This window comes from Thauera butanivorans NBRC 103042, from assembly GCF_001591165.1.
Taxonomy (GTDB): Bacteria; Pseudomonadota; Gammaproteobacteria; order Burkholderiales; family Rhodocyclaceae; genus Thauera; species Thauera butanivorans.
In genome coordinates, this window is sequence record NZ_BCUG01000042.1 from 1 (window position 1) to 42,944 (window position 42,944).

At 64.7% G+C, this 42,944-nt stretch carries 45 protein-coding genes; 22 read left to right on the forward strand and 23 right to left on the reverse strand.

Features of this window, described 5'->3' with window-relative positions:
* The 3 genes from TBU01S_RS16140 to TBU01S_RS16150 all read left to right on the forward strand — a co-directional run.
* Positions 1-587: 3'-5' exonuclease (locus TBU01S_RS16140; RefSeq protein ID WP_068637976.1), on the forward strand; the 587-nt coding region annotated here is incomplete at its 5' end.
* A gap of 527 nt (positions 588-1,114) precedes the next feature.
* Positions 1,115-2,005 carry a hypothetical protein gene (locus TBU01S_RS16145; RefSeq protein ID WP_157659170.1) on the forward strand — a complete coding sequence of 297 codons (891 nt, stop codon included), beginning with the start codon at positions 1,115-1,117 and terminating at the stop codon, positions 2,003-2,005.
* Positions 2,006-2,025: 20 nt separating this feature from the next.
* Complete coding sequence (locus TBU01S_RS16150) at positions 2,026-2,994, forward strand: hypothetical protein (RefSeq protein ID WP_157659171.1); 969 nt, start codon at positions 2,026-2,028, stop codon at positions 2,992-2,994.
* A 330-nt stretch (positions 2,995-3,324) separates the two neighbouring features.
* Here TBU01S_RS16150 and TBU01S_RS23980 read toward each other — a convergent pair whose 3' ends face one another.
* The 3 genes from TBU01S_RS23980 to TBU01S_RS16155 all read right to left on the reverse strand — a co-directional run bounded on the left by TBU01S_RS23980 (position 3,325) and on the right by TBU01S_RS16155 (position 4,950).
* Positions 3,325-3,762 carry a hypothetical protein gene (locus TBU01S_RS23980; RefSeq protein ID WP_157659172.1) on the reverse strand — a complete coding sequence of 146 codons (438 nt, stop codon included), beginning with the start codon at positions 3,760-3,762 and terminating at the stop codon, positions 3,325-3,327.
* 223 nt (positions 3,763-3,985) lie between these two features.
* On the reverse strand, positions 3,986-4,285 hold the full coding sequence (locus TBU01S_RS23985; protein WP_157659173.1) for a hypothetical protein: 300 nt from the start codon (positions 4,283-4,285) through the stop codon (positions 3,986-3,988).
* Between the two features lie 188 nt (positions 4,286-4,473).
* Positions 4,474-4,950 (reverse strand): glycine-rich domain-containing protein, encoded by a 477-nt coding sequence (locus TBU01S_RS16155; RefSeq protein ID WP_068637982.1) that lies wholly within the window; start codon positions 4,948-4,950, stop codon positions 4,474-4,476.
* Positions 4,951-5,221: 271 nt separating this feature from the next.
* Between TBU01S_RS16155 and TBU01S_RS16160 the strand changes: the two genes are divergently transcribed.
* Entirely contained in the window at positions 5,222-5,554 is a 333-nt protein-coding gene (locus TBU01S_RS16160) for a helix-turn-helix domain-containing protein (protein ID WP_068637983.1), read from the forward strand.
* A 31-nt stretch (positions 5,555-5,585) separates the two neighbouring features.
* On the opposite strand, the gene TBU01S_RS16165 is transcribed toward TBU01S_RS16160, so the two are convergent.
* The 6 genes from TBU01S_RS16165 to TBU01S_RS16190 all read right to left on the reverse strand — a co-directional run bounded on the left by TBU01S_RS16165 (position 5,586) and on the right by TBU01S_RS16190 (position 11,770).
* The gene (locus TBU01S_RS16165; protein WP_439654558.1) at positions 5,586-6,050 is read right to left on the reverse strand and encodes a type II toxin-antitoxin system VapC family toxin; all 465 of its coding nucleotides are present in this window, start codon (positions 6,048-6,050) and stop codon (positions 5,586-5,588) included.
* A complete protein-coding gene (gene vapB, locus TBU01S_RS16170; RefSeq protein WP_068637984.1) occupies positions 5,986-6,219 on the reverse strand; it encodes a type II toxin-antitoxin system VapB family antitoxin in 234 nt (77 codons plus the stop codon). Before vapB ends, TBU01S_RS16165 begins: the two co-directional genes overlap by 65 nt.
* 167 nt (positions 6,220-6,386) lie before the next feature.
* Complete coding sequence (locus TBU01S_RS16175) at positions 6,387-6,749, reverse strand: BON domain-containing protein (RefSeq protein WP_068637985.1); 363 nt, start codon at positions 6,747-6,749, stop codon at positions 6,387-6,389.
* Positions 6,750-7,012: 263 nt separating this feature from the next.
* Complete coding sequence (locus TBU01S_RS16180; RefSeq protein ID WP_068637986.1) at positions 7,013-8,638, reverse strand: ABC-F family ATPase; 1,626 nt, start codon at positions 8,636-8,638, stop codon at positions 7,013-7,015.
* Between the two features lie 178 nt (positions 8,639-8,816).
* Positions 8,817-9,884 carry a 2,3-butanediol dehydrogenase gene (locus TBU01S_RS16185; protein WP_068637987.1) on the reverse strand — a complete coding sequence of 356 codons (1,068 nt, stop codon included), beginning with the start codon at positions 9,882-9,884 and terminating at the stop codon, positions 8,817-8,819.
* A gap of 86 nt (positions 9,885-9,970) precedes the next feature.
* On the reverse strand, positions 9,971-11,770 hold the full coding sequence (locus tag TBU01S_RS16190; RefSeq protein ID WP_068637996.1) for an NAD(P)/FAD-dependent oxidoreductase: 1,800 nt from the start codon (positions 11,768-11,770) through the stop codon (positions 9,971-9,973).
* A gap of 452 nt (positions 11,771-12,222) precedes the next feature.
* Here TBU01S_RS16190 and TBU01S_RS16195 point away from each other — a divergent pair, with 452 nt between their 5' ends.
* Together TBU01S_RS16195 and TBU01S_RS16200 are read left to right on the forward strand one after the other, a co-directional pair.
* Positions 12,223-12,996, forward strand: a complete 774-nt coding sequence (locus TBU01S_RS16195; protein ID WP_068637998.1) for an acetoin reductase — start codon at positions 12,223-12,225, stop codon at positions 12,994-12,996.
* Positions 12,997-13,080: 84 nt separating this feature from the next.
* A complete protein-coding gene (locus tag TBU01S_RS16200; RefSeq protein ID WP_068637999.1) occupies positions 13,081-15,102 on the forward strand; it encodes a sigma-54-dependent Fis family transcriptional regulator in 2,022 nt (673 codons plus the stop codon).
* A 55-nt stretch (positions 15,103-15,157) separates the two neighbouring features.
* On the opposite strand, the gene TBU01S_RS16205 is transcribed toward TBU01S_RS16200, so the two are convergent.
* Both TBU01S_RS16205 and TBU01S_RS16210 read right to left on the reverse strand, forming a co-directional pair.
* Complete coding sequence (locus TBU01S_RS16205; RefSeq protein ID WP_068638007.1) at positions 15,158-15,784, reverse strand: hypothetical protein; 627 nt, start codon at positions 15,782-15,784, stop codon at positions 15,158-15,160.
* 188 nt (positions 15,785-15,972) lie between these two features.
* Positions 15,973-16,782, reverse strand: a complete 810-nt coding sequence (locus tag TBU01S_RS16210) for an AraC family transcriptional regulator (RefSeq protein ID WP_068638012.1) — start codon at positions 16,780-16,782, stop codon at positions 15,973-15,975.
* A 285-nt stretch (positions 16,783-17,067) separates the two neighbouring features.
* On the opposite strand from TBU01S_RS16210, the gene TBU01S_RS16215 reads away from it, so the two are divergent.
* A complete protein-coding gene (locus TBU01S_RS16215; RefSeq protein ID WP_068638014.1) occupies positions 17,068-18,753 on the forward strand; it encodes a 2-isopropylmalate synthase in 1,686 nt (561 codons plus the stop codon).
* Between the two features lies 1 nt (position 18,754).
* On the opposite strand, the gene TBU01S_RS16220 is transcribed toward TBU01S_RS16215, so the two are convergent.
* Positions 18,755-19,147: a hypothetical protein gene (locus tag TBU01S_RS16220; RefSeq protein ID WP_217999646.1), complete on the reverse strand. Its 393-nt coding sequence runs from the start codon at positions 19,145-19,147 to the stop codon at positions 18,755-18,757.
* A 212-nt stretch (positions 19,148-19,359) separates the two neighbouring features.
* Between TBU01S_RS16220 and TBU01S_RS16225 the strand changes: the two genes are divergently transcribed.
* From TBU01S_RS16225 to TBU01S_RS16245, 7 genes are all read left to right on the forward strand, one after another.
* Positions 19,360-20,394 (forward strand): ankyrin repeat domain-containing protein, encoded by a 1,035-nt coding sequence (locus tag TBU01S_RS16225; protein ID WP_245650946.1) that lies wholly within the window; start codon positions 19,360-19,362, stop codon positions 20,392-20,394.
* 75 nt (positions 20,395-20,469) lie between these two features.
* The gene (locus TBU01S_RS24845; protein ID WP_157659175.1) at positions 20,470-21,114 is read left to right on the forward strand and encodes an ankyrin repeat domain-containing protein; all 645 of its coding nucleotides are present in this window, start codon (positions 20,470-20,472) and stop codon (positions 21,112-21,114) included.
* 141 nt (positions 21,115-21,255) lie between these two features.
* Positions 21,256-21,555: a hypothetical protein gene (locus TBU01S_RS24555; protein ID WP_217999649.1), complete on the forward strand. Its 300-nt coding sequence runs from the start codon at positions 21,256-21,258 to the stop codon at positions 21,553-21,555.
* 80 nt (positions 21,556-21,635) lie between these two features.
* On the forward strand, positions 21,636-21,833 hold the full coding sequence (locus TBU01S_RS16235; protein ID WP_068638020.1) for a CsbD family protein: 198 nt from the start codon (positions 21,636-21,638) through the stop codon (positions 21,831-21,833).
* Positions 21,834-21,913: 80 nt separating this feature from the next.
* A complete protein-coding gene (locus tag TBU01S_RS23170; protein WP_083953669.1) occupies positions 21,914-22,078 on the forward strand; it encodes a DUF1328 domain-containing protein in 165 nt (54 codons plus the stop codon).
* Between the two features lie 35 nt (positions 22,079-22,113).
* Positions 22,114-22,749, forward strand: coding sequence for a response regulator (locus tag TBU01S_RS16240; RefSeq protein ID WP_068638022.1), 636 nt, complete (start codon positions 22,114-22,116; stop codon positions 22,747-22,749).
* Positions 22,750-22,770: 21 nt separating this feature from the next.
* The gene (locus TBU01S_RS16245) at positions 22,771-23,172 is read left to right on the forward strand and encodes a response regulator (RefSeq protein ID WP_068638024.1); all 402 of its coding nucleotides are present in this window, start codon (positions 22,771-22,773) and stop codon (positions 23,170-23,172) included.
* A 21-nt stretch (positions 23,173-23,193) separates the two neighbouring features.
* Here TBU01S_RS16245 and TBU01S_RS16250 read toward each other — a convergent pair whose 3' ends face one another.
* Together TBU01S_RS16250 and TBU01S_RS16255 are read right to left on the reverse strand one after the other, a co-directional pair.
* Entirely contained in the window at positions 23,194-24,561 is a 1,368-nt protein-coding gene (locus tag TBU01S_RS16250) for a CHASE3 domain-containing protein (protein WP_068638025.1), read from the reverse strand.
* Positions 24,562-24,706: 145 nt separating this feature from the next.
* Positions 24,707-25,018 carry a BON domain-containing protein gene (locus TBU01S_RS16255; RefSeq protein WP_068638026.1) on the reverse strand — a complete coding sequence of 104 codons (312 nt, stop codon included), beginning with the start codon at positions 25,016-25,018 and terminating at the stop codon, positions 24,707-24,709.
* Positions 25,019-25,208: 190 nt separating this feature from the next.
* Here TBU01S_RS16255 and TBU01S_RS16260 point away from each other — a divergent pair, with 190 nt between their 5' ends.
* Entirely contained in the window at positions 25,209-26,384 is a 1,176-nt protein-coding gene (locus TBU01S_RS16260; RefSeq protein WP_068638028.1) for an exonuclease SbcCD subunit D, read from the forward strand.
* Positions 26,381-29,548, forward strand: coding sequence for an AAA family ATPase (locus TBU01S_RS16265; RefSeq protein WP_068638030.1), 3,168 nt, complete (start codon positions 26,381-26,383; stop codon positions 29,546-29,548). The genes TBU01S_RS16260 and TBU01S_RS16265 overlap by 4 nt, the downstream gene beginning before the upstream one ends.
* Positions 29,549-29,554: 6 nt before the next feature.
* Here TBU01S_RS16265 and TBU01S_RS16270 read toward each other — a convergent pair whose 3' ends face one another.
* Positions 29,555-29,983, reverse strand: a complete 429-nt coding sequence (locus TBU01S_RS16270; protein ID WP_068638032.1) for a TA system VapC family ribonuclease toxin — start codon at positions 29,981-29,983, stop codon at positions 29,555-29,557.
* Positions 29,984-29,986: 3 nt separating this feature from the next.
* The gene (locus TBU01S_RS24560; protein ID WP_217999648.1) at positions 29,987-30,928 is read right to left on the reverse strand and encodes a DJ-1/PfpI family protein; all 942 of its coding nucleotides are present in this window, start codon (positions 30,926-30,928) and stop codon (positions 29,987-29,989) included.
* A 179-nt stretch (positions 30,929-31,107) separates the two neighbouring features.
* Between TBU01S_RS24560 and TBU01S_RS16285 the strand changes: the two genes are divergently transcribed.
* From TBU01S_RS16285 to TBU01S_RS16295, 3 genes are all read left to right on the forward strand, one after another.
* Positions 31,108-32,139 (forward strand): DctP family TRAP transporter solute-binding subunit, encoded by a 1,032-nt coding sequence (locus TBU01S_RS16285; RefSeq protein WP_068638037.1) that lies wholly within the window; start codon positions 31,108-31,110, stop codon positions 32,137-32,139.
* A gap of 105 nt (positions 32,140-32,244) precedes the next feature.
* Positions 32,245-32,742 carry a TRAP transporter small permease gene (locus tag TBU01S_RS16290; RefSeq protein ID WP_068638039.1) on the forward strand — a complete coding sequence of 166 codons (498 nt, stop codon included), beginning with the start codon at positions 32,245-32,247 and terminating at the stop codon, positions 32,740-32,742.
* Positions 32,739-34,022, forward strand: coding sequence for a TRAP transporter large permease (locus TBU01S_RS16295; protein ID WP_068638041.1), 1,284 nt, complete (start codon positions 32,739-32,741; stop codon positions 34,020-34,022). Before TBU01S_RS16290 ends, TBU01S_RS16295 begins: the two co-directional genes overlap by 4 nt.
* A gap of 14 nt (positions 34,023-34,036) precedes the next feature.
* Here TBU01S_RS16295 and TBU01S_RS16300 read toward each other — a convergent pair whose 3' ends face one another.
* The 4 genes from TBU01S_RS16300 to TBU01S_RS16315 form a co-directional block, all read right to left on the reverse strand.
* Positions 34,037-34,726 (reverse strand): DUF799 domain-containing protein, encoded by a 690-nt coding sequence (locus TBU01S_RS16300; protein WP_068638043.1) that lies wholly within the window; start codon positions 34,724-34,726, stop codon positions 34,037-34,039.
* A gap of 11 nt (positions 34,727-34,737) precedes the next feature.
* Positions 34,738-35,112: a DUF4810 domain-containing protein gene (locus tag TBU01S_RS16305; RefSeq protein WP_068638045.1), complete on the reverse strand. Its 375-nt coding sequence runs from the start codon at positions 35,110-35,112 to the stop codon at positions 34,738-34,740.
* Between the two features lie 31 nt (positions 35,113-35,143).
* Positions 35,144-35,833, reverse strand: a complete 690-nt coding sequence (locus TBU01S_RS16310) for a CsgG/HfaB family protein (RefSeq protein ID WP_068638047.1) — start codon at positions 35,831-35,833, stop codon at positions 35,144-35,146.
* 165 nt (positions 35,834-35,998) lie between these two features.
* Positions 35,999-36,781, reverse strand: a complete 783-nt coding sequence (locus TBU01S_RS16315; protein WP_068638050.1) for a PEP-CTERM sorting domain-containing protein — start codon at positions 36,779-36,781, stop codon at positions 35,999-36,001.
* A gap of 370 nt (positions 36,782-37,151) precedes the next feature.
* Between TBU01S_RS16315 and TBU01S_RS16320 the strand changes: the two genes are divergently transcribed.
* Entirely contained in the window at positions 37,152-38,228 is a 1,077-nt protein-coding gene (locus TBU01S_RS16320; protein ID WP_068638052.1) for a metal-dependent hydrolase, read from the forward strand.
* 47 nt (positions 38,229-38,275) lie between these two features.
* Here TBU01S_RS16320 and TBU01S_RS16325 read toward each other — a convergent pair whose 3' ends face one another.
* The 3 genes from TBU01S_RS16325 to TBU01S_RS16335 form a co-directional block, all read right to left on the reverse strand.
* A complete protein-coding gene (locus TBU01S_RS16325; RefSeq protein ID WP_068638054.1) occupies positions 38,276-38,782 on the reverse strand; it encodes a Fur family transcriptional regulator in 507 nt (168 codons plus the stop codon).
* Positions 38,767-38,913: a 2OG-Fe(II) oxygenase family protein gene (locus TBU01S_RS16330; RefSeq protein WP_245650944.1), complete on the reverse strand. Its 147-nt coding sequence runs from the start codon at positions 38,911-38,913 to the stop codon at positions 38,767-38,769. The genes TBU01S_RS16325 and TBU01S_RS16330 overlap by 16 nt, the downstream gene beginning before the upstream one ends.
* A gap of 163 nt (positions 38,914-39,076) precedes the next feature.
* Positions 39,077-39,721, reverse strand: a complete 645-nt coding sequence (locus tag TBU01S_RS16335; protein ID WP_068638058.1) for a TetR/AcrR family transcriptional regulator — start codon at positions 39,719-39,721, stop codon at positions 39,077-39,079.
* Between the two features lie 201 nt (positions 39,722-39,922).
* Between TBU01S_RS16335 and TBU01S_RS16340 the strand changes: the two genes are divergently transcribed.
* Complete coding sequence (locus TBU01S_RS16340) at positions 39,923-41,116, forward strand: efflux RND transporter periplasmic adaptor subunit (RefSeq protein WP_068638060.1); 1,194 nt, start codon at positions 39,923-39,925, stop codon at positions 41,114-41,116.
* A gap of 11 nt (positions 41,117-41,127) precedes the next feature.
* The coding region (locus TBU01S_RS16345) for an efflux RND transporter permease subunit (protein ID WP_157659177.1) at positions 41,128-42,944 on the forward strand (1,817 nt) is incomplete at its 3' end.

The following is a 42,944-nucleotide window of genomic DNA, read 5'->3' on the forward strand; positions in this document are numbered from 1 at the left end:
ACGTGCCGATGGCCGCGCTCGACATCGAAACCACCGGGCTGGACCCGGCACGCGACGAGATCGTCAGCATCGGCGTGGTGCCGATGACGGTGACCCACATCCAGGCCAGCGCCTCGCGCTACTGGGTGGTGCGCCCGGACGGGGAGCTGAAGCCGGAATCGGTGGCGATCCACGCCATCACCCATGCGCAGATCGAAGCGGCCCCCGATCTGGATGCGATTCTCGGCGAGGTACTGGAGGCGCTGGCCGGCCGCATCGTCGTCGTCCATTGCCGCAGCATCGAGCGTGGCTTCCTGGATGCCGCGCTGCGGATGCGCATCGGCGAAGGCATCGAATTCCCGGTCATCGACACCATGGAGCTCGAAGCACGCCTGTACCGCCGTCCGCCCGGCTTCTTCGCCTGGCTGCTGGGCCGGCGGATGCGCACGGAGTCGATCCGCCTGGCCGACAGCCGCAGCCGCTACAAGCTGCCACGCTACCGGGCACATCACGCGCTGACCGACGCACTCGCCACGGCGGAACTGCTGCAGGCGCAGGTGGCGTATCGGTTTTCGGTGGAGACGGCGCTTGCCGAGGTGTGGGGGTGAGGGCTGGGCGGTGCTTCAACTCTGCTCAATCATCGCGTCCAGCCGGGCGCGGAAAAAGTCCGGAGTGGTCATTGGGAACGGGCTCTCAAAATCTTCCGGAAACTGAGTGCAGTTGCACTGGAAACTGGTAATCAGGCAAGACCAAAATCGACATCAGGCCGCGTAGGAAACGGTAGTGGTGCGGCAATCTGAACCCCTGCTCCTCCCGTTCGGCACAGGGGTTCAGATTGCCGGTATCGGCATGCCTGCATGACGCAGGTCACGCAGATCATGTTGTATTGGTGGCAACTGCGTGAGGTGGAATGTATTGTTTGGTTATTAAACTGCAAATATCTAGCCTATTGAGCGCACTGAACCGCCATGATTGAAATACGGCCGCACTCAATCGGTAATCGTAGCAATGCGCTCCATACAGATGCGTGTCTTCTCAAGAAACGCATTGACAGTGCTGACAATCGGTTCGGAACGTATCGCCGTCTTGAGATCGTGGTTCAGATATTCGTCTCCGGAGACAGTTTCATAATTTGATGGTTTCTCGTTTGAATTTGAGTACGGAATTTGGGCTTTTGTGGAAGGAAAATCTTATGCGGAGTTTGCGAAAGACTTTGGCGGATTGGTTTGATGGCGAAAATTCTGCTACGGAAAAAATTCAGCCATCAGAGACCGCACTCGCTGAACATGATGCATTGGCCGCTATGCCCAGTTTTTTTGAGGACGAGGCACTATCCAAGCGTCAAAAGCTTTTGCAGTGGCAAGATCGTTGGATAGCCGAATTGCCTCAGCTTTGGTTCGATGTAGAACGGCAGCTAGACGAGAAAATTAGTGAGGCGATCGAAAAAATGGGGCCTCTCGAACAAATTCGCAAAGAGGCATTTTTCAAGGGAAAACTGCGTCCGCTGATTGATGAATATGTCGGCAAAGCCAAGAAGAGAATTTCTGATGACATTCAGCTTGATTTGAATCGACTAGAGCTTGGGACCAATGTGTCAACCCAAGGTTACAAAGGCACTGACGACACCCCTCAATACGAGGGGATCGGTGTCATAGGGGCGGGGACTGCAGCAGTGCCCATAATTGCAGGCGCTGCTGCAGTCCCGCTGGCTGTGAACGCTAGTATCACGACTAGCGCAGGGATATTTGGTCTCTTTGCAACTACCACCATCGCTTGGCCTGTCGTTGCGGGAGGGGCTGTTGTTGCCGCCGTCTTAGGCGCCACAGGACTGATCAGAACAGGGAAGCTGTTTTCGTCATCAAAAAAAGCATTTGCTGATGGTGTAAAAAACTTTTTGTTTGAGCTTCTTATTTATAATCAAGAAGAAAGCGCTATGGCCCAGCAGATGCAAAGGCAGATTTTTTTCGTTTCTCAATCCATGCTCAACGAGCTGCCGGTCGCTACTGATTTGCAAAGGGCCAAATAATGCCGCACGCATCAATTTACATGGCCCCTACGCAATTTCACCACATGCTTGATAGCGGCGCAGCGACATTGACCGGCGCACTGATCAAAGAGACTACATCGGGCCGTATTCTGGCGCATGTGCAAGAAACGGGCTTGCTTCAAAACATGCTTTCCAATGTGAACATAGGCTCTTTCAGCCCTTTGGGTATGGCTCAGTTGGGTATGGACACTTACAATACCCAGCAAATTAAGAGGCTGATGAGTATGACTCAGACGCTGACTAATTTGAGCATCGCCGGGCTTGGCGTTGGGCTGGTGGGAGTGGGGATAAGTGTTGCCGGTACAGCCATGACGCTTAAGCGGTTGGAGGCGGTCAAGAGCCAAGTGTCTTCGCTAGAGATAAAGCTTGCCCAGAAGTTTGTGGACTTGGAGTGGCGTGAATATGACCGCATGTTCGCATCAGCTAAAAATGCACTAGAGCATGGTGACGTCCTTGCCCTACAAAAAAACAGTAGCCCTGCGCAGTGGATTGATCTTGCTAAAGAGCTTGGTGAAGTGACGAACCAAGCACAAATCGTTACGCAACGCCAGATACAGGAAGACAGTTTTCATATTGATCTCTTCGAGAAAATAGTTCTTATGCAATTGCTGTGCCGAAGTGCTGCTATTCATTGTTTAATGAAAGCAAACGAAGTGTCTGCCGCACTGCAGCGTGCCAAAGTCATCAATACGGAACACCGTGCATTCTTTGATAAGATCGATCCATCATCATTGATAAATTTTCAATTGAGAAAAAGTGGGATCAATCAATCCAGAAGTCTGCACCTGGATATAACCAGGAAAACCATGGCATTGATTTCGAATGTTCGTCAGCAAATGAACGCTGCAGAAGGTCAAGCCTTGCTGCTGCAAAATCTTGCCTTCCGCAAGGTGGACGGTTCCGAGTATCTGGCCAGATTGGATGCGGAGAAGAAAGAGCCGCTGCTAATGATCAATATGGCGGCCTGATTCGTCCTCAACTTCTTTCTGCAGACCGCACTACTGATCATGTGTACAGATCATGCGCCCATCTTCTCTTCTCGCTGACCACGCCTAGTCGGGCGCTACCTCAGATCAATTTCCCACCGCCATCGGCTGATTTTACGGGCAGGCGGCAAGCTTGAGCATTCAGGCCAGCTTTCGGGAGAGCGGCCAATCGCCTTGGAAAGGCGGCCTCTCCAGCCATAGGGGGTTTTCCAGATCGAACTTGACGTTGTGCTTCACGCGTGAAAATCGCTTCACCAGTTTTTCTAAAGTCATTCGCATAAATCGCACTCCTTGGGGAGTTGTTAGCCGTTTCTAATTAAGAGCGTCGAGAACGGCGTTCTCAATTACTCCCTTAGAGTTGCAAGTGACGGTTTCTGTTCTTCTGTCAAACCGCCGCATCTCTTGAAATTCTGTATTGACACTTACACTCGGACGATCCGTGGAGCGTGTGACGAAGACATTGAACGAAGCCTTGCGTCCGAATGGAGTCCACAGACCTCCAGTGCCGCAATCTGCAGCATCGTCATTGAACAACATTGATTCTGCGTAAATTACGCCACTGTCCTTTGCAATATTTTTGATCGGTATATTCCTGGACGCGAAGAATTGAACTAGTTTCTCCCAAACCTCATCGTAGCTTTGGTTGTAAGTGCGTGAGTTATCTATGCTGTAAATCGATGGCATGGTTCCGCAACTGGCAAGTGCTGTAGCGGTGGCTGTTGCAATAGCAAGGCTTCTGATGCGGCTCATCTTGTCCCTTTTTGGCTGTGAGAGAAGTAATCTTAGGCTCCCCCAAAAACACATCCTGCCATCGGGAGGCAAGTTTGCAGTTGGTGAAGTTGTTGGCGCTTTATCATATCGCGCTCGACCGTCAGGCGAGGGCTAAAAAAGAGAGAAATAACTTGGTAATAAAAATTGCTGTCTGGCAGGCTGAAGAAGTGTTGCCTGCGCAGATCATTTAAGAGTGACGGCATTATTTTTCCAGAATGTATTCTGTTCCTACACAAGTCCCTCTATTGCCCCCAACCAATTTCTCCTTCGGCGAAGATGCAATCACTCTCCATCCGTTATCAAGATAGCTCTTGAGTTCCTTGCTGAGATCGCTACATTCTTTCTCCATTTGCATTACTGCATAACTGTCTTTTTGCTTGTAGCTGATGGACTGTGCCTCAAATAAAATCTCTTGCTTTTTGCATCCTACTGTTGAGAGCGTCAGAAGCGCTAAGAGCCCGAGTTTAACGATTGGCATAAAAACCTTTGGTTGAATCAACATCTGTTGCTAGCCAAAATCCAGTGGTATGGCAGTAGCCGCGTAATATGGAGTTTGTGCCTTACTTGATGAGTAATAGATGGTGCTGGTGTGATGATCAGTCTGAAACATCTTGGTTGATGCAGCATGCGGCGCTTCTGCGTCAACAAGCCAGGAACCATGCCTCATCTTGAGTCGGATCAGTTGTCTGGCTATGCGAATGCCGTACTCAGTCTCGGGCGTTCATCCATGAAATAATTCGTGGCGTCTTTGCACCTTCTTCCGCAATTAGGGCATCGCTTGCTCGATTGCCAAATTTCGCTGTCCATCGGGCCGAAGTTCTCGACGTAAATGGTGCAACTGTTTTCCCACGCTTTCTTGAGGTTATCTTCATCTTGTTTTCCGCGCATACCAAAGTAGGGAAAGTGATGCAAAAAATAACCGAATATCATCTTGCAATCCTCTTGATACTTCAGTGTGTCAAGGATGTGGAAATGCCAGAAGTCATCTACATGGCTGGATGGAATCAGAGCCTCGTTTGGATACATCAAGCAAAGGAGTAGGTACTTTTTGTACTCCTCGGCGACTCGTTTTGTGAGGTCGAGCGACCATCCAAGACCTTCTTCCTCATCCATGATCTTTACCATGATCGGTTCAAGATCAAGATCCCGTATGACGTATGGCATCATTTTAATCTCCTTGCTGCACTGCCAGTGTTCGCGCAGAAATCCCTTTTCCGCGGCATCTTTGAAGAAAAAACCATTCCCCTGTCTGATGTTTTGGACAAGTGTCGAAGATGCTTGTCCGAGTGTCCGTCCTCTCACCGTTCCCGCCGGATAGAAAGCTCCCGATCATGCTGTTATGTTCATTGAACTGCTCTCGGCCGGGCGGCATTAAACATCACGCGCATCCTACGTATTTCGTAGAGAAGTGGCAAGGAAATCCTACGAATATCGTAGGATGCGTCTCAAGCCTCCTTCCTCCTGTTTTGGTCGTCGCATGCGGGAAGCCCGCCTGCTGGCGGGCATTCCGCAGGACAAGCTGGGGGTGGCGATCGGGCTGGATGAGGGGACGGCGAGTGCGCGGATCAGCCGCTACGAGACCGGCGCCCATGCGCCGCCCTATGACGTGGCCAACAAGCTGGCGCGCATATTGCGGGTGCCGGTCGCGTACTTCTATTGCGAGGATGACGATCTGGCAGGCGTCATCGAAGCCTGGGGGCGGGCATCGGCAGCCCAGCGGCGGAGCATCGAGGTTTTTGTGGAGCGGGCAGTCCGTGGAGAGGACGGCTGAGCTGGACGGGGCCGTCGAGGGCAGGGCGGCGTCAGCCCTGCGCCCAGTCCTCGATCATCAGGCTGCCGACACGCTCGAATTTACGCACGTTGTTGGTGACGAGGATGGCTGCGATGCTGAGTGCGTGGCCTGCGATGAGCGTACCGAAAGGGCCGATTTTTTGGCCCTTTTTCTCCAGCATGGCGCGAATCTGCGCCGCATGGTCGCAGGCAGCGGCATCGAGCGGCAGTACGTCGAGCATGGCGCAAAAAGTGCTGATGTTGTACAGCGCCTTGTGCGGTGCCATGGATTTGTAGGCACCGCTCAAAAGCTCGAAGCGCGTGACCTCGGAGATGCACATCTGCTGGTGATGTGCGTTGAAGATGGACAGCACATGTGCAGGGCGCCGGTTGATGACCTGGATGCAGAGTTGGTGTCGAGCATGTAGCGGGTCACGCCAGCGTCTCCCGCTCCTGCATGGCGGGCTGGTCGCGCTCGGGCAGCAGGGCGTCATCATCCGTTGGCTGTGCAAACCATGCGTCCCAAGTGTTGCCTGCCGGGGCAATGATGCGGGTGTTGCCCACGGCCATGATGGTGACTTCATGCACTTCGGGCGGGAACGCCACTGATTTGTGAAAGCGGACGGCCTGGCTCTTGTTGTTCAGGAACAGGTTGGTGTGAATCATGGTGCGCTCTGTATTCGATGTATATGTGCAATGTATATACTGCGCTGGCGCTGTCAAGGTGGGGCGAGAGCGTTGCGACGGTAAGCCGGAGCGACACGCAAAGGCACCCATGCTCGATGGCAGGGTGCTTTTCGTGGAGGTGATGTGCCGCCTGGGGCAAGCGGCGTTCAGGGCTTGATCGTCAGCATGTTGTTGACCGAGGCCACGCCTTCGATGCCGGTGGTGATCACCGAGGCGCGCTCGATTTCGGCGCGGGAGTCGACTTCGCCCGTCAGCGTCACCACGTTCCTGACGGTCTCGACCTCGATGTTGCGCGCCTTGGTCAGTTCGTCCCTGGCAAGTGCGGTCTTGACCCGGGCGGTGACGGTGGCGTCGTCGATGAACTGCCCGACCGATCCGGGCTCCTTCTCCATGCTGTCGCTTTCCGCAGGCCGTGTTTCGGCCGGGGCCATGTCGGAGGCTGCAAAGGCGGCCGGCGCGGCAAGACCGATGACGGTGGCGGCGAGGGTGGTGGCAAGAATCTTGTTCATGGTCGAATCTCCTTTCTGGATCGGGCCGGTTCGCGCAACGCACGGGCGTTGCCGCGTCCGTCGTCCCTGTGGCTCATACGATAGGCAGCGGAGGCCGCCGCGTGCATAGGCGCATGCCGCTTGCGTGTGTCGGATGTCGCCGACACGGCGTAGGCCTCGGCCTACACCGGGGCTGCGGCCGCAAAACCCCCGAAAACGCCGAAGGCCCGCAGATTTGCGGGCCTTCGGGGCTTGTTGGGGCGGCAGGGCGCGCGCGGGACTGCTTATTCCAGGCCCTGGCTGGAGAGGTATTCCTCGTAGGTGCCGCGGTAGTCGATGATCTGGCCGTCGAGCTTGATCTCGATGATGCGGGTGGCCAGCGAGGACACGAACTCGCGGTCGTGCGAGACGAAGATCAGCGTGCCGTTGAATTTGTCGAGGCCGCCGTTCAGCGACTCGATCGATTCCATGTCGAGGTGGTTGGTCGGTTCGTCCATCAGCAGCACGTTGGGCCGCGACAGCATCAGCTTGCCGAACAGCATGCGGCCCTGCTCGCCGCCGGAGATGACCTTCACCGACTTCTTGACCTCGTCCCCCGAGAACAGCAGGCGGCCCAGCGTGCCGCGCAGCAGGGTTTCGTTGTCCTCGCCGGTGGCGGCCGCGGTGATGCGGGAGTAGGGCGCGATCCAGTCGGTCAGGCTGACGTCCTCGGCGAAGTCGGCCGAGTGGTCCTGGGCGTAGTAGCCGGGCTTGGCCTTCTCGGCCCATTTGACCTGGCCCTTCTGCGGCTTCAGTTCGCCTACCAGCAGCTTCAGCAGCGTGGTCTTGCCGACGCCGTTCTCGCCGATGATGGCGACTTTCTCGCCGGCCTCGATGGCGATCGAGAACTTGTTGATCAGCGGCTTTTCCATGCCTTCGTAGCCGAAGCTGATGCCGTCGACTTCGCAGGCCAGGCGGTGCAGCTTGTCCTTTTCGTCGTAGTCGAAGCGGATCCACGGGTACTGGCGGCTGGACGGCTTGACGTCCTCGGGCTTGAGCTTGTCGATCAGCTTCAGGCGGCTGGTGGCCTGCTTGGCCTTGGACTTGTTGGCCGAGAAGCGGCGCACGAAGGCCTGCAGTTCCTGGATCTTGTCCTTGGCGCGGGCGTTGGCGGCGGACTGGCGCTCGCGCGCCATCGTCGACGCTTCCATGTAGTCGTCGTAGTTGCCCGGGTAGATGGTGATGGTGCCGTAGTCCAGGTCGGCCATGTGGGTGCAGACCTGGTTCAGGAAGTGGCGGTCGTGCGAGATGATGACCATCGTGCAGTCGCGGTTGTTCAGCACGTCTTCCAGCCAGCGGATGGTGTTGATGTCGAGGTTGTTGGTCGGCTCGTCCAGCAGCAGGATCTCGGGGTTGGCGAACAGTGCCTGGCACAGCAGCACGCGCAGCTTCCAGCCGGGGGCGACTTCGCTCATCGGGCCGTTGTGCAGCGCGGAGTCGATGCCCACGCCGAGCAGCAGTTCGCCGGCACGCGCCTCGGCGGTGTAGCCGTCGTATTCGCCGACCTTGCCTTCCAGCTCGGCGGCGTGCATGTAGTCGTCTTCGGTGGCGTCCGGATTGGCGTAGATCGCGTCGCGCTCCTGGATCGCGGCCCACAGTTCCTCGTGGCCCATCATCACCACGTCGAGCACGCGCATGTTCTCGTAGGCGAACTGGTCCTGGCGCAGGTAGGCCATGCGCTCATGCACGTCCTTGGAGACGTTGCCGGCGGAGGGTTCGAGAATCCCGCACAGGATCTTCATGAAGGTCGACTTGCCCGCGCCGTTGGCGCCGATCAGGCCGTAGCGGTTGCCGTCGCCGAACTTGACGGAAACGTTCTCGAACAGGGGCTTGGCCCCGAACTGCATGGTGATGTTGGCTGCGACGAGCACGGAAAATCCTGTTTGTCAGATAAAACAAAGCCTTGCATTATAGCGCAGGCTGTTGGTCGTGAGTGTTGCAGGACAGTGACGCACAGGGATGCCACGGCCGCCCCGACAAAGAAAAACCCTCCGGCGCCACCGGATCGGGGCGCGGGAGGGGTGAAGGGAGGACAGGATCGAGGACTGCTTACTTCAATCTCGGCTGCACGATGATCTTCACCGCCGATTCGTTGTTGTGGATCAGGGTCTCGAAGCCTTGCGAAACCAGGTCGTCGAGCTGGATGCGCTGGGTGATGAAAGGCTCCAGGTCGATCTTGCCCTGCTCGACCAGCTTGATGGTTTCCTGATGGTCGTTGCAGTAGGCGATCGTGCCGCGCACGTCCAGCTCCTTCATCACCACGCTGTGTACGTTGATGGTGGCCGGATGGCTCCAGATCGACACGATCACCACCACGCCGCTGGGCTTGGTCGCGGCCACCAGGGCGTCCAGCACCTTGTTCACGCTGGTGCATTCGAAGGCCACGTCCACGCCCTTGTCGCCGGTGAGCTTCATCGTTTCCGCCACCACATCCACTTCGGACGGGTCCAGGATGTGGTCGGCGACGCCGGATTCGCGGGCCTTCTCTTTCCGCTTGGCGCTCAGCTCGGTGATGATGACGGTCAGGCCCTTGGCTTTCAGGATCGCCGACAGCAGCAGGCCGATCGGGCCGGCGCCGCCGACCAGGGCCACGTCGCCGGCCTTGGCGCCGCTGCGGCTCCAGGCGTGGTGGCCTACCGACAAGGGTTCGATCAGGGCGGCCTGGTCCAGCGGAATCCTGTCGGAGATCGGGTGCACCCAGCGGCGCTTGACGGCGATCTTTTCGGACAGGCCGCCGCCGCGGCCGCCCAGGCCGATGAAGTTCATGTTCTTCGACAAGTGGTAATTCTCGCCCGGCCCCGTGGGCACGTCGTCGGCCACGATGTAGGGTTCGACCACCACGTGCTGGCCGACCTGGATGTCGTCCACGCCTTCGCCGACGGCATACACCACGCCGGAAAACTCATGGCCCATGGTGACGGGGGCGGATTCGCCGGAAATCGGGTGCGGATGGCCGCAGGGCGGAATGAAGATCGGCCCTTCCATGAACTCGTGCAGGTCGGTGCCGCAGATGCCGCACCAGGCCACTTCGATGCCGACGGTGCCCGGCGCCACGACGGGTTCGGGGATGTCTTCGATGCGGATGTCGCCGCGGTCGTAAAAACGTGCTGCTTTCATGGGTCAAACTCCGTGCTCGTGAATTCCTGTGGTCGTCGCCGGAGCGCCTCGCCCCTCGCTGGGGAGGCGCTCCGGAAACCTCTCGCTCAGCGCAGGTGATGCACTTCCTGCAGGCCATAGACCTGCACCGGCAGATCTTCCTGGCGCGCCTTCAGCTGCAGCGCCAGGTACAGCGAGTAGTGGCGCGACTGGTGCAGGTTGCCGCCGTGGAACCACATGTTCTCCTGCTGCGTGGGCTTCCACATGTTGCGCTGCTCGCCTTCCCAGGGGCCGGGGTCCTTGGTCGTGTCCGAACCCAGGCCCCAGACCTTGCCGACCTTGTCGGCCACTTCCTGGCTGACGAGGTCTGCCACCCAGCCGTTCATCGAACCGTAGCCGGTGGCATAGACGATGAGGTCGGCGGGCAGCTCGGTGCCGTCGTCCAGCACCACGGCGTTCTCGCTCAGGTGGCTGATGCCCTTGCCCGATTGCAGCTTGATGCTGCCGTCGATGACCAGGTCGCAGGCGCCGACGTCGATGTAGTAGCCCGAGGCGCGGCGCAGATACTTCATGAACAGGCCCGAGCCGTCATCGCCGAAGTCGAGCATGAAGCCGGCTTCCTCGAGCTTGCGGTAGAACTCGGCGTCGCGCTCGCGGATGCGGTCGTACAGCGGGACCTGGAAGTCCGCCATGATGCGGTAGGGCAGCGAGGCGAAGATCAGGTCGGCCTTCTTCGTCGTCACGCCGTTGGCGACGGCGCGCTCGGAGTACAGGTCGCCCAGGCCGATGTCCATCAGCGAATCCGAGCGCACGATGTGCGTGGAGGACCGCTGCACCATGGTCACGTCGGCGCCGTGTTCCCACAGCGCGGCGCAGATGTCGTGCGCGGAGTTGTTGGCGCCGATCACCACCACCTTCTTGCCGCTGTAGGCGTCCGGCCCCGGGTGCTGCGACGAATGCTGCTGCTCGCCCTTGAAGACGTCCTGGCCCTCGATCTTCGGCACGTTGGCCTTGCCGGACATGCCGGTGGCGAACACCAGGTGTTTCGGCCGGATGACCAGCGTCTCGCCGTCGCGCTCCACCGTCACTTCCCATTCCTTGCGGGTCTCGTCGTAGCGGGCGTTCAGGCAATTGGTGGAAGACCAGTAATTGACTTCCATGACCTTGGTGTACATCTCCAGCCAGTCGCCGATCTTGTCCTTGGGCGCGAACACCGGCCAGTTCGGCGGGAAGGGCAGGTAGGGCAGGTGGTCGTACCACACCGGGTCGTGCAGGCACAGCGACTTGTAGCGGCTGCGCCACTGGTCGCCGGGGCGGGGGTAGCGGTCGATGACGATGTGCGACACGCCCAGTTGCCGCAGCCGCGCACCCAGCGCGATGCCGCCCTGGCCGCCGCCGATCACCAGCACGAAGGGCTGCTGGCTGCGGCCCAGTTCGGCCGCTTCTTCCTCGCGGCGCTCCAGCCAGGTCTTGCGCCCGCGCTGGATGCCGTGCTCGGCGCCCATCGGCCGGCGCGTGTTCAGCGGCTCCTCGTGGCCCTTGAGCTCCTGGGCGGTGGTCAGTAGCGTCCAGATGCGGCCGTCCTGAATGCGGATGTGGCCATGGCCGGCGATGAGTCGGGTGTCGATGTCGATCCATGCGGAAACCACGCCATCGGCTTCATCCACCGTTTCGCCGGGGCTGAGGCTGAAGACGACCGGCGAGGCGGCGTCCAACTGCGCGTCCAGCATCTGCCGGATGGCGGCCCGGCCTTCCAGGGTCTTGAGGTTCCAGGTCAGCAGCACCAGGTCGCGCCAGTAGCATTCGTCGGCGAACAGCTCGGCTGCGGCCTGGGTGTCGCGCCTGGCCAGTGCGGCGTTGAGCTGGTCCAGCATTGCCTGGGCGTGGGCGGCGGGGGTTGAAGTCATGATGTCTCCAGAATCGTTGTTGGTGTATGCCTGCCCGGTGTGCGGGCGGAGGAGGTATCGCAAACGTCGTGCCATGCCTGTCCGGACCACTCGGGCATCGTGAAATCAATGGTTTGCCGAACGACGGCTTGAACATCTGCGTCGCGCTGGCTCATTTCGCCGCTTCAGGTGTTGCAATGGCTGCGACAGGTGTCGCATTGGCCATGCTGCGGTGCAATATCATTTCTGGGTAAACCTTCATTCACCTGCGGGTGCTTTGATTCCAGAATCCCCGGCACTTTCCACCGCGCAATGCGCCATGCCATCCGGGCAATTCGGGATTCGGGCGTGCACATGTTCCATTGCAAGCCAATCAACGGCAGGCGTGCCTGAATGAGCTGCCGTGCCGGCCGGCTGGTTTTTCCGATTTCGGCGTCATTGGTTTATCGATCGTTCAATCGTCAGGAGACATCATGAGCAAGAAAGTCGCAGTCATCACCGGTTCCGCCGATGGCCTGGGCAAGGGAATTGCCGAGCGCCTGGCGGCAGATGGTTTTCGTATCGTGCTGTCGGACATCGATGCCGGGCAGCTCGCCGTGACCGAGCAGGAATTCAAGCGCAATGGCCACGAGGTGAGCTCCTTCGTCGGCAACGTCGCCAGGCGCGACGACCAGTTCGCGCTGGTGGCTCATGCCGTGGCCGTTTTCGGCCAGGTCGACGTCTTCATCAACAATGCGGGCATCGAGGACGTGATGCCGCTGGATACCGTGCGCGAGCCGGATCTGGAAAAAGTCTTTTCGGTGAACGTCTACAGCGTGGTCTATGGCACGCAGGCCGCGGCCGAACAGATGAAGAAGCAGGGCACGGGCGGCAAGATCATCAATGCCTGCAGCATTGCCGGACATGAATCCTACGAATTCCTGGGCGTGTATTGCGCAAGCAAGCATGCAGTGCGTTCGCTGACGCAAAGCGCTGCCAAGGAATTGGCGCGGCACAAGATCACCGTCAATGCCTATTGCCCCGGCGTCGCCGCCACGAAGATGTGGGACCGCATCGACGAGGAAATGGGCAAATACCTCGGCACGAAACCGGGCGAAGCCTTCGAGCGGTTTTCGTCGGGCATCCTGCTGGGCCGCCCGCAGACGGCCAAGGACGTCGCCGATTTCGTTCATTACCTGGCCTCGCCCGATTCGGACTACATGACCGGGCAATCCATCATGATCGATGGCGGTATCGTGCTGCGCTGACTGCCGCTAAACTGCAGCGGATGGGCGATGGGCCTGCTTGCAGGCCCATCGCCCACATGCAAACACTCAACGCCAGGGTCTGCGATGCCGCCCCAGTCCTACGTCTCGCACATCAAGGAGATCGAAGCCTTCGGGCTGGGGCAGCCCATGCATGGGGGCAGCAGGGACGAGGCCGTGCTCGGCAGCTGGCGCCGCTGCCTGGACCATCACCGGCTCGATCCGGCCCGGACCTGCGAAGCCGTCATCGTTCCCGAAGGGCAGTTGCGCCAGCATCAGGAAGAATCCGAGTCGCTGATCCGCATCGCCCGCAGCGGGCTGGAGCGGCTCTACCAGCAGTTGAAGGGCCTGGACTACGTGCTGCTGCTGGCCGATCGCCATGGCGTGGCGGTGGATTTTCTCGGCCGGGAGGCCGACACTGGCGACCTGCGCCGCGCCGGCCTGTACCTGGGCGCCGAATGGCGCGAGGACCGTGCCGGCACTTCTGCCGTGGGCGCCTGCCTGGCCACCGGCGACGCCCTGATCGTGCATCAGAGCGACCATTTCGACTTCACCCATACGCGGCTGTCCTGCACTGCGGCGCCGATCTACGACCTGCGCGGCGAACTGGCGGCGGTGCTCGATCTTTCCCAGCTCAGGTCGCCCGAGGAGCGGGCCAGCCAGGGTCTGGCGCTGAACCTGGTGGTCGCGGCGGCGCGGCGCGTGGAACTGGCGAACCTGATGGCACAGTCGCGCAGGGACTGGGTGCTGCGCTTTTCCCAGTCGCCGGATTTCCTCGACGTGGACCCGGACGCCGCCATCGCCGTCGATGCGCATGGCCGCATCAACGCCATGACCCACGCGGGTGCGCGCCTGCTGGCCGCGGCGGCGCGGCTGGACTGGCGGCGGCGCCATGCGCTGATCGGCCAGCCGCTGGAGCGCTTCTTCCAGTTCGACGCGCGCCACCTGCCCAATCTGCGCGCCGACCGTCCGGCGCAGCAACGCATCGTCCGCGCCTGCGACGGCAGGATCCTGTTCGCCCATGCGATCGAGCCGATGCGTGTGCGGAACCCGGCCTCGCGCCCGCTGACGCCCGCGCCGCTGCCTGCCGCCTTGCAGGCGCTCAGTGCCGGCGACCCGGTAATGGACGCGCTGCTGCACAAGGCCGCAAGGCTGGCGCTGCGGAACCTGCCGATCCTGGTGCAGGGCGAAACCGGCGCCGGCAAGGAGTTCCTGGCACGCGCCATCCACGGCGCCAGCGGCCGCGGCGGCGCGTTCGTCGCCATCAACTGCGCCGCCATTCCCGAGTCGCTGCTGGAGAGCGAGCTGTTCGGCTACCTGCCCGGCGCGTGGACGGGCGGCGCCAGCAAGGGTCGCCAGGGGCTGGTCGAGGCGGCCCATCGCGGCACCCTGTTCCTCGACGAGATCGGCGACATGCCGCTGGCGCTGCAGGCCAAGCTGCTGCGCGTGCTGTCGGAGTCGCAGGTCCTGCCGCTGGGCGCGCGCGAACCGCGCACGGTCGATATCCGCGTGGTGTCGGCTTCGCACCGGCCACTGGCCGAACTGGTGCAGTCCGGCCAGTTCCGCCAGGATCTGCTCTACCGCCTCAACGCCGCGGAACTGCAGCTGCCGCCGCTGCGCCAGCGCCGCGATCTCGGCGGCATGATGGACCGGATGCTCGCCGACCTGGGCAGCCAGTACAGCCTCGGCGAGGCGGCGCGTGCGATGCTGCTCGCCCACCCATGGCCCGGCAACCTGCGCGAGTTGAACAACGTGCTGCGCTATGCCGTCGCGCTGTGCGGCGACGGGCCGCAGGCCGGCGCGGAGGCTTGGGAGTGCGTTATCGAGCCGGTCCATCTGCCCGACAGCCTTCAGGCGGTCGATGTGCTGGATGCCGGGCCATCCGTGCTGCAGATGGGCAGCGCCGCAGCGCTGGACGAGGCGGGCGGCGCTGGCGGGCGTTTCCAGCCCGGCGGCGCCGTGGAGCTGGAACAGTTGCTGGCGCAGTGCCACGGCAACGTCTCGGAAGTGGCGCGGCAGCTGGGCGTGAGCCGTTCCACGGTACACCGGCGCATCCAGCGCCTGCAGCTGGGCGTGCGCTGCGCCCGCTGGAGCAAGAGACCGTCCTGACCGCCGCGCTGTTCGAGTTCAGTGCTGCGGGAAGATGCCACCAATGATCTGTTCGTCAGGGGGGAGGCGTACGGTCCATCTGGCGAAGAATGTCCATGAACATGGCTGTCGGGATAGGCCCATAAAGCTCATAAATGTTGTCGCAGCCGACCGAGTCGCATCCCTTCAGGATGACGGCGATCTTTTCAAGTTCGGTCGGGTTGCGCCAGAAACCGTACGCGACAATGTCGTTTCGTTCCGAGCGAGTGATCTTCGCTGACTGATCGAGCCCGAACAGCTTTCTCAGTCGACGCGATTCAGCGGAGTCAGGATCCAAGTCCCCGATTTTGACGAGTAGCGAATCAAAATCCTGCGTATCCTGGGCTCGGGGAAAGCCGGCGCGTTGAGCTTGTTCAAGTGCCTGAGCGGACGTTGACGCCGACATTGAGATCAGATGCTCGGGTCCGTCCTGTGTGGCCTTGAGGGATAGATGGATTCCCGGCGGCGAAGCAAACGTATTCATGCGTGCGATCCGATCTGCCGGAAAACGAATGCTCAGTTCATCAATCTGGATGCTCAGGCAGTTGGTGCATGCTGCTGCCTCCGGCCACGGCAGAGGTTCGATCATGGCGCCTGCGTCTGCGATGCATGGTGAGGTATAAACGGTCGTGAGTAGCCATGCTGCCAAGATCCATTTCTTCATGTGTTTTCCCAAACAGGAAGTTTCCGGTGAGTGGTGCTCATTTCTGCAAGGTTGAGTTCACTCTGCCAGGATCGGATGACTTGCCGGGCACAAGTCATCGTGCGGTTCACGCCGTCCGGCAAGACGGGCTTTGCGCGATGGTTCGAGCCGTAGCAGTTCCGCGGGAAAGCGCCACGCCGGCTTCCAGGTCAGCCCGAATGGCGTGCGCCGGCAACGAATGCGGACGGCGACTGGCCGAAATGCTTTTTGAACGCGACGGCGTATGCGCTGTGGCTTTCGTATCCGCTGCCCAGTGCCACGGTGGTGATCGGCGTGCCTTCCAGCAGCCTCGGCAGCGAAGCCATCAGCCGCCCTTGCTGGCGCCATCGGCCGAACGCCATTCCGGTGGTTTTCTGGAAACGGCGATGGAATGTCTTGGTGCTCATGCCCAGCCGGGCCGCCCAGTCGTTGGCGGTGGCGGCCTGGCCTGGATCGTGCAGCAGGGCATGGCAGACCTGCTGCATCCGCGCATCGGCAGGCCATGGCAGGTGGAATGGCAAGGCCGGTTGCATGCGCAGTTCCTCGACCAGCAGCTCGCCCATCAGAGTCGCCCGCCGGGTGGGCGGTGCGCCGGGATCGTGCTGCGAGAGCGCGCCGATCAGGGCCCTCGGCAACGTGCCAATGTGCAGCACGCAATCGACCTGGGGAAGTTCCGCGCACACGTCCTGGCGGATGAAGATGCCGTGTGCCAGCAAGGGTAGCGGGATGACCAGGCGATGCGGCACGCCCGGGCGCAGCCATACCGCCGCGGTGGGCGGAACCAGCCAGCGCCCGGTGGCCGCTTCCACCAATATGACGCCCTGGTCGGCATAGAGCAGGTGCCCCCGGGCATGCCGGTGTTCGGGCACGGTGTGCCCCGCCGGATAACGCGCGCAGACGCCCGTCACGGGCAGCGCGGAGGTTTCCGCCTCGGTCAGATCGAGCGCGTGGCCGCCCTCGGACGATGATGCAAAACCCATGTGGCACCCAATCGCTCGTGTCCATTTTGATGAAGATAACGTCCATTCTTATGTAGATGGACAGTGGGATCAATCCTATAGTCGCCATGCCACACAGCAACCATTCGCCATGTACATCCTCTCCCTCGTTCGACTGCTACCTCTGCTGCCCCCTGGTCGGGGTCGGCGCGCAGCCGTCTGCGCCATGACCCATCCTGATTCCCCCTGACCCCGACCATGGCCAGCCTCCTTGAGGCAGGGGAATCAGGTTTCACCGATTCCCCATTGCTCTGTCACGAGGTTCTCATGCTGGCCAATCCCTCCTCCAAATACCGCGCCATTGCGCACGTCGACCTGCCGGACCGCCAATGGCCGTCGCGCGCGTTGACGCAGGCGCCCATCTGGCTTTCCACCGATCTGCGCGACGGCAACCAGGCGCTGTTCGAGCCGATGAACCGCGCGCGCAAGCTGTGCCTGTTCCATGAACTGGTGCGCATCGGCTTCAAGGAAATCGAGGTCGGGTTCCCCTCGGCCTCGCGGACCGACTTCGAGATCGTGCGCCACCTGATCGACGCTGATCTGATACCCGACGACGTGACGCCCATGGTCATCACGCAGCTGCGTGAAGACCTGATCGCGGAGACGGTGCGCAGTGTGGCGGGCGCGCGCCGCGTGATCGTGCATTTCTACAACGCCATCGCGCCGGTTTGGCGCGAGATCGTGTTCGGCATGGGCGTGCCGCAAATCATCGAGATGGTCGAGCACCATATCGCGCTGTTCAAACGGCTGGCGGCGGCCCATCCGCAGACGCAGTGGGTGCTGCAATACTCGCCCGAGACTTTCTGCATGGCTGAGCTGGAGGTCTCGCTGGCGGTCTGCAACGCCGCCATCCGGGCCTGGGACGCGGGGCCGCAACGGTCCATGATCGTCAACCTGCCGACCACGGTGGAAGTCTCCACGCCCAACGTCTTCGCCGACCAGATCGAGTGGATGGACCGCCGTCTGGAGCGCCGCGAGCACATCGTGCTGTCGGTCCACCCGCACAACGATCGCGGCACCGGCGTGGCCTGCGCCGAGCAGGCCCTGCTGGCCGGCGCGCAGCGCGTGGAGGGCTGCCTGTTCGGCAACGGCGAGCGCAGCGGCAACCTCGACGTGGTGACGCTGGCGCTCAACCTCTACACGCTGGGCATCGCGCCGGGGCTGGACTTCTCCGACATCGCCGCAGTCGCCCGGGTGGCCGAGGAATGCACCGCGCTGCCCCTCCATCCGCGCCACCCGTATGCCGGCGATCTGGTGTTCACCGCGTTTTCCGGCTCGCACCAGGACGCCATCGCCAAAGGCTTCGCCGCCCAGCGGCCGGGGGATGTCTGGCGCGTGCCCTACCTGCCGATCGACCCCCACGACCTGGGCCGCACCTACGACAGCATCGTGCGCGTCAACAGCCAGTCCGGCAAGGGTGGCATCGCGTTCCTGCTGCAACGCGACCATGGCGTCGCCATGCCGCGCCGCATGCAGATCGAGTTCAGCGCCATCGTGCAGGCCATGGCGGATGCCAGCGAAACCGAGTTGGGCAGCGAGCAGGTCTGGCAGTTGTTCGAGCAGGCCTATCTTGTCCCGGCGGCACCGGCATCGGGCCTCGCCTACCATGCGCACCGGCTGTTCGATGCGCCCGAAGGCCAGGGCATCGAGCTGGAACTGCTGGCGGAGGATGGCTCGGTCAAGGTCTGCCGAGGCACCGGCAACGGCCCCGTCGCGGCCACCGTGGCCGCCCTGGGCCTGCCGCTGCGCATCGACAGCTACGAGGAGCGCAGCCTGGGCCATGGCGCCGACGCATCGGCCATGGCGATCGTCGAGGCCGCGTGGCCCGGCGTACCCGGCGCACGCTTTGGCGTCGGGGTGCACGCCCATATCGTGACGGCGGCGGTGCTGGCGGTGCTGAGCGCCGTCGCCCGTTTCCCGCAGGAGGCGAGACCGCTCGCCGCCAGCGTCTGACTCACGGCGCGCGCGCCAGGCTGCGCGCCGCCTCGACCACCGAGGCCCGCCGCCTGGCCTGCTCCTGCGGCCCGTCCTGCCCCGTGAACATGCGTGCGACCTGGGGCACGGCCGACCACCAGCCGGCCAGCGAGAGCACCAAAAAAGCCAGATGGTCGGCCTCCAGGGCGTCGGTGACGGTCCCTTGTCGCTGGCCCTCGGCCACGGCCTGAACCTTGTAGCCATAGCATTCGCGCCGCTGTTCCTCATCCGGCACCTCGCCGTCGAAGGTCAGACCTTCCCAGCGCATGAGCTGGCTCAGTTCGGGGTGTTCGCGGTGGTAGCCATAGACGCGGCCGGCATGTTCCCCGATGTCCTCAACGGCGAAGGACGCCAGTTCTTCGTTGACGTTCAACTCTTTTTCATGCTTTCTGGGTATGGAGGCGGCATCTGTTTTTTCAAGTGTGCGCATTATCTGTAGGTATACTGCCGCTCGCACCGCTCGCGGACGAATGAACGTCGATGTTCACAAAAAATGGGGAAGGGTGTATGCACAGAGAAAAGCGAGCGTTTTTGACCAGGCGCCACAGTGGCATGGGCAGATGCGCGCATTGGCTTGGCAGCTTGGTGTCGCTGGTGTGCGTGGTTTGCCTCGGGGTGGCGCAGGCCCAGGCCCAAACTGGCCAGGCGCTGGTAGACGCTGCCTATGAGGCGGCGGTGGCGCAAGATCCGGCGGTGCGAGCGGTCATCGCCAAGGCGACCGATCGGCTGGCGCAGACGCGCGATGCACAGGAGAAACTGCAAATCATCGAAGGGCTGGGTCGCGTGGGTGACTTGCCGTACCGGGAGGCCGAAGTGGCGCGCATCCACCTTGCGGTACTGGGCCAGCGCGTGCTGATGCAGCTGGCTGAGAACCGGCAGGAGAGTGGGCCGGTGCGTCAGGCGGCGTTGTTGGGCTTGATACGTGTGGATGCGCGCGACCATGTGCTGGACAAAGCGATTGATCTGGCCCAAGCCGAGCCGCAGGTGTTTTCCGGGGCCGACGAGCGCCTCAAGGATTTTCAGCGTCGGCGCAATGGATCCTTGCGCGCAGCCGGGGCCGCACGTGCCGTCGATCCGCAAAAAGAATCGCAGGCGCGCTCATTCCTGAAAGCGCACAAGGTGTCGGTCACGATCAGCGCACTGGGCACTCATGCCGACCGGGGCGATGTGGAGGTCGTGCAGGCGCTGCTGGATGCCGGCGTCGATCCCAATGCGCAGGGCGTGGCGAGCATCAGCATTCTGACCTCCGCAGTGACGTCCGGCTGTATCGAGCGCGTACCGCTGCCGCGGCTGACCGGCGTGTTGCAGGCCTTGCTGCAGGCGGGCGCGGACATCAATGTCCTCGACGGCGGCGGCAGCGCGCCACTGTTGTACGCGGTCAGGCACCAGTGCTCGTCCGAAGTGATTGCGCGGCTGATTGAGCTGGGTGCGGTGGCCGACCATCGCAACCAACAGGGGTTTTCTGCGTTGCTGGCGGCGCTGATGGCCGGGCAAGCGCAAACCGCCGACCTGCTGGTACGCGCTGGCGCGCATGTGACGCAGGACGACTTGGATGGCATTTTCTTTGAGCCCCCGGAAGACGCTGCGATCCAGGCAGTGATTGCACGCGCATTGCGCTGATGCCGGCGCACGTACCATAAACAACGCCATGATGGGTATTGGCCTTATCCAAAACGATTGAAGAAGGAAAAAACCATGCCAGCGAAGTCACGCAAACCTGTTGCCGCCGTATTGCGGTGCTGCCTGATTGCCAGCCCGACGGCCGCGCTTGCGCTTGCCGCAGCCAACGTGCTTGCGCAGCCCATGTCGCAGGCGCAGGCGCAAGCCTATCTGGATGCCAATCAGGTGTATGCGGTGGCAGGCAACCTGCCCGGCGCCATCATGAACGGCCGGGTAGACGAGGTGCGTGCGATGCTGGCGGTGGGCGTGGATCCCAATGGCACCGAGGCAGAGGGGCTTGGGCCCGTCATGCGCTTTGTTGCGATGACTTGCCAGGCACGGGTTGCACCCGAGCATTCGGTGGCACTGGTCAAGGCGCTGGCAGAGGCGGGCGCCACGATGCGGCCACCACAACCGGATATGCTGCCGCCCATCGTCTCGGCTGCGCAGAATTGCAATGGCGAGGTGATCCGGGCGTTCGTGGCGGCCGGGGCCAACCACTCCGAGCGCACCACCCAAGGCTACACGCCCTTGAGCATGGCCTTGCTGGTGGGCAACCTCGATGCGGCCAAGGCACTGGTGGATGTGGGCGCAACGCTTTCCAAGAACGCGGCGAAAAGCCTGCAGGAAAGCGCCGAAGATCCAGAGATCAAGGCACTCATCAAGCAGGCTACCCGGTAAGCGCAGCGCGCAGCAGGCGATGACCTTGCCGGGGGCGGTGGTGCTCACGGCCCCCTGTGTCGGCACCAGCCACATCGTCGAGCCTTGGCCAGTTCGCTGCGCAGCACGGCCGAGAACAGCGCCCGCTTGTCGCCGAAGTAGTTGTACCCGTTCCTTGTTCACACCGGCCGATTTGGCGATGTGCTCGACCGTCGTGCCATCGGGGCCGAGGCGGGCGAACTCGGCGGCGGCCGCCGCTTCGGCAAGGCAGGCCATCCTGTTGCCGTGGTCGCACGGAACGCGCAGCACCTGGCCGCTGTCGAGGCGGTACGGCGTGTCGTCGCGGAGGTGCGCGCCGGCCTGGATTGGTGCCGTCGCAGTGCTGGAGCAGGGTCGCCGGATCTCGCGAGTGATGGCGGCCGGTTGTCGGAATCGTCCGACGCGGCTTTCGGATCGGGCTGATGGGGAGCGTGGACGGCCTCGCCTACAGTGAGGGCGTGCTCAGGCATCGAGCAGCACCCTCAACCCCAAGGAGAGCAGCCATGAACAAGGACATCATCGAAGGCAACTGGAAGCAGCTCAGGGGCAAGGTCCAGCAGCAGTGGGGCAAGCTCACCGACGACGACTTCGACGTCATCGCCGGCCGCGGCACCGAGCTTGCCGGCCGCATCCAGGAACGCTACGGCATCAGCCGCGACGAGGCCGAGAAGCAGGTCAAGGACTGGCAAAGCCGTCTTTGAGCCCGAGGACTTCCTTGGTCGCCGGGTTCCCGCTTGCGGGCGGGCATCCGGTGGTTTTCCCGACCTGCAAGGAGAAAACCATGCTTCACTACGCAGTCGTTTTCTTCGTCATCGCCCTGATCGCGGCCCTGTTCGGCTTCAGCGGCATCGCCGCCGGCGCGGCGGGCATCGCCAAGATCCTGTTCGTCGTCTTCCTGGTGATGGCGATTGCCAGTTTCGTCGTCAACCTCCTCAGGGGGCGCTGACTCAAGTTTGATCAACTTCGACCGGATGAACCGACATGCTGCGCATCGCCATCGTCGATGACCACCAGATCGTGCGCGCGGGCTTTCGCGAGATGCTCGCCGATGAGTTGGGCTTCGCCTTCCCGTTCGAGGCGGCGTCCGGCGAGGAGGCGCTGCAGGGCCTGCGCGAGCACGAGGTGGACGTTCTGCTGCTCGATTTGTCGCTGCCCGGACAGAGCGGCATCGACGTACTGCGTGCGGCGCGCCAGCGCTACGAGAAGCTGCGCATCCTGGTGCTGTCCGGCTTCCCGGAAGAACGCTACGCACTGGCGATGATCCGCAACGGCGCCGACGGCTATCTGTGCAAGGACTGCTCGCGCGAGGACCTCATCAACGCGATCCATGCCGTCGCCCAGGGCCGGCGCTACCTTTCGCCCCGCACGGCTGAACTGCTGGCGGAGGAGTTGACCGGCGGTGGCGGCGGCGCGCCGCACGAAAAGCTGTCCGACCGCGAACTGCAGGTGTTCCTGCGCCTCGCGCGCGGCGAATCCGTGTCCGACATCGCCGCGGTGCTCAATCTCAGTGTCAAGACGGTCAGCACCTACCGCTCGCGCCTGCTCGAAAAGCTGCAGGTGTCGAGCAACGCCGAACTGGCGACCTATGCCCTGCGCCATGGGCTGATTCTCGAATGATCGAATGACCGGTTTCACGTCATGGCTGCCTCTGCGTCTTCTTCTTCGCTGCGCGTCGTGCTGATCGAGGATTCACCGATCCTCTGCGCGATGTTGCGCGACATGCTGAACGAGCTCGACGGCGTCGAGGTCGTGGCCGATGCCGATGGCGAGCAAGCGGCCGTGGCCGAACTCGAACGGCAGCAGGCCGATGTCGTCATCGTCGACCTGGAATTGCGCCAGGGCAGCGGTCTTGGCGTTCTAGCGTGCCTGCAGGCCGAGCCGGAGCGCTACGGCAGTCCGCGCGCGGTGGTGTTTTCCAACTACGGGCACAGCGCGCTGCGGGCCCGCTGCAAGGGGCTGGGCGTCGAGTACTTCTTCGACAAGTCCTTTCAGATGGACGAACTGCTCGAATTCATCCAGAGTGCTGCCGCGAGGCACTGAACCGCCCTCGGCGAGCTGCCCTCAGCGCTCCGCCGCCGCAAGCGGAATGCGCGCCACGATGCGCGTGCCGCGGCCGGGGCGGCTGTCGATGTCGAGCTGGCCGGCCAGCATCTGCACGCGGTGGGCGATGCCGGTCAGGCCGTGGCGCATCGGCTGGCGGACCGACGGATCGAAGCCGGTGCCGTTGTCTTCCACCTTCAGCACGATGCGGTCTGCCTCTGCGGCGAGGCTCAGGCGGACGTGCGTGGCCTGGGCGTGGCGGCGGATGTTGGTGAGCGCCTCCTGCGCGATCCGGTACAGTGCCAGCGACACCGGCGCCGGCAGGTCGGGCAGGGTGTCGGGCAGGTCCAGCTCGATCCGGCCGCCGTCCTCGTCCCCCGTTCCCGGCTGCGCCAGCGAACGCAGCGCTTCGACCAGGCCCAGGTCGGACAGCAGCGGCGGGCGCAGGTCGGCGACCACGCGGCGCTTGATCGCGATGATCTGGCCCAGCGTATCGAGCAGGCGGTCGAAGCGCTCGCGCAGCGGGGCGATGGCTTCGGCCGGCAGCTTGCGTGCAATCCAGGCCGCGTCCATCTTCGCCGCGGTCAGCAGCGAGCCGAGCTCGTCGTGCAGCTCGCGGGCGAGGCGCTCCTTCTCTGCCTCGCGGGTGTTGGTCAGGTAAGTGGCCAGGTTGCTCAGCGCGGCGGTGCGCATTTCCACCACGGACTGCAGGCGCTCGTTCTCGGACTGCAGCAGCATCTCGAGCCGCTCGCTCAGGCGATCCTGCCGGCAAAGCAGCACGATGATCGTCGCCAGCAGCACCAGTACGCCCATGCCGAGCACGGTGTTGGTCCGCCGCGCATCCCCCAGGTTGTCGAACGAAGCCAGGATGGTGTCGTGGATCTGCTCCATCGTCTGCGACCGCAGTGTTTCGATCAGCGCACGGATGTCGTGGGTGATCTGTTTGCCGCTTTCCGTGCCGTCGTCGGTTTCCGGGCCGGCGCTGCGTTCGATGGCCCGTGCCAGCAGCGCCCAGCGGGTTTCGACCCGCGTGGCCAGCTGTTCGACCGTGTCGCGCTGGGCGGCGTCCGGCCAGCTTTCGGCCCGCAGCGCGGCAAGCGTGATGTCGATGTCGGCGCTGCCGTCCCGGTAGGGGGCGAGGTGGGCCGGATCACCCGTCAGGATGAAGCCGCGCACGCCCGACTCGGCATCGAGCAGATGCACCAGCAGGCTGTCGAGATGGGCGACGCGGCTCGATTGCTGCTGCAGCTTCTGCAGCGCGTCGCGGCTGGTTTCGGCGTGGTGCTGCGCGGCCATCAGCCAGACGGCCCCCAGTACGAAGCCGAGCACCAGCACCACCAGTAGAAGCAAGGTGGAAGCGCGCGGCAGGCGGGAAGGCAGGCGGGGCAAGAAGCGTCTCGGCAAGTGGCGTGTCGGATCGTGGAGATGTTATAGCGGATGCCCGCCGCATCGGCCAGACGGGCCATACCCTGATGGCGCACCATGGCAAGAAGGGGGATTGCTCCCCCTTGCTTGCGCATGCCCCGACACGGATTTACGGGCGAATGGCGATGTCGTTCTTGACCGCATGCACGCCCGGCGTGTTGCGCGCGATGTCGGCGGCGCGGCTGCGTTCGGCGGCACTCTTGGCGAAGCCGGAGAGCTGGACCGTGCCTTTCAGCGTCTCGACGCTGATCGCCATGGCGCTGACGGTGGGATCTTCGGCGAACTTCGCTTTCACCCGGGTGGTGATGGTGGCGTCATCGACGTACTGGCCGACGGTGGATTGGTCGCGGGTGACGGCGCAGCCGACTGCAGTGAAGGCGAGCAGACCGGACAGGGCGAGCGTGGCGGCGGTATGCTTCATGATGCGTCTCCTTGGTATTCGCGGGCTCTCTCGGATATCCGCGACGGGCTTCATTCCCGCCTGCGGGTGCGATTCAAATGTATCCTCGGGGCCATACCGGCGCTGTCCGACAGCGCGGATTGCGTTGTAGGACGATTCTGTCAGCCGCCCCGCATTTCCATCCGGCATTCATCCGAACGCTCCAGCCGCCATGCGCTTCCTCCATTCCGCCGACTGGCATCTCGGCCGTGTGCATCACGGCGTTTCGCTGCTCGAAGACCAGGCCCACATCCTGGGCGAATTCGTCCGCCTTGCCGCCGATATGCGGCCCGACGCCATCCTGCTGGCCGGCGACATCTACGACCGTTCGGTGCCGCCGGCCGAGGCGGTGCGCCTGCTCGACCTGGTGCTGACCGAGCTGGTGCAGGGGCTGCGCATTCCGGTGGTGATGATCGCCGGCAACCACGACGGCCCCGACCGCCTCGCCTTCGGCGCCGGCCTGCTGGGCGGCGCCGGGCTGACGGTGCGCGGCCCGTTCGAGCCGCAGGCGCGGCCGCTAGTGCTGCACGACGAGCACGGCGCGGTCGCGATCCATGCGCTGCCCTATGCCGAACCCGCCGTCGTGCGCAGCGCGGTCGCCGGCCGGTACAGTGAAGACGCCGAAGATACCGCACCCGCGATCGATTCCCACCAGGCCGTACTGGCGGTGCAACTGCAGGCCGCGCGCGCGGCGCAGCCGCAGGGCGCGCGCAGCGTCGTCGTCGCCCATGCCTTCGTGCTCGGCGGCAGCGAAAGCGAATCCGAGCGGCCGCTGTCGGTCGGCGCCAGCGGCGCGGTCGATGCGGCGCTGTTCGACGGCTTCGACTACGTCGCGCTGGGCCACCTGCACCGGCCGCAGCAAGTGGGGCAGGCGCGCATCCAGTATTCCGGCTCGCTGCTCAAGTATTCGTTTTCCGAGGCGGATCACGCGAAGTCGGTGAACCTGGTCGAACTCGATGCCGCAGGCGCCTGCACGGTCGAACGCATCGCGCTGACGCCGCGCCGCGACCTGCGCATCGTCGAAGGCCAGCTCGACGCCATCCTCGCCGGCGGCGCGGCCGATCCGGCGCGGGACGACTACATCCTCGCCCGCCTCACCGACAGCGGCGCGCTGCTCGACGCCATGGGCCGGCTGCGCGGCGTCTATCCCAACGCGCTCGCCATCGAGCGCCCGCAACTGGCCGGCGACGGGCCGGGGCGGGCGGCGGCGGACCATCGCCGCGTGCGCATGCAGGATCTGTTCGCCAGCTTCCATCGCGACACCACCGGCCAGGCGCTCGACGAAGCGGGCGCGGCCGTGCTCGAGCGCATCGCCGAGCGCCTGGAACGGGAGGCGCGCCACGCATGAAGCCGCTCAAGCTCTCGCTGCAGGCCTTCGGTCCCTTCGCCGGGCGCGAGACGGTGGATTTCACCCGCCTGCCGCCCGGCGCGCTGTTCCTGATTGCCGGCCCCACCGGCGCCGGCAAGACCTCCATCCTCGACGGCATCACCTACGCACTGTACGGCGACACCTCCGGCGGCGAGCGCAGCGCGCGCGAAATGCGCAGCCACCACGCCGACGCCGCGCTGCAGACCGAAGTCGAACTGGAATTCGCCCTCGGCGGCCAGCGCTACCGGGTGCGCCGGGTGCCGGAGCAGACGCGCGCGGCCCAGCGCGGGGGCGGCATGGTCGATGCGCCGGCCAAGGCCGAACTCTTCCGCCTCGCCGTCGACGACCAAGGCAGCGACGGCCGGAGCTGGCAGCCGCTGGCGCAACGCACCACCGAAGTCACCCAGCAGGTCGAAGCCCTGCTCGGCTTCAAGGCCGAGCAGTTCCGCCAGGTCGTGCTGCTGCCGCAGGGCCAGTTCCGCAAGCTGCTGGCGGCGAGTTCGGCCGAGCGCGAGAGGATCCTCGAAACCCTGTTCGGCACCGCCGCCTACAAGCGCCTGCAGGACGCGCTGAAAGCCGAAGCCGCTGCGCTGCGCGAACGCGGCGAGCAGACCCGCCTGCGGCGCGACACCTTGCTGCAGCAGGCCGAGGCGGAATCGGCCGAAACCCTGTCCGCCCGTATGGATGCCCTCGGCGCCGCGCTGGCGGCGCTGGAAGCAGAGGAAAAAGCCGCCCGCGAAGCGGATGCCGCCGCCCGCGCAGCGCTGCAGCAAGGCCAGGCGGCAGCGGCCCGTTTCACCGAAGCGCAGGCCGCCGCCGCCGCGCTTGCCGTGCTGACGGCCGGGCGAGCGGAAATCGATGCCCGGCGCCAGCGCCTGAACGATGCCCGGCGTGCGCAACAGGTATCGCCGGCCGCCACTGCGCTGTCGGCCGCCCGCAGCGCCGCGGCCGAAGCCGGCCAGCGCGCGCGGCAGGCTGCGGAAGCCGCCGAGCAGGCGGCCGAAGCATTGCTCAGGGCAGATGCGGCGCTGCAGGCCGAGGCCGCGCGCGGCGACGAGCGCGAAGCCGCGCAACGCGAACAGATGCGGCTCGAAGCCCTGTTCGATGCCGTCGCCCGCCTTGCCGAAGCGGAAACCGCCTTGCAGGCCCGTCAGCGCGAACGCACCGCCGCCGATGCGCGGCTCGCACAGGCGGAAGCCGCCTGCAAGGCCCTCGACGGCCAGCGCAGCCAGCTTGCCGGCCGCATCGACACCTTGCAGGCCCAGGCCGCGCAGGCGGCGGCACTGGGCCTGCGCGTGCAGCAGGCCGAGCAGCGCGAACAGGCGCAGGCCCGCCTTGCCGCCAGCGTCGGCCAACTGAAGCAGGCGCAGGCGCTGGACGAGGCGAAGCGGCAGGCGTTCGAGGCGGCGCAACAGCACATGCTGCGCCGGCGCGAGGCTTTCGAGGCACTGGACGCAGACTGGCGCCGCGCGCAGGCGGCCATCCTTGCTTACCATCTGCACGACGGCGGGGCCTGCCCGGTGTGCGGCAGCGCCTCGCACCCGTCGCCGGCCCGCTTCGACGGCGAACTGCCCACCGAGCAGGCTTTGCAGGCGGCGCGCGATGCTTTGCGTGCGGCCGAAGCCGCGATGGAAACCGCCCGCCACGAGCGGGACGATGCCGCGCAGAAACGCGCCGCGGCCCAGGCCGAAGTGAACACGCGCCAGGCTGCGCTGCACGGAGGCGCTGCCGCTGATCAGCTACAGCAGGATCTGTTCGGCTCCAGCGCCGACGAGGACTTGCCCGCATTGCGGACAGCCTTGCAGGCTGCGCGTGCCGCTGCGGCCGAAGTCGAGCAAGCGCGCGGACAACTGCAGCAAAGCGAGACCGCACTGGCTGCTGCCCAGGCCGCGCTCGACGACGCGCGCAAGCAGGCTACAACGGCCGCCAGCGTAGCCGAAGGCGCCTTGCGCGTGGCCGAGGAAAGGCGCGGCGCGGTGCCCGAGGCCCTGCGCTCGCCGCAGGCGCTCGGCACCGCGCTGGCGGCGGCGCGGGCCACGCGCCAGCGCCTCGATGCCGCGCTGCAGGCCGCCCAGGAAGCACAGCGGCAAGCGCTGAACCACGATGCGTCGCAGCGTGCACAGCGCGATGCCCAGGCCCTGGCGGTTGGCGCAGCCGAAGCGCGCGTGGCCGAGGCCGCCGCCCAGTTCGCCGATGCGCTGCATGCCGCCGGCTTCGGCAGCGCCGAGCCGGATGGCGCGGAAGCCGCATGGCGCGCGGCCGTGCTGCCCGCTGCGCAAATGGACGCGCTCGCGCAGCAGATCCGCAGCGCCGACGAACAGCTCGCCGCCGCACAGGCGCGCAATCAGCGCGCCGCGCAGGCCATCGCCGGACTGACGGCGCCGGACCTCGCCGCACTCGACGCCCGCGCCACCGCCTGCCGCGAACAGGTCGAAGCAGCCGTCGCCCGCATCACCCACAACCGCAGCGAGCAGCACAAGCTGGCCCGCACGCTTTCACTGCTGGACGAAATCGCCCGCGAGCACGGCGCCATCGAAGCCGAATACCGCGTCGTCGGCCGCCTGGCCGAGGTCGCCAACGGCGACAACGGCCGCAACCTCACCTTCCAGCGCTACGTGCTCGCCGCGCTGCTAGACGATGTGCTGCGTGCCGCCTCGCTGCGGCTGAAGGCGATGAGCCGCGGCCGCTACCTGCTGCAGCGGCGCGAGGACGTCGCCGACGGCCGCCGCGCCGCCGGGCTGGATTTGGAAGTGTTCGACGACTACACCGGCCGCGCCCGCCCGGCCAGCACGCTGTCCGGCGGCGAGGGCTTCATGGCCTCGCTGTCGCTCGCGCTCGGCCTGTCCGACGTCGTCCAGGCCTACGCCGGCGGCGTGCAGCTCGACACCTTGTTCATCGACGAAGGCTTCGGCAGCCTCGACCCCGAATCGCTCGACATGGCCATGCGCGCCCTCATCGACCTGCAGCAGCGCGGCCGCAGCGTGGGCGTGATCTCGCACGTCGAGGACATGAAGCAGCAGATCGGCGTGGCGATCGAGGTGGTGCAGGGGGTGAGGGGGAGCAGGGTGCGGATGGTGGGGGTGGAGAGCGCTGGTCCGCTCATCCTGGAGGATGTGCGGATCGGACCGGCTTCCATGGGGTAGCGTCGATCACAGCAATACCAGATGCTCCGCTCGGGCGCCTGGTACGGCACTCAGCGGAATGCGCCTGTCGAAGCTGACCAGGCACCCGCTGTGGCGTATGGCCAGACTCAGCAGGTACAGGTCGGTCAATTGGCGGGGACTGTGGATGTGGGCGTGGTTGAAGCGGGCGACGTCCAGCAGGCTGATGTCGTCCGGCCAGAATGTGTGGAACGGGGTGGATGTGGAGCGGCTCAGCATCGCCATCAGGGCAGCCAGGGGCTGCGGTTGGCTATAGCCCGGCTGGGCCATGATGCGCAGACAGCCATTTTGCGTGAGCGGGCAACTGGCCCAGCCGTGCTGGATATGCGCCTGGAACCAGCCGGATGCGGTTTGATGATGCACGTGGTCGCTGTCGTGCAGCGCGATCAGCACATTCACGTCGAGCAGGGCGCGCATCGATCAAATGCCTTCTTCGTCGCGCAGTCGGTCGATGAGTTCGTTGCTGATTACCGCGCCACGCGGCGGTAGCGGATGGATGCCATAGGCGGCAAGCGGCTCGGCAAGCCTCGGCAGCGTTGGAGCGTTGGCAGTGCCGGCCGGCTGGGCGAAGGCCCGGCGCGCCAGTTCGCTGATCACCTGGCCCAGCGGTTTCTTCTCCCGGCGTGCCAGTTCCTTGGCAGCGAACAGCACGTCGTCGGCGATGTCGAGTGTAGTGCGCATGGGGATGCCTCTCATTGCAGATTTGATGTTTGATGCTAAAACATCAAGCATCATGAACGCAAGCCGCTCTCGATGCCGACTCATGCCGAGGCCGGCATGTGCTGATGGGGCGGCAGGTACGGCACCACATTCCGCAGCGCCCGCGTGATGCACTCGTCCTTTTCGCCGACGGGCGCGACGTAATGGCAGGGCGCGTTCGGCCGCTCCGATGCCGCCCAGGCGGGCCGCCATCCAGAACGCCAGGTATTGCGCGCCCAGGCAGCCGCCGGCGGTGGCGACGTTGCCTTGCGCGAAGAAGGGCTGCTCCAGCACGCGGACGCCGGCCGCCTGTACCCAGGGCCGGGTGGTGAGGTCGGTGCAGGCGGGCACGTCGCCCAGCAGGCCCAGCCGCGCCAGTACCAGCGCGCCGGAGCACTGCGCGCCCACCAGTTGCCGCGCCGGATCGAAGCGCAGCGCGTCCATCGTCGCCGGATCGTCCACGATGCTGCGCGTGGCCAGTCCGCTGCCGACGATCACCGCGTCGGCGGTGGCGGCGTCGGCGAGTGTCGCCTGCGCCTCGACGGCCACGCCGTTCATCGACGTGACGCGGCGGGCGGGGCTGGCGATCGATACCCGCCACGCAGGCTGGGCGGCCAGCCGCAGGATGCCGAGCGCGATCAGCGAGTCCAGCTCGTTGTGCAAGCAAGCGGGCTGGTCAGATTTCGCGCAGGGCGCCTGCCTTGGTGCGTGAAGGGTGTCACCTCTCCCATGCACGCGATTTTGCGCTGGCCGCAAAGCCCCCCGGTTTGTAGAATCGCCCCTTCCCTCGCGCCGGCTCCGCCGCCGGGCCTTGCCCCAAGAACCAGAAACGGAGACATCCCATGCAGAAACGCCGCTTCACCGCCCTCATCGCCGGCTTGTTCGCTTCGGCCGCGCTCGGCCTGTCGATGCCGGCCACGGCTCAGCAGTACAAGGACGAATACAATCTGTCGACGGTGCTCGGCGACGCCTTCCCGTGGGGCTGGGGGGCGCAGCGCTGGGCCGATCTGGTGGCCGAGAAGACCGAGGGGCGGATCAAGGTCAAGGTCTATCCGGGCACCTCGCTGGTGTCGGGCGACCAGACCAAGGAATTCACCGCGTTGCGCCAGGGCATCATCGACATGGCGGTGGGCTCGACCATCAACTGGTCGCCGCAGGTGAGGGAACTGAACCTGTTCGCGCTGCCCTTCCTGATGCCGGACCACAAGGCGATCGATGCGCTGACCCAGGGCCGGGTCGGTGCGAAGATGTTCGAGATTCTTTCCGCGCGCGACGTGGTGCCGCTGGCCTGGGGCGAGAACGGTTTCCGCGAGGTGTCGAACTCGAAGAAGCCGATCCGCACGCCCGAGGACGTGAAGGGCATGAAGGTGCGGGTGGTCGGTTCGCCGCTGTTCCTCGCCACCTTCAATGCGCTCGGCGCCAATCCCACGCAGATGAGCTGGGCCGATGCGCAGCCGGCGATGGCGACGGGTGCTGTCGATGGCCAGGAAAATCCGCTGGCCGTGTTCAATGCCGCCAAGCTGCACACCGTCGGCCAGAAGCACCTGACGTTGTGGGGCTACGTTGCCGATCCGCTGATCTTCGTGGTTAACAAGAAAGTGTGGAGCAACTGGACCGAAGCCGACCGCAAGCTGGTTGCCGAGGCGGCGCAGCAGGCCGCCACCGAGGAGATCGCCCGCGCCCGCGCCGGCATTTCGGCGGACGACGAATCGCTGCTGAAGGAGATTGAGGCCAACGGTGTGTCCGTGGTGCGCCTGAGCGATGCCGAGCGCGACGCTTTCCGCCAGGCGACGGCCGGGGTGTACAAGGAATGGGCCGGCCGCGTCGGCAGTGACCTGGTCAAGCAGGCCGAGGAAGACATCGCCAAGCGCTGAGTGCAGTCCCGGCCCTGCCGGGCCGATGTGCGGCCAGCTTCGTCCCGTTCGGGGCGGACGCTGGCCGCATGATTTTTTTCCATTGTTGATGGACCGTTTCACACGATGAGTATCGAAGTAGAAGTGCCGCCTGCCGAGGCAGAGGCCGCCGCTCCGCCGTCCTATGCGATCGAGCAGATCCTGACCGGCATCGCCATGGCGCTGATCATGCTGGTCACTTTCGGCAACGTGCTGGTGCGCTACTTCACGTCGCAGTCCTTTGCGGCGACCGAGGAGTTCTCGATCGCGCTGATGATCGTGGTCGCCTTTCTCGGTTCCTCGGTGGCCTTTGCCTTCGACCGCCACATCCGCGTGGGCTTTTTCGTCGATCGCATGTCGCCGCGGGCGCGGGCCTTTTTCGACTGGCTGTCCTTCGCCGCCACGGCCAGCCTGTTCGCCTTCATCGCCTGGTATGCCGGGCTGCTGACCTGGGACCAGTACCGTTTCGAGGAAACCTCGCCGGCGCTCGGGGTGCCGCAGTGGTGGTACACGGTGTGGATGCCGGTGCTGTCGGCGACGCTGGTGTTGCGCCTGGTGGTGAAGCGCCTGCGGAGGCGCGCATGACCGGCACGGTACTGATCGGGGTGTTCATGCTCCTGCTGCTGGCCGGCGTGCCGCTGGCGGTCGGGCTGGGGGTGGCGAGCGTGGTCGTGCTGGCGATGGCGGGCTTCGACCAGCTTGCGGTGCCGACCAACATCTACGCCGGTATTGCCAAGTATCCCTTGCTGGCGATTCCGATGTTCGTGCTGGCCGGCATGATCTTCGAGCGTTCCGGCGTGGCCGTGCGGCTGGTGCGCTTCGTCACCGCCATCGTCGGCGAATGGACGGGTTCGCTCGCGGTGGTCGCGGTGCTGGTGTCGATGCTGCTGGGCGGCGTGTCGGGCTCCGGCCCGGCCGACGCGGCGGCGGTGGCGGCGGTGATGCTGCCATCGATGGTGGCGCGCGGCTATCCCAAGGGTTTTTCGGCCGGCCTGATCGCGGCCTCGGGTTCGACCGCGATCGTGACGCCGCCTTCGGTGGCGCTGATCGTCTATAGCGTGATGGTGCCGGCCGCGACCGTGCCGGCGCTGTTCGCCGCTGGCCTGTTTCCGGGCATGCTCGCGGCGCTGAGCCTGCTGCTGCCGGCGATCCTGATCAGCCGCAAGTACGGCTTCGGCCGTGGCTACAAGGCCGAGCGGCCGCCGCTGGGCAAGAGCTTCATCGATGCGATCTGGGGCCTGCTGGCGCCGGTGGTGATCCTCGGCGGCCTGCGCACCGGCTTGTTCACGCCGACCGAGGCGGCGGTGGTGGCGGTGGCCTACGGCATCTTCGTCGGCATGGTGGTGTATCGCACCATCGATCTGAAAGGGCTGTTCCGCATCATGGTCGATGCCGGCGAGTTGTCGGCGGTAGTGATGATGGTCATCGGCATCGCCTCGGTGTTCGCCTGGGCAGGCAATACGCTGGGCATTTTCGACGTCGCCGCCAGGGCGCTGGTCGGGCTGCATTCGAGCGAATGGATGATGCTGGTGTCGATCAACCTGCTGCTGCTGGTGGCGGGGATGTTCCTCGACGCGATCTCGATCTTCCTGATCCTGCTGCCCATCCTGGTGCCGATCGCGGTGGCGATGGGCTGGGACCTGGTGTGGTTCGGCGTGATGATGACGATCAACCTCGCCATCGGCCAGTTCACGCCGCCGATGGCGGTGTCGCTGATGATCACCTCGCGCATCGCCGGCATCGGCATGGAGGAGACTTTCCGCTGGGTGACTTGGCTGCTGCTGGCGATGCTGGGCGCGCTGACGCTGATGGTGGTGTTCCCGCAGATCGCGCTGTGGCTGCCCGGACAGCTGGGCTACCTGTAAAGAGGGCGCCGCGCTCAGCGCGGCGTCGCTTCCAGTTCGTATTTCGGCGAGCGCGGGCCGTACAGGATGCCGTTGGGCATGGCGGCCGACAGCAGGCGGTGGCTGGTGATGCCGGCGATCGGGTGCGAGCGGTTGGTGCTGCTCTCGATGATCTGATTGACCACCGCGGTGATGAGCATGCCGATCAGGCCGCCGCCCGAGTCGCGGCCTTCGGCGCTCGAAGCGGTCGCCGAGCCTTGCCACAGCGTCTGTTCCGTGCGCAGGTCGATCAGGCGCGCCTGCGCCGTGACCCGGCTTTCGCTGGCGAGCACGGCATAGCTGGTGCCGTACTGCTCGATGTTGATGTACAGCGCGGCGTCTGCGCCGAAGATTTCGTGCAGCTTGGCCAGCGGCACGCCGTGCATCTCGCCCGGGTTGTGCAGGCCGTTCTGCTGGAAGGTTTCGTCGACCAGGCTGACCGGGAACACGTAATAGCCCGATTCCGCCAGCGGCATCGTGACCTGCGACAGCATGCTGTAGGTGGCTTCGACCTCCATCGAACTGTTGAGCGGCGGCAGCACCAGGATGGAAGCGGGCCGGCTCTGCCTGAAGGCCGAATAGTCGTAGCTGGCCTGCTGCGTGGCGCAGCCGGTGGCGAGCAAGGCCGTGAATGCGGCGATGAGGCCGGCCTTCAGGCGAAGGCGGCCGGCTGTCGTGGGATGCATCGATCGGGATCTCAGTCGGATTTGACGGCCTTGCGCATCAGGAAGTCCATGTAGGCGGCGCTTTCCGGATACAGGATCTTTTCGGCCTCGAAGTGCCGCAGCATCTGGTCGGGCTGTTCGCTTTCGGCGTACAGGATGCCCAGGTGCGCGTGGTAGCCCGGCGGCACCGCCAGGCTCCTGGCGCGGGCCTTCTCGAGCCCGGCCTCGAGCGCGGCGATTTGTTCCTGCGGGCCTTGTTCCTTGGTGAAGTGGCCGTATAGCGCGGGCTGGTATTCGCCCCAGTAGTAGAGAGGCTGATGCCTGTTGCCGCTGGCGCAGCCGGCCAGCAGCAACAGGCCCGCAGCCGGCAGCGCGGCCGCGAGGCGGGCGAGGGTGCGGGACTTCATCGCAGGCTTGGTCGTCGTGGTAACGGAGGGGTCAGTGGGCAGGCTGCCAGGCGCCGGCTTCGATGCCTTCGACCAGCCGATTGACGGCCTCGCGCATGGCGAGGTCGAGCACCTTGCCGTTCAGCGTCGAATCGTAGCTGGCGGTGCCGCCGAAGCCGACGACTTCGCGGTTGTCCAGGCTGTATTCGCCGGCGCCCTGGGTGGAGAAGACGACTTCCGAGCTGGCGACATCGACGATGTTGAGGTTGACCTTGGCGTAGGCGACCTGCGACTTGCCGCGGCCGAGGATGCCGAACAACTGGCGGTCGCCGGTTTCCTTGCGGCCGAACTCGGCGACGTCGCCGGTGATGACGTAGGCGGCGCCCTTGAGCTTCTGCGCAGCGCCGGACAGTTCGGCTTCCTGCCTGATCTCCGCCATGTTGTCGCGGTCGAGCACGTTGAAGCGGCCGGTCTGCTGCAGATGGGTGATCAGGATGGTCTTGGCCTGGCTGCCGAGCCGGTCGACGTTGTCGCTGAAGATGCCGCGCATGAAGCTCGAACGGTTGTCGAACTTGCCCACCGCGATCAGGCTGCGCTGGCCGGTGTAGGGCGTGGCGACCGATGCGACCTTGGGGACTTCGAGCGTGCGGTGCTGCTCGGTGGCGCAGCCGGCGAGGAGGGCGGCGCCGATGCTCAGGGCGCAGACGGCAGCGAACTTGCGGGAAAGGGGAAGGGCGCGCATGGAGGATGGCTTCCGATTATGTCAAATGGAACGATGCGCGATTATGTCGCAAAGGGCGGGCGACAAGCCAGGAACTTGTTCTCATCTGGTGGCGGCTGCCCGTTTTCCGGCTGCAGGCGTTTTCTGCAGCCGGGTGCGGATGCGGATCCCGCCCGCTTCGGACCGTCAGACCCGCCGGAGCGGGCGGGTGGCTGCGGCCCCCAGCACCGCTCCCATCAACAGCAGCAGCGAGCCGGGCTCGGGCACTTGCGAGCTCGGTACCATGGTGCCGGACTGTTCCTTCCAGATGCCGACCGTATGGTTGTCCGATTCGTATCCTGCCCCCGGGGTGGTCTGCCTGAAGACGATCTCGTCGAAGCTGAAGCCGTCGTCGGCGAAGAAGTTCAGGAAGACATAGGGCTCGCCGCGGTTCTGGCCACGGAAGCCCTCGTTCGGGTTGCCGTGGTAGCCCGGTTTGCCGGACACCAGACCGAACACGTCATTGGCGCTGAAGGAGAACACTTCGGTGCCGCTGCTGAAGAAGGATAGCTGGTTGCCGCCGTCGAGTGCGGACAGCCAGAAGCCGAAATAGGTCAGATCCTGGTTGAAGGAGATCGAATAGCCGGACGTGGCGTTGATGCCGGAGACCGCGTAGTTGCCGCGGCCGCTTGCGCCGCCAAACTGGTCGGCGGCCTGGACATTCACGCCGTGGTAGGTGCCGATGATGCCGAGATCATCATTGCCGAAGTTCGAGACATGGATTCCATGGACGCCGGTCGACAAGGAATCGAAGCGCTCGACGCCGACGATCTCCTCGCCCTTTGCATTGGAGCCCGGCTTGAACGAAGTGGTGGTGCTGGTCACGCCCGCCTCTTCGTAGGTGACCACGAAGGCTGCCGCAGCGGTGGTGGAGGCGGCTGCCAGCGAGACGGCCAGCAGGGCGGGTGCGAGAATGCGAGTCTTGATCATCGAGTGGCTTCCTTGGCAAGGACGTGCTGAACATTCATCCGGGTAGCTCATGCTCCGCGCGATGTTCGCGTTGAAGTGAAAATTGATAAATAGGCTGTTAATGGCAATTCTGGACCATTCCGTCCGGCGGATATAAGGAAGAACGGCACAGTCCACGCATCGCCGCGCACGGGAATCCGTGCTGAATCATGTTCCGTGCGCAACTTGTCACGCACGATGCGCTCGAACTCTGGGCGCGTGCCCGGAGAAGCGGCGTGACGCAGGTGCCGGAGTTGGTATTGCCGCGGTGGCCGGACGGCTTGCCGTCATCAGGAGGAGCGATGAAGAAATCGGTGTTGGCGCAGGGCGCATCCATCATGCGGGAGGCAGCATGGATACGCTGACGCACGCACTTTCCGGTGCGCTCGCGGGGCGCCTGCTGGCACCGCGCGGCAAGCCGGCATCAGCCGCGCCGCTGCCCAGGCCCTGGCAGGCGGTGGTCGCCGGCGCCGTCGCAGCGACTTTCCCCGACTTCGACTTCGTCCTCGGCTGGGTATCGGAGCTGACCTATCTGCGCGGCCATCGCGGCGTCACCCATTCGCTGTTGCTGCTGCCGCTGTGGGGGCTGCTGATCGCCTGGCTGCTGTCGCGCTTCTGGCAACGTGGCGGCCGCCGCGGGCCGGACTGGCGCAGCCTGTATGTCGTCGTCTGCGCGGCGATCCTGATCCACATCCTGGGCGATCTCATCACCCAGTTCGGCACCATGATCCTCGCGCCGTTGTCCGAGCGCCGCTTCGGCTGGGGGACGAGCTTCATCATCGACCTGCCGCTGACCGGGATCATCGTCGCCGGCCTGCTCGGCAGCGCGCTGTGGCGGCACAGCCGGGTGCCGTCGGCGCTGGCACTGGTGGCATTGGCGGGCTGGATCGGCGTCCAGGCCACCGGGCGCAGCGAGGCGATCGATGCGGCCCATGCCTATGCCGAGCGGCAGGGCATCCGGCCCGTGCTGGTCGATGCCGCGCCACGTCCGGCCTCGCCCTTCAACTGGACGGCGATCGTCTTCGACGGCGAGCGCTACCACTACGCCCATCTCAACACCCGCCGCAGCGAACCCCTGCTCGCCAGCGCGGACGACAATTTCATCCGCCGCTTTTCCGCGCCTTACCTGCCGGTGGCGCAGGCGCAGTGGGAAGTGCGCGAGCGCTTCGGCGACAATGGCGTGCGTCAACTCGCGGAAAAGGTCTGGAGCGCCGAGGACTTCGCCTTCTTCCGCTGGTTCGCGATGTTCCCGGTGCTCGACCATGCCGAGAACGGGCCATCCGGCCAGTTCTGCGCCAACTTCGTCGACCTGCGCTTCATCACCCCGGGCCGCGACGAGACACCTTTCCGCTACGGGCTGTGCGGCCGCGAAGGCGGCTGGCGCCTGTTCGAGCGCGAACCCGGTGGCCCGCGCTGGGTGATGGACTGAACATCGTCCCTTCTCCTGTGTGCCGGGGATGTTTCGGCGTGGGCCGCTCAGGTCGGCTGGGTCTTGCGCGCGTCGCCCGCCGAGTCCAGCGGTCTCGCCTTCACCCTCAGCGAGTAGGTGGTCGGTTCGAAGCCGTGCCGGCGACAGAATTCTTCGATGGCCTCGTTCAGCACTTCGTCGGTGAGCCAGTAGTCGCGGCCGGATTCTTCGCACAGGATGTGCTGGCGGAAGTCCTTCTCGGCCAGCGAATAGTGGGATTTTCCGGCGTCGATGGCGTGAAGCGTCAGCACGCCGGCTTCGACGAAGCGCTTCAGCACGGTATAGATCGACGACAGCGACAGGGTGATGCCGTTCTCGTTGAGGCGGGCCTGGATGTCGTAGGGCTGCAGCGGTTCATCGGCCTGGGCCAGCACCGTCCATACCGCCAGGCGGGGCACGGTGACCGACACGCCGGCCTTGCGCACGGCGTTGATGGCGGCGTTGGTCGAATCGTTACTGTGGACCAGGGAAGGTATGCGGGTTTCCGGACTCGGCATCATCAGGTTTGCGCCCATTGTCGTATCAGGTTGTGATAGGTGCCGGAGAGCCGGTTGACCTCGTCGGTGTTCTCCGTCCGGGTGGCCAGCCGCTGGATGCTGTTGTCGAGGTCGTACAGGATGGCGCGCCTTGCGTCGTCCTGGACCATGCTCCGCGTCCAGAAGAAGGAAGCCAGGCGCTGGAGGAAATCGCCAGCCGCCTCAGGCGGAGCGTGGCGCACTTTCGCGTCCGAGCGTGCCGTGCCGTGAACGCGCCGGTTCGTGCCGGCGCCTCATCCGCCCACCTCGGCCGGCGCCAGGGCGGGTGTTTGTTCATGGACGTGCCGCGAGTGCGTCTTCGCCGGGCTGGTTGAGCAGGTCGTCGATGGCGATCTGGATGCGCTGCGTGACCTTGTCGCGGTCGAGGCCGGGGTTGCGGATGGTGCGCTGGAGCAGCCCCTCGAAAAGACAGGCCAGCACCTCCACCATGCCGTCGATGGCGGCGGGGCTGTCCTGGTGGCCGCTACGGCGGCGGATGTCGCCGATGACGATGGCGAGCTCGCGCCTGCAGATGATGTCGGCCTCGTTGACGATCTGCGCCACGCGCGGGTTGCGCGCGGCCTCGGCGACGATCTCGAGCTTCAGCCCGGCGGCGTCGGGGTCGAGCTGCCTGACGACGCCTTCGGCGGCGCGTTCGATCAGCGCGGCGCGGACGTTGCATGCCGCACGGAACTGTGCCGTCATCTCCAGCAGGCTTTCGAGGTCCTGCGCGACGATCGCCGCGATGATGGCTTCCTTGTTCTCGAAGTAGTGGTAGATGTGGCCGGGGCTCATGCCCGCGATGGCGGATATCTTGGCAATGCTGGCGCCATGGAAACCATGTTCACGGAAGCACCGCGCGGCGGCGCACAGAATCTGCTGGCGGCGGGCGGCGGCGCGCGAGGCGTCGGTGGAGGGCGTCGTATCCGTGTTCTGCATGTATTTGTCTGCCGTGGGCCTGGCGCCCGGAAAATTTTCGTTCCGCTGCTTTTGTCTCGCTGTCGCGGGCAATTTCCTTGCGGTGCAGCAAAGGCTAACATAGAATGAGCGTTCAATCTAGAATAACCCTTCTAAGGGGCGGGGTCGAAGCGGAATGGAAAAACGCGGCGATGATCCTGTTCCTCGAATCACGAGGCTCCAATGAAGAGAATCAATAGCGCCGTCATCAAGCCCGCTGTCGTGCTTGCGCTGAGCACCCTGTTCCTCGCCGCCTGCGGCGGCGGTGCAGAGCAAGGGGGCGCTTCGGCACAGGGCGCGCCGCAGGCGCCTGCCGTCACCGTGCTGACGGTCAAGACCGAAGCGGTGCCGATGGTGTCCGAACTGCCCGGCCGCACCAGCCCCTACCTGATCGCGGAGCTTCGCCCGCAGGTTTCCGGCATCGTCACCCAGCGCGCCTTCAATGAAGGCAGTGAAGTCAAGGCAGGCCAGGTGTTGTACCGCATCGATCCCGCGCCTTACCAGGCCACCTTCGACAGTGCGAAGGCGGCGCTCGCGCGAGCGCAGGCCAATGCCGAAGCGGCGCGCCTGACGGCCGAGCGCCATGCCGGCCTGGTCAGGATCGAGGCGGTCAGCAAGCAGGCCAACGACGACGCGCAGGCCGCGCTGCAACAGGCCAGGGCCGAAGTCGCGGCGGCGAAGGCGGCGCTGGACAAGGCGCGCATCGATCTCGACTACACCCAGCTCAAGTCGCCGATCGCCGGCCGCATCGGCCGCTCGGCGGTCACGCAGGGCGCGCTGGTCACCGCCAACCAGGCGCAGGCCCTGGCCACCGTGCAGCAGCTCGACCCGATCTACGTCGATCTGAGCCAATCCAGCGTCGAAATGCTGCGCATGCGCCGCGAAGTCGAGGCCGGCCGCCTGCAGGCCAATGCCAAGGGCGACGTGCCGGTGAAGCTGATCCTGGAGGACGGCAGCGAGTACGGCGCCGAAGGCCGGCTGGCGCTGTCGGAGGTGACGGTCGACGAAGGTACCGGCAGCGTCACGATGCGCGCCCGCTTCCCGAACGCGGACGGCGTGCTGCTGCCCGGCATGTACGTGCGTGCCCGCCTGCCGCAAGGCATGCGCAACGAAGCCATCCTGGTACCGCATGCGGCGGTGTCGCACGATCCGCTCGGCAACGCGGTGGTGATGGCGGTCGGCGCCGAGAACAAGGTCGAGGCGCGGACGGTGCAGACGGCGCAGTCGATCGGTTCCAACTGGGTGGTGACCGGCGGGCTTGCCGCCGGGGAGCGCGTCATCGTCGAAGGGCTGCAGAAAGTGCGCCCGGGCGTGCAGGTGCAGGCGCAGGAGGCGGGCAGCGCGCCCGCGCCGGCGCCGGCCGCTGAAGCGAAGTGAGGTAGCGGCTCATGGCACGCTTCTTCATCGACCGGCCCATCTTCGCGTGGGTCATCGCCATCGTCATCATGCTGGCCGGCGCGCTGTCCATCCTCGAACTGCCGGTGTCCCAGTATCCGTCCATCGCGCCGCCGGCGATCGTCGTCAACGCCCGCTATCCGGGCGCATCGGCCAAGGCGGTCGAGGATTCGGTCACCCAGGTCATCGAGCAGAAGATGACCGGGCTGGACGGCCTGCTGTACATGAACTCGAACTCGGATTCGTACGGCCAGGCCTCGGTCACGCTGACTTTTTCCGCCGATACCGACCCGGACATCGCCCAGGTGCAGGTGCAGAACAAGATGCAGACCGCGCTGCCGCTGCTGCCGCTGCCGGTGCAGCAGCAGGGCGTCACGGTCGCCAAGTCGGCACGCAACTTCCTGATGGTGATCGGTTTCGTGTCTGAGGATGGCAGCCTGGGCGGTACCGACCTGTCGGACTTCCTGGTGGCCTCGGTGCAGGACCCGCTGTCGCGGGTCGACGGCGTGGGCGAGGTTACGGTATTTGGCTCGCAGTATTCGATGCGGGTCTGGCTCGATCCCGCCCGCCTGACCAACTACAAGCTCACCTCGGCCGACGTGCGCGCGGCCATCGTCGCGCAGAACGCCGAAGTGTCGGCGGGCCAGCTCGGCGGCACGCCGGCGGTGCCGGGCCAGGGTTTCACCGCGACCATCACCGCGCAGAGCCGGCTGCAGACCGTCGGCCAGTTCGAGAACATCCTGCTGCGCAGCAGCACGCAGGGCGGCGAAGTGCGCCTGAAGGACGTCGCGCGGGTCGAGATCGGCGCCGAGAACTACGGCACCGTGGCGCGCTTCAACGGCCAGCCCGCGGCCGGGGTCGGCATCCGCCTGGCGTCGGGCGCCAACGCGCTCGAAACCGCCACCGCCGTGCGTGCGCGGCTCGACGAGATGCAGCGCTATTTCCCGGCGGGGGTGGAATACGTCGTGCCCTACGACACCACGCCTTTCGTGAAGATTTCCATCCAGGAAGTGGTAAAGACGCTGGTCGAAGCGGTCATCCTGGTGTTCCTGGTGATGTATCTGTTCCTGCAGAACCTGCGCGCCACGCTGATTCCGACCATCGCGGTGCCGGTGGTGCTGCTGGGCACCTTCGGCGTGATGGCGGCGTTCGGCTTCTCGATCAACACGCTGACGATGTTCGGCATCGTGCTGGCGATCGGCCTGCTGGTCGATGACGCCATCGTCGTGGTCGAGAACGTCGAGCGGGTGATGAGCGAGGAAGGCCTGCCGCCCAAGGAGGCCACCAAGCGTTCGATGAAGCAGATCACCGGCGCGCTGGTCGGCATCGGCCTGGTGCTGTCGGCGGTGTTCGTGCCGATGGCCTTTTTCGGCGGCTCGACCGGCGTGATCTACCGCCAGTTCTCGATCACCATCGTCTCGGCGATGGCGCTGTCGGTGCTGGTGGCCATCGTGTTCACGCCGGCGCTGTGCGCGACCATGCTGAAACCGGTCGAGAAGGGCCACGAGCACGGCGAAGGCGGCCTGTTCGGACGCTTCTTCGGCTGGTTCAACCGCAAGTTCAACAACGGCACCCAGCGCTACGAGCGGGCGGTGGGCGGCATACTCAAGCGCAGCGTGCGCTTCATGGCGATCTACGTCGCCATCGTCGTCGTGCTGGGCCTGCTGTTCGTACGCATGCCGACGTCCTTCCTGCCGGAAGAGGACCAGGGCATCATGTTCAACCAGATCATGCTGCCGGCCGGTGCGACGCAGGAGCGCACGCTGGAAGTGCTGGAAAAGGTCGAGCAGCACTATCTGCAGAACGAGAA

What these genes read in the sequence shown, in the direction of transcription:
- TBU01S_RS16145 (WP_157659170.1), top strand. Translation starts at nt 1,115, where the DNA reads ATGGTTTCTCGTTTGAATTTGAGTACGGAATTTGGGCTTTTGTGGAAG.
- TBU01S_RS16150 (WP_157659171.1), top strand. Translation starts at nt 2,026, where the DNA reads ATGGCCCCTACGCAATTTCACCACATGCTTGATAGCGGCGCAGCGACA.
- TBU01S_RS23980 (WP_157659172.1), bottom strand. Translation starts at nt 3,762, where the DNA reads ATGAGCCGCATCAGAAGCCTTGCTATTGCAACAGCCACCGCTACAGCA.
- TBU01S_RS23985 (WP_157659173.1), bottom strand. Translation starts at nt 4,285, where the DNA reads ATGTTGATTCAACCAAAGGTTTTTATGCCAATCGTTAAACTCGGGCTC.
- TBU01S_RS16155 (WP_068637982.1), bottom strand. Translation starts at nt 4,950, where the DNA reads ATGATGCCATACGTCATACGGGATCTTGATCTTGAACCGATCATGGTA.
- TBU01S_RS16160 (WP_068637983.1), top strand. Translation starts at nt 5,222, where the DNA reads ATGCGTCTCAAGCCTCCTTCCTCCTGTTTTGGTCGTCGCATGCGGGAA.
- TBU01S_RS16165 (WP_439654558.1), bottom strand. Translation starts at nt 6,050, where the DNA reads ATGATGACGCCCTGCTGCCCGAGCGCGACCAGCCCGCCATGCAGGAGC.
- vapB (WP_068637984.1), bottom strand. Translation starts at nt 6,219, where the DNA reads ATGATTCACACCAACCTGTTCCTGAACAACAAGAGCCAGGCCGTCCGC.
- TBU01S_RS16175 (WP_068637985.1), bottom strand. Translation starts at nt 6,749, where the DNA reads ATGAACAAGATTCTTGCCACCACCCTCGCCGCCACCGTCATCGGTCTT.
- TBU01S_RS16185 (WP_068637987.1), bottom strand. Translation starts at nt 9,884, where the DNA reads ATGAAAGCAGCACGTTTTTACGACCGCGGCGACATCCGCATCGAAGAC.
- TBU01S_RS16190 (WP_068637996.1), bottom strand. Translation starts at nt 11,770, where the DNA reads ATGACTTCAACCCCCGCCGCCCACGCCCAGGCAATGCTGGACCAGCTC.
- TBU01S_RS16195 (WP_068637998.1), top strand. Translation starts at nt 12,223, where the DNA reads ATGAGCAAGAAAGTCGCAGTCATCACCGGTTCCGCCGATGGCCTGGGC.
- TBU01S_RS16200 (WP_068637999.1), top strand. Translation starts at nt 13,081, where the DNA reads ATGCCGCCCCAGTCCTACGTCTCGCACATCAAGGAGATCGAAGCCTTC.
- TBU01S_RS16205 (WP_068638007.1), bottom strand. Translation starts at nt 15,784, where the DNA reads ATGAAGAAATGGATCTTGGCAGCATGGCTACTCACGACCGTTTATACC.
- TBU01S_RS16210 (WP_068638012.1), bottom strand. Translation starts at nt 16,782, where the DNA reads ATGGGTTTTGCATCATCGTCCGAGGGCGGCCACGCGCTCGATCTGACC.
- TBU01S_RS16215 (WP_068638014.1), top strand. Translation starts at nt 17,068, where the DNA reads ATGCTGGCCAATCCCTCCTCCAAATACCGCGCCATTGCGCACGTCGAC.
- TBU01S_RS24845 (WP_157659175.1), top strand. Translation starts at nt 20,470, where the DNA reads ATGCCAGCGAAGTCACGCAAACCTGTTGCCGCCGTATTGCGGTGCTGC.
- TBU01S_RS16235 (WP_068638020.1), top strand. Translation starts at nt 21,636, where the DNA reads ATGAACAAGGACATCATCGAAGGCAACTGGAAGCAGCTCAGGGGCAAG.
- TBU01S_RS23170 (WP_083953669.1), top strand. Translation starts at nt 21,914, where the DNA reads ATGCTTCACTACGCAGTCGTTTTCTTCGTCATCGCCCTGATCGCGGCC.
- TBU01S_RS16240 (WP_068638022.1), top strand. Translation starts at nt 22,114, where the DNA reads ATGCTGCGCATCGCCATCGTCGATGACCACCAGATCGTGCGCGCGGGC.
- TBU01S_RS16245 (WP_068638024.1), top strand. Translation starts at nt 22,771, where the DNA reads ATGGCTGCCTCTGCGTCTTCTTCTTCGCTGCGCGTCGTGCTGATCGAG.
- TBU01S_RS16255 (WP_068638026.1), bottom strand. Translation starts at nt 25,018, where the DNA reads ATGAAGCATACCGCCGCCACGCTCGCCCTGTCCGGTCTGCTCGCCTTC.
- TBU01S_RS16260 (WP_068638028.1), top strand. Translation starts at nt 25,209, where the DNA reads ATGCGCTTCCTCCATTCCGCCGACTGGCATCTCGGCCGTGTGCATCAC.
- TBU01S_RS16265 (WP_068638030.1), top strand. Translation starts at nt 26,381, where the DNA reads ATGAAGCCGCTCAAGCTCTCGCTGCAGGCCTTCGGTCCCTTCGCCGGG.
- TBU01S_RS16270 (WP_068638032.1), bottom strand. Translation starts at nt 29,983, where the DNA reads ATGCGCGCCCTGCTCGACGTGAATGTGCTGATCGCGCTGCACGACAGC.
- TBU01S_RS16285 (WP_068638037.1), top strand. Translation starts at nt 31,108, where the DNA reads ATGCAGAAACGCCGCTTCACCGCCCTCATCGCCGGCTTGTTCGCTTCG.
- TBU01S_RS16290 (WP_068638039.1), top strand. Translation starts at nt 32,245, where the DNA reads ATGAGTATCGAAGTAGAAGTGCCGCCTGCCGAGGCAGAGGCCGCCGCT.
- TBU01S_RS16295 (WP_068638041.1), top strand. Translation starts at nt 32,739, where the DNA reads ATGACCGGCACGGTACTGATCGGGGTGTTCATGCTCCTGCTGCTGGCC.
- TBU01S_RS16300 (WP_068638043.1), bottom strand. Translation starts at nt 34,726, where the DNA reads ATGCATCCCACGACAGCCGGCCGCCTTCGCCTGAAGGCCGGCCTCATC.
- TBU01S_RS16305 (WP_068638045.1), bottom strand. Translation starts at nt 35,112, where the DNA reads ATGAAGTCCCGCACCCTCGCCCGCCTCGCGGCCGCGCTGCCGGCTGCG.
- TBU01S_RS16310 (WP_068638047.1), bottom strand. Translation starts at nt 35,833, where the DNA reads ATGCGCGCCCTTCCCCTTTCCCGCAAGTTCGCTGCCGTCTGCGCCCTG.
- TBU01S_RS16315 (WP_068638050.1), bottom strand. Translation starts at nt 36,781, where the DNA reads ATGATCAAGACTCGCATTCTCGCACCCGCCCTGCTGGCCGTCTCGCTG.
- TBU01S_RS16320 (WP_068638052.1), top strand. Translation starts at nt 37,152, where the DNA reads ATGGATACGCTGACGCACGCACTTTCCGGTGCGCTCGCGGGGCGCCTG.
- TBU01S_RS16325 (WP_068638054.1), bottom strand. Translation starts at nt 38,782, where the DNA reads ATGGGCGCAAACCTGATGATGCCGAGTCCGGAAACCCGCATACCTTCC.
- TBU01S_RS16330 (WP_245650944.1), bottom strand. Translation starts at nt 38,913, where the DNA reads ATGGTCCAGGACGACGCAAGGCGCGCCATCCTGTACGACCTCGACAAC.
- TBU01S_RS16335 (WP_068638058.1), bottom strand. Translation starts at nt 39,721, where the DNA reads ATGCAGAACACGGATACGACGCCCTCCACCGACGCCTCGCGCGCCGCC.
- TBU01S_RS16340 (WP_068638060.1), top strand. Translation starts at nt 39,923, where the DNA reads ATGAAGAGAATCAATAGCGCCGTCATCAAGCCCGCTGTCGTGCTTGCG.